This window comes from Crossiella cryophila, from assembly GCF_014204915.1.
GTDB lineage: Bacteria > Actinomycetota > Actinomycetes > Mycobacteriales > Pseudonocardiaceae > Crossiella > Crossiella cryophila.
In genome coordinates this window covers 3391053-3448723 of record NZ_JACHMH010000001.1, presented here as the reverse complement: position 1 = coordinate 3448723, position 57671 = coordinate 3391053, and the positions used below count along the sequence as shown (strand labels likewise).

Sequence of the window (57671 nt, the reverse complement as noted above, 5' to 3'; positions counted from 1 at the left end):
CACGACCGAACCCCCGCCCGGCAGCACGGGGACCCCGGCTCCTCCACCGTCGGAGCCGGGGTCCGCCCCGCCGCCCCCGCCACCCTCGAAGCAACCGGCCGCCAAGGAGCGCTGGCGGCCGACGCCCGGGGTGACCTGGCAGTGGCAGCTCACCGTGCCGGTGGACACCTCGGTGAAGGTGGATGTGTACGACATCGACGCGATGGAGAACAGTCGCGAGGTGGTGCAGGCGTTGCAGGCCAAGGGCAGCAAGGTGATCTGCTACGTCAACGCGGGTGCCAGCGAGGACTACCGGGCCGATGCGGGCCGGTTGCGCAGTGCCACCGGCAAGGAGAACGGGTGGCCGGGTGAGCGGTGGCTGGACGTGCGGAAGCTGGACGTGCTGCTGCCGGTGATGGCCGAGCGGTTCCAGGTGTGCCGGGACAAGGGCTTCGACGGGATCGAGGCGGATCTGGTGGACGCGTACACGCATGACACCGGACATTCGATCTCGGCCGAGGATCAGCTTGCCTACAACCGGGCGCTGGCCAAGCTGGCGCACGGGAAGGGGCTGTCCATCGGGTTGAAGAACGCGCTGGGGTTGATCCCGCAGTTGGTGGGAGAGTTCGACTTCGCGGTGAACGAGCAGTGCGCGGAGTTCGACGAGTGCGACAAGCTGTCGCCGTTCATCAGGGCGGGGAAGGCTGTGTTGCACGCGGAGTACGAGGTGGACAACGCCAAGTTCTGCCCAACCAGCCGCCGCCTCAACCTCAGCTCCATGCGCAAGAACCTCAAACTGGACGCCCCCCGCTGGCCCTGCTGACTCTCTAACCCCTCCCCGGCGTGTTGGCCGTTCTCGTACGGTGTGTTGGCCGTTCTTGTACGGCACGTTGGCCGTTGCGGGACGGGGCGCGAGCCCTTGGAGCCACACTGGGGCCGGCCCCGGCCGCCTGTCCTCGGCCTTCGCCCGGTCGCAATCGCCCAAGGCGTACAACAACGGCCAACACGGCGTACAAGAACGGCCAACACTGGGTACGACAACGGCCAACACGCGCGGAGGGGGTTCAAACCCGAACCCCTCCCCGGCGTGTTGGCCGTTCTGGGACGGTGTGTTGGCCGTTCTTGTACCTCGTGTTGGCCGTTGTTGTACGGGGGGGTTGGCTGTTGGGGTTAGGGGGTTAGGTGGAGGCGGCGGAGTAGTTGGGCGTTGAGGGCTACCACGATGGTGGAGAGGCTCATGGCGATGGCGCCTACTGCTGGGGGCAGGATGAAGCCGATGCCGGCCAGGGCTCCGGCGGCCAGGGGGACGGAGAGGATGTTGTAGGCGGTGGCCCACAGCAGGTTTTGGCGCATCTTGCGGTAGCTGGCGGTGGAGAGTCTGCGGACCGCGAGGACGGCGCGGGGGTCGTCGCTGGCGAGGACGACTCCGGCGGATTCGATGGCCACGTCGGTGCCCGCGCCGATGGCGATGCCTACGTCGGCGCGGGCCAGGGCGGGGGCGTCGTTGACGCCGTCGCCGACCATGGCTACTCGGTGGCCTCGGGCTTGCAGGGCCTTGACCGTGGCGTCCTTGTCCTCGGGGAGGACTTCGGCGAAGACCTCGTCCACGCCCAGGTCGGCGGCTACCGCTTCGGCCACGTGGCGGGCGTCGCCGGTCACCATCACCACTCGGACGCCTAGTTTGTGCAGTCCGGCCACGGCTTCCCGGGATTCCGGGCGGATCTCGTCGGCCAGGCCGATGGCGCCCAGGATCTCGTTGCCGCGCAGGACGTGTAGCACTGCGGCGCCGCGGGCGGTCCAGGCGGCGGTTTGGGTGGTGAGGTCGGGGGGTGGGGTGATGCCCTTCTCGCGCAACAGGGTTGGGCCTGCGACGGTGATCTGGGTGCCGTTGACGGTGGCCTGTACGCCTCGGCCGGTGAGGGAGTGGAAGTCAGTGGCGTGGGGGATGTTGTCGCCTGCTGCGGTGACGATGGCGCGGGCGAGGGGGTGTTCGGAGTCGCTTTCCGCTGCGGCGGCCAGGGCGAGGGTGGAGTCGTCGCCTGCGATGCCGATGACGGCGGGGCGGCCCTTGGTGAGGGTGCCGGTTTTGTCGAAGAGGACGGCGTCTACCTGGCGCATGCGTTCCAGGGCCAGTCTGTCCTTGACCAGGATGCCTGCTCGGGCCGACAGGGAGGTGGACAGGGCGATCACCAGGGGGATGGCCAGGCCGAGGGCGTGCGGGCAGGCGATGACCAGGACGGTGACGGTGCGTTCGACGGCCGCGGTGAGGTCGCCGAGCAGGGTCCAGATCAGGAAGGTCAGGACTCCGGCCGCGGCGGCGAAGTAGAAGAGGGCGGCGGCTGCCCGGTCGGCCAGGGCCTGGACCCGGGAGCGGGATTGCTGGGCCTGGGCGACCAGGCGTTGGATGCCGGCCAGGGCGGTCTGTTCGCCTACCGCGGTGATGCGGATGCGCAGGGCGGAGTCGGTGGCGACCGTGCCCGCGACCACGCGGTCGCCGGTGGTGCGGCGGACGGTGCGGGATTCGCCGGTGACCATGGACTCGTCGACCTCGGCCGCGCCGTCGGTGACCACGCCGTCGGCGGGGACGCGGGCGCCGGAGCGGACCAGGACGATGTCGTCGACGGTCAGCTCGCTGAGGCGGACTGGTTCGGGGTTTCCGTTGGGGGTCAGGCGTTCCGCGGTGTCGGGGAGTAGTTCGGCGAGGGCTTCCAGGGCGCCGGAGGCTTGGCCGAGCGCACGCATTTCCAGCCAGTGGCCGAGCAGCATGATCACGACCAGCAGGGCGAGTTCCCACCAGAAGTCGAGTTCGGGGCCGAGCACGCCGAGCGTGGACAGGGCACTGGCCAGGAAGGCGACCGAGGTGCCCATGGCGACCAGGGTCATCATGCCGGGCCTGCGGGTGCGGAGTTCGCTGACGGCGCCGGTCAGGAAGGGCACGCCGCCGTAGAGGAAGACGATGGTGCCGAACAGCGGCGCGACCCAGGACAGCCAGGGCGGGACGTGGTAGCCGAGCCAGCCGGAGACCATGTGGCTGGCGAAGACGGCGGGGACGCTGAGCGCCAGGCTCAGCCAGAAGCGGTCGCGGAACTGGGCTGCGTGATCGCCGTGGCCGGAGTGGGCGGAGTGGTCACCGTGGGCGGAGTGGGCAGCATGGGCGCTGTGGCCGCCGGGGCCGCCCGCGGTGTCGTGGCCGTGGGCGGAGTGGCCGCCGTCCGCGTGCTCGTGGTCCTCGCCTGGCGCTGTCGTCCGCGGCTGTTGCTCGTGTTCGTGCACTGGTCTCTCCTCCTCGGTGGACGACCAGTGCAACGATACCCCCGGGGGGTATGTTCCCGCTTGGCGGAAAAAGAACGGCGGGCACCCCCCGATCTGGGGGATGCCCGCCGTTGACGCTGGTGAGCGCTACCGCTCGGTGATCGACGGCGGGGTCGGCACCTGGTACCCGGAGGGGCCGACGTTGCGGTCGATGGACTTCTTCCACTCGCCACTGCTGATCATCTTCTCGATCGCGGTGTTGACCGCGGTCCGGCCCTCGGCGTCGTCCTTGTTCAGGCCGATGCCGTAACGCTCCTGGGTGAAGGGTTTGCCGATCACCTTGAGCAGTTCGGGGTTCTGGGCGGCGAAGCCGGCCAGGATGACGTCGTCGGTGGTGACCGCGTCGACGTTGTTGAGCAGCAGCGCGTTGATGCACTCGGAGTACCGGAAGTACTCGACGAGCTGGGCGTCCTTGGCGAACTTCTGCCGCACCTGCTGGGCCGAGGTGGAGTCCTTGACCGAGCAGAGCTTCCGGCCGTTGAGCGATTCCGGGCCGGTGATGTCGTTGGTGTTGGACCGGACCAGGATGCCTTGCCCCGCAACGAAGTACGGTCCGGCGAAGGACACCGCCTGCTTCCGGGTGTCGTTGATCGAGTAGGTGGCGACCACGAAGTCCACCGTGCCGTTCTTGATGAAGTTCTCGCGGTCGGCGGCGCGCACCTCCTTCCAGGTGATACCCGCGGGCTGCACGCCGAACTGCGCGGCGATGTACTTCGCCACATCGACGTCGAAGCCCTCGAACTTGCTCTCGGACACCTTGAGCGACAGGCCTGGCTGGTCGAATCGAATGCCGATGGTCAGCTTCTTGTCGCCCTCGGCGCGGGCGACCAGGGAGCGGCTGCCGTTGGATCCCTGTCCGGCAGTGCCACAGGCGGCGACCAAGGCGACGGCGGCCAGCGCCGCACCGATTCGCAGGATCCCGGTGAATCGCATCGCATGTTCCTTCCGACGGCCGGAAAGCTGAGGGAAGTTCAGCCCGGCTTCACGTGTCAGTTCGCACCTGCCCAGCCGGGTGTTTCAACACTTGGATGTGTCACACCTCACAACGGGCGGCACCACGCCACACCTCACAGTCTGGACAACCGATCGTCCCAGGTCACATCGTCGTGACCGAAGACACCCGACCGGTTCGCTCTGTTCTACACCGAGGGCAACGCACCCGACGATCGTAGGGTTCAGTCGGAGAACCGTTGTCAGAGAAGGTAAACAGCTCGTGAATGACCCACGGTGTCGATCTTCGAAGGCGTGGAACCAGCAGAATGAGACCGAGGTGTCGCAGCCGGGACAAAACCTCCGGCCTCGATTACCGGCAAAACCACCGGGGGTTGCGCGCTTGTGCGCGAAGTTGTCGTTTCCCGCGCACTAATGAGGCGTGCTGTCCGGCGGTGTGAAGTCGGCGTTGGCCTGCGGAAAGAATCCGCAAAAAATCTTGGGAAAACGCCAGCAGACAGCGACACACGCCAGTACTGTTTCTAACGCGGGCCTACGCCCCGGAGCCCCTCCCCCCTGTGGTTCCCGCGCGTGGGCCCGCCCTAGCTTCCGCTCGCTCGAAGCCTTCGGCTTCTTCGCGGAGTCCTTGTATCTGCCCGGGGGCCCGAGCCCCCGGACCCCCACGGTGCGGACGGTGCCGACCCAGCGTGGTCCGGGGAAGCCTGCTTCCCTTGCCCTGTCTCAGCGCAGCCCGCTGCTCAGCTCCGCGAACTCCCACGGACCCTGCCCCGGACTGTCCTGCCAGCCGTGCCACATCCGCCCCGCGGTGTTGCGCGCGAACACCAGCAGCCTGCCCACGTGGTCCTGCAACGCGCTGACCTCGCTGGTGATCGCGCCGCCCAGGTCGGCCTCGGTCCACTCGGCCGAGCCGGGCTGGTTCTGCCAGCCGTGCTGGATGTGGCCCTCGCCGTCGCGCACGAAGAAGGTCAGCCTGCCGTCGGGTTGCAGGGCGAGTGCCACCTCGCCTGCCACCTCGCCGCTGATCTGCCTGGTGTCCCAGGCATTTCCGTTCTGCACCGCGATGACCAGCCGCCCGTTGGTGGTGCGCGCCGACGCGACGAGTCGGCGGTCCTTGTCCAGCACCAGGGCCGGATCGCCCGCGACGTCGGCGGCGAAGGTGCTGTACTGCCAGTTGCTGGAACTGGGGCGTTCGCGGCGGCCCAGCAGCAGGCGGTTGCCGCCGGTGCGCACGGCGAAGCAGGGGTGTTTGTCCTTGTCCAGCACCAGGGCCGGGTCGCCCTGGGCGTCGATCTGCAGGCGGGTGAACTCCCATTCGCCGAAGCCGGGGGTGCGTTCCCGGCCCAGCAGCAGGCCGCCCTCGGCCGCGCGGGCCACGAAGGTCAGGCGCCCCTGGACATCCAGGGCCAGTGCCGGGTCGCCGAGCACCTTGACCGGCAGTTCGGTGAAGTCGGTCCACGGGCCCGAGCCGGGTGCGGGCTGCCTGCCGCATTCCAGCGAACCTGAGTTGGTGCGGGCGAGGTAGGTGAGCCTGCCGTAGACGTCCAGGATCACCGGGGTGTTGCCCGCGATGCCGCCGCCGAACCGGCCGCCGAACGCGGTGCGCGCCCACGGACCGTGCCCGGGGTGGTGCTGCCAGCCGTGTTCGACCTTGCCGTCGGCCCTCGGCGCGAAGAAGGTGACCACCTCGTAGCCGTCCCTGGCCGCACCCGGTCCGTGCCCGTGCGGCACGGTCAGCGGCGGCACATAGCCGGGCGCCCGGCCGACGTTGTCCACCACCGGCTTGAACCCGGACCAGTTCGCACTCGGCTTGGGCGAGCCCCAGGCGTGCTGGGCGATCGCGCGCAGGGTGTCGAACATGGCGAGTTCGGTGGCCTGACTGCTTTCCAGCTGTTCCACCGGCAGGTCGTTCCACTGGCAGAACCGGATGCCCAGCAGCGCCGGATGATCCTCCGGCAGGTCCTGGCCGCCGTGCATGTCCCCTGGCCGGAACTGCTCGTAGATCCGCCGCGCGTCGGTCTTCTTGCGCTGGCTGCCATCGGGGTTGCGGCCGCCGTTGTAGTAGAGGAACTGGTCGTTGCCGTTGACCAGTTTGTGCCCGCGGTTGATGAGTTCCTGGACCGGCAGCAGCCCTTCCCGGTCCGAGGTCCAGTGTTCGATCACCGTGCTCGGCTCCACCCGCACCACCCGCGCGTGCGTGCGCTGCATATCGCTCCAGATGCGGATCTGCTTGCCGTGCCTGCGGATCCGCTCCGCGCCGTCGTTGATGAAGCCGTTGAAGGCGTCCCAGCCGTTGGCCTGCGCGCCGTAGCGGCGGCGGGCGTAGGCGGCCAGCTGCGGGAAGTCGTCGATGCCACCGGCCCAGGCCGGGTACTCGTCCGCGCCGAAGTGCCACACCGGTCCGGGGAACAGCGGCAGGTACTGCTCGATCAGCCCGAAGGCCCACTCGCGGGCGGCGTCGTTGCTGATGTCCAGCGCGTTGTGCCGGTACTCGCCGTTGGGGTGGCGCAGCTGGTACTGGCGGTGCGGCGGCAGCACCTGGTCCATGTGGCCCGGCATGTTCAGCTGTGGCAGCACGGTGACGTGGTACTGCTCGCTGAGCCGGGCGATGTGTTCCAGCTCCGGCCGGGTCAGCCCCACCCCGTCGACGTAGATGACCAGCTCGTTGTACTTGAGGTAGGCCAGGTCCCGGATCTGGTTGGTCCACCAGGTCAGGTCGTAGTGCTTGGTGGCGTTGCACAGCAGCGCGCCGCGCACGGTGTAGCGCGGCCAGTCCCGGATCCGCCCGCCCGCGATCGACTCCCCCGCGGTGCCGTGCAGCAGCTGCAGCACCGTCCGGCTGCCCCAGAAGACGCCGAGCCTGCGCCGGGCGTGCAGCCGCAGCACCGGCCCGATCTCCAGCTGGTAGCCCTCCTCGCCCAGCTGCGGGTCGGTCGCGCCGAGCCCGAGCACCAGGTCCCCGTCCCTGGCCTCGGCGGCGGCCGCGGTGCGCACCTTGGGCGGCGCGGTCTCCAGCAGCAGGCCGAGGTCGGCGGCGAAGGTGTTCGCGTCCGCGGTCAGCTCGGCCGCGGCTGCCGGGTCCACCAGGATCGTGCTCCCTGGACCGAACCGGTACCTGCCGTCACTGGCTGCCCAGCTCTGAACAGCCGGGATGGTCCGTGGAGTCACCGAAGCCCCCTCGAATAGCGAGCAGAACACCAAGAACGTATCTCGGTGCAAAACTCACCAACAAGCGGCCATCGGGGCGGAGTTATCTAGACCGAGGGTGTCGCCGCAGGTGGCGGGCCTGTTATCAGACCGGTAACAGGCCCGCCGCCGCCCTGCGCCGACTCAGCCGCAGTGCTCGAACGGACTGTTGTAGGCCGCCGAGCCGACCGAGCCACCCCATTTCACGCATTTGTTGTCCGCCGGTTTCCGCACCGGCCCCGCGTAGTACTCGAAACTCCCGGAATCGGTGGTCCGGGCCGCGCCCTGCACCTCCAGGTAGGCCGAGACGGCCGAGGCGGTGCCGACCGAGGTGTTCTTGAGGGTGACCACGCAGTTGTTGCCGTTGGCCGCGTTGAACAGCAGCTGCACGGTGCCAGCCGTGCCCAGCGCGGCGGTGTCGACCACGCCGTAGCCCGCGCCACAGACCTCGACCGCGTCGTAGGGGTTGCTGGACCCACCGCAGTTGCGGGAGGTCAGGGTCTGGTTCGGGTAGCCGAAGCGGGCGCCGTTGAAGTAGGCGGGCTGGATGTTGGCCGGGTAGCTGGTGTCGGTGGTGCGCACCTCGTAGTGCAGGTGCGGGCTGATGTTGTTGCCCGGCTTGCTGGTGTTGCCGACGGTGCCGATCTTCTGACCCCGGCTGACCTGCGCGCCGACCCCGACCGAGCGGACGTCCAGGTGCGCGTAGTAGGTGCGCCAGCCGCCGCCGTGGTCGATCACCACCAGGTTGCCGTAGCCGTTGGCCGAGCCCTGGTGCGCGGAGGTGATGATCTTGCCGGCGGCCGCGGCGGAGACGGTGTCGCCCTTGTCCGCGCCCGCGCTGCTGCCCCGGTTGAAGTCGATCTCGTAGGCGCGGTGCGCGCTGCTGTTGTCGTTGTCGCCGTTCCAGGCCTGTCCGCAGGGGAAAGGCAGTTGGAAACTGGGGCGTGGGCCTGCGGCCTGGGCGGCGGGGGCGAGCACCACCGCGGTGGCCGTGGCGAGCAACAGCCCTACTCCCGCCGCTACCACACGTCTGATTTTCATGCTTCCGTCCCTCCTGTCGGCGCCGCCAGCCTGCGAGCGGCGCATACAGAACGGCTTCAAACCGCATACAACCGCGAGCCCGGCGGGGGTGGTCATGGCCCAGGACGAACTGGACTTCCGGGTGCTCGGCCCGCTTGAGGTCCGGGCACAACACCTCGCGCTGCCCATCGGCGGCCTCAAACCACGCCAGCTGCTGGCCACCCTGCTGCTCAACCCGAACCGCCTGGTACCGGCGGAAACGCTGGTGGACGCGCTGTGGCCGCAGTCGCCGCCGCGCTCGGCAGTGCCCAACCTGCGCACCTACGTCAGCACCCTGCGCAGCAGCCTGCGGGCCGGTGGCGAGGAGCGGATCCTGGCCCAGCCGCGCGGCTACGCGATCGTGGTCCGGCCGGACGAGCTGGACCTGCTGGTCTTCGAGGAACTGACGGCCAGGGCCAGGCAGTGCCGGGCGGACGGGCGGCTGGAACTGACCCTGGAGCTGCTGTGCCGGGCCGACGGCCTGGTCCGCGGTTCACCTCTGGAGGACCTGCCGCCGACCCCTGGCTGGGCCGCGTTGCTGCGCAGGCTGGAGGAACGGGTGCTGCAGGCCACCGAGGAGCGGCTGGCCGTGCTGGTGGCGCTGGGCCGCGCTGAGCCCGCCATCGCCGAGTTGCGCGAACTGCTGGCCCGGCACCCGTTCCGGGAGGGCCTGTGCCAGCAGCTCATGCTCGCGCTGGCCGGGACCGGCCGGGACGCCGAGGCATTGCAAACGTTCGCCGACCTGCGCCGAGGGCTGCTGGAGGAACTCGGCGTGGAGCCGGGGCAGGAGTCCCGGCGGATCCACGCCGCGCTGCTCTCCGGCGAACTGCCAGCCGCCGAGGCCGCCACCGCGCCGGTCATCCGGTCCGCGGTCAGCCAGTTGCCACCCGCCGAGGGCGATTTCACCGGTCGGCAGCCCGCACTGGACCAGCTCACCGCGTTGCTGCAACCGGTGTCCCCGCAACTGGGCGCGGCCCGGATCGCGGTGCTGACCGGACCGGCTGGCTGCGGCAAGTCCGCGCTGGCCGCCCAGGCCGCGCACGCGGTGCGCACCAGGTTCCCGGACGGGCAGCTCTACCTCGACCTCGGCGGCTCGCACCGGCCGGCGCCGACCGGCCGCCTGCTCGCGGAACTGTTGCGCTCCTTGGGGATCACCGATATTCCCGGTGGACTCGCCGAACGCGCGGCCCGATATCGCTCGGCGCTGGCCGACCGGCGGGTGCTGGTGTGGCTGGACGATGCCGCCAGTGCCGCCCAGGTGCGCTCGCTGCTGCCGGCCACCAGTGGCTGCGCGGTGCTGGTCACCAGCCGCCGCCTGCTCACCGAACTGCCTGGCGCGCATGAGATCCCGGTCGCGGCGCTCACCCCGGCCGAGGGCGACCGGCTCCTTGCCCGGATCGTCGGCTCGGCCCGGATCGCGGCCGAACCCGAGGCCGCCGCGACCATCCTGCGCGCCTGCGGCGGACTGCCCCTGGCGGTGCGGATCGCGGGCGCCCGGCTGGCCGCCCGGCCCGGCTGGCGGCTGGGCACCCTGGCCGCCCGGCTGGCCGACCCGGCGAGCCGACTGGCCGAACTGCGCTGCGGCGACCTGGACGCGGGCGCGGGCATCGCCGCGAGTCAGGCACGGCTGAGTCCTGACGCCGCAACGACTTTCGCCCGCTGGGGCCTGCTCGGACCGGCCCCGGTGGACGCGGACACCCTGGGCGATCCGGCCGCGGTGGAGGACCTGGTGGACGCCGGACTGGCCGAGGTGGCCGGGGCCGCGGCCACCGGCGGGCCACGCTACCGGCTGCCCGAACTCCCCCGCTGCGCCGCGATCGCCGCCGCCCCAACGGATCCGGCCTGGGTGCGCCAGGTACTGGACCGCTGGCTGCGCCGCGCCCGCGCCGCCGCCGCGGCGCTGCCGGTCAACATCTTCGCCCCCGGCCAGCGGGACACCGCGCCCACCGACTCACTGCCGCGCGCACTTGCCTGGCTGGACGGCGAACGCCCCGCCCTGGTCGAGGCGGTGGACCTGGCCGCCCGGCACGGCGAGGCGACCCTCGCCGCCGACCTCGCGCTGGCCCTGGTCCCCTACTTCGACCTGTGCAGCCACCACGAGGACTGGGAACGCACGCACGAGACCGCATTGGCCGTGGCACAAGGAGATCAGCGCGCGGCGCTGTTGCGCGGGCTCGGCCAGCTGCACCTCTACCGCGACGAGTACGCCCGCGCCAGGGAACGCTTCACCGCCGCGCACGAGTTGTTCACCGACGACTACGGCCGGGCACTGGCCCGCTGCGGACTCGGCGCGCTGGCCAGGGTGCTGGGCAGTCCGGCCGAGGCACTCGAACACCACCAGGCCGCGCTGACCGCCTTCCGCGCCGTCCGCGACGGATGCGCGGAAGCCTATGCCCGCTGCGCCATCGGCTCCGCCCGGCTGGCCCAGCACCGGCACGACGAGGCCCTGCTGGCCTTCACCGACGCGCTCCGGCTGGCCCGGCTGGCCGGGGACGAGCACCGGGCCGCGCACGTGCTGCACCAGCTCGGCGTACTGCACCAGCGCCAGGGCCGCCCGGACCGCGGACTGTCCTGTTTGGACGAAGCACTGTCCGTTTTCGAGCGGATCAGGGACGCCCACGGCGAGGCGTATGTGTTGCGCGCCATGGGGGAACTGCACTCCGCGGACGGCCGCCGGGCCTGCGGGCGCAGCTCACTGGAACGCGCGGTGCTGCTCTACCAGCGACTCGGCGACCGGCACGGCGAAGCCGGGGCCACCCAGTTGCTCGGCGAGGTGCTCCGCGGCGAGCGCCGGGAGGCACTGGCCGAGGAGCACCTGCGCCGAGCCGTGCGGCTGTGGCGCGACCTGAGGTTGCCGGTCAGCCGGTGACGCGGTTGAGCGCGGGCAGGAAGCCGTCGGCGTTGCCCTTGCTGTTGGGGTGGTAGGACTCCACGATCGGCCAGCTCAGCCCGTTGACCCACTCATTGGACGAGCAGATCCCGTGGGTGGCGAAGGCCGAGCGCACGTCCACATAGGTGGCCCCGTTGGCCGAGGCCCGGCCGGAGACCACGTCGGAGAGGATGTCCGCGGCCGAGTTCAGCTTGACCCGCTTGGTCTGGCCCATGCCGCCGAAGGAACAGGACGGGCCGCCGTCGAACAGGCGCGGGTAGCCCAGCACCACGAGTTTGGCGTTGGGCGCCTTGGCCTTGATCGCCCGGTACACCGTGTCCAGGCGGGCCGGCAGGTCCCGCTGGGCGAAGGCGATCGCGCCGTCCACCGCGCTGCGGCAGTCGTTGTCACTGCCCAGCTGACAGCGGGTGAGGATGTCGGCGAAGCCCGCGTCGTTGCCGCCGATCCCGACCGTGACCAGGTCGGTGCCGGCGTTGAGCGCGCCCAGCTGCTTGCCGGTCACATCCGCGGTGCGCGCACCCGAACAGGCGGCGAAGTTGAACGAGCTGACCTGGTGCGACTTCGCCCAGAGCGCCGGGTAGGCCAGCGGGCTGCGCCGGCAGTCGCCGCTGGCGGAGTCGTACTGCCGGGTGCCGACACCCGAGTGATAGGAGTCGCCGAGTGCCACATAGTCCACGGGCGCCGCGGCCTTCGCCGGAGCGGCCATCGCCGGTGCGGCGGTGACCGCACCGGCGATGAGCAGAGCCGCTAAAGAGGCCAGTAACCGGTTCTGGTTCATGGTCCATACCTCCGAGCAGGGTAAGTGAGGTGGACCACAAATTAACCGGCCAGTAACATGCGCGGTACCGCCGTGAGCGGGTGTTCTGGCCAGGCGTTTTAAGCTACAACCACGCACACCGGAGTAGGAGTGCGCAGCTCACCGCTGGGCTTCAGCAGCCCGTTCACCGGGTCGACACCGAAGATTCCGATCACGTTGCCGCGTTGGTTGGAGCTGTAGAGCGTGCGGCCGTCCGGGGTGATCTCCAGGTGCCGCGGCCAGTTCCCGCCACTGCCCGGCGTGCCGGCCAGGGTGACCTTGCGGCCGCCCTCGCTGGTGGCGAAGACCGCCACGCTGTTGTGCCCTCGGTTGGCCCCGTAGACGAACCGGCCGTCCGGGGAGATGGTGATGCCACCGGGGAAGTTCGGCGTGGTGGTGCCCGGCGGCAGGGTGGAGATCCGCTGGCCCGCGGTGAGCTTGCCGGTGGCCGGATCATAAGCCGCCACAACGAGTGTGGAGTCCAGCTCGTTGAGGATGTAGACGCTGCGGCCGCCGGGGTGGAAGACCAGGTTGCGTGAACCGGCGCCCTTGGCCAGGGCCAGTGTGGAGCGCAGGGTGAGGCGGCCGGAGTTGAGGTCCAGGGTGTAGGTGTAGACCGAGGAGGTGCCCAGATCCGTTGCCAGCACGTACTTTCCGTCCGGGCTGACCACCACCTGGTGCGCGTGCGGCTTGCCGGGGTGCTGCACGATGTGGGTCGGGTTGCCCAGCGCGCCGCCTGCCCGGATCGGTAACACCCCGACGGTGCCCGAGGTGTAGTTGGCGGTCAGCACGTACTTGCCGCTGGGGTGCACGGTCAGGTGGCAGGGGTGCGCGCCGCCGCTGGAACGGGCGCCGAGGGAACGCAGGGATCCGTTGTCCGCCACCGCGAACGCGCTGACGGTGCCCTTCTCCAGCTCGTTGACCGCGTACACCGTGCGGCCACCGGGAGCCACCGCGATGTAGGACGGACTCTCATTGGCCACAGTGGACTCGACGGCCAGCGCGCCGCCGGCGCCCGCCTTGGCCAGGCCGATGCCCTTGCCGCCGCTGGCCGCGTCGGTGTAGGTGCCGAGGTAGACCCGCCCGGCCGGGGCGTAGCCGCTGCCGCCGGTCGGCGCGGCCGAGGAGGTGCCCGCGGCGCTCATCAGACCACCGCCGACGACGGCCGCACCGAGTGCGCCGAGGAAAGTGCGACGCCCAACATCTGCCATGTCACCGCTCCTGTCGTCGTCGTGCTCACCGCGCTCACAGTGGACTGGACCACTGCGGTTTGGGAAGAGGGCGCAACGAAGATTGCGCCTGGCGCAACTCACCCGGTCGGTTCGAGGTTTTTACCCCGATGAAACAAATCGCCACCCAATCTGACGATTGCGCAACAGATCACTGGCGTACGCAATGCCTGGCGGATGAAATCTCCGCAATCGGAGGCTTAGCCTTACGGTCATGACCGCCATTGCCGAGCACCCCACCACGACCGGCGCGCCGCGCTCCTCCGCCGAGTACATCGCGCTGGACGAGGCATGGAGCACGCACAACTACCACCCGCTCCCGGTGGTGATCGCCGAGGCCGAGGGCGCCTGGGTGACCGATGTGTCCGGCCGCCGCTACCTGGACTTCCTGGCCGGCTACTCGGCCCTGAACTTCGGCCACCGGCACCCGGCGCTGGTCGCCGCGGCCACCGAGCAGCTCAACCGGCTCACCCTGACCAGCCGGGCCTTCCACCACGACCAGTTCGGCCTGTTCTGCCGCGAGCTGGCCGAGCTGACCGGCACCGAGATGGTGCTGACCATGAACTCCGGCGCGGAGGCGGTGGAGTCCGCGATCAAGGTCGCCCGCAAGTGGGCCTACCGGGTCAAGGGCGTGCCGCAGGGCCAGGCCCAGATCGTGGTCGCGGGCTCGAACTTCCACGGCCGCACCACCACGATCATCTCCTTCTCCACCGACGAGGACGCCCGCGCCGACTTCGGCCCGTACACCCCCGGCTTCGTGGTGGTGCCCTACGGCGACGCCGCGGCACTGGCGGCGGCGATCACCGAGCACACCGCCGCGGTGCTGGTCGAGCCGATCCAGGGCGAGGCCGGCGTGGTCGTGCCCGGCCCCGGCTACCTGGCCGAGGTCCGGCGGCTCTGCGACGAGCGCGATGTGCTGATGATCGCCGACGAGATCCAGTCCGGGCTGGCCCGCACCGGCCGCCTGCTCGCGCTGGACCACGAGGGCGTGCGCGCGGACCTGTACACCCTCGGCAAGGCCCTCGGCGGCGGCATCATGCCGGTCTCCGCGGTGGTCGGCCGCCGCGCCGTGCTCGGCGTGCTGCAGCCCGGCCAGCACGGCTCCACCTTCGGCGGCAATCCCCTGGCCTGCGCGGTGGGTCGCGCGGTGGTCGGCCTGCTGGCCACCGGCGAGTTCCAGCAGCGCTCGACCGAACTGGGCGCGCACCTGCACACCCGCCTGGGCGAACTCGTCGGCCGCGGCATCGCCAAGGTCAGCGGGCGTGGCCTGTGGGCCGGGGTGGAGATCGCGCCGGGCGGCCCGACCGGGCGTGAGGCGTCCACCGCACTGGCCGCGCGTGGCGTGCTGTGCAAGGAAACGCACGACAACACGCTGCGGATGGCCCCGCCGCTGGTGATCACCAAGGACGAGCTGGACCTGGGCATCGACGCCCTCGCCGAGGTCGTCGGCCGCTGAGGCCAGGACACGGTCAGCCGACTCAGTCGGGCAACCTCACCGCCCGACTGAGTCGGTTATAGTCCGCGCGTGGCTCACGTCCCGGCTTCCGAACGCCGTCCGCAGCTGGTCAGGGCGGCCATCGACCTGATGGGCCGGGAGGGCATCGCGGCGGGCAGCACCAGGGCCATCGCCACCGAACTCGGCGTGGCCCAGGCGACCGTGCACTACACCTTCGGCACCAAGGAAGGCCTGTACCGGGCGGTGCTGGAACAGGTCACCCTGGACCTGATCGAGCGGGTCCGGCAGGCGGTGCCGGCGGACGGCACGTTCGAGCAGACGCTCGGCGCGCTGGCCGCCGCCCAGTGGCGGACCGTGCGCGAGCAGCCCAACCACTACCAGCTGCTCACCGAACTGCTGCTGTACGCGGTGCGGACCCCGGCGCTCAGCGACGCCCCGCGCAGCCACTACGGCGAGATCGTCGAGGTGACCGCGGACCTCATCGGCGAAGCCGCGCAGCGGACCGGCCGCACCCTCGCCCAGTCCCCCGCCCTGCTGGCCCGGTTCTACCTGGCCGGGTTCGAGGGCCTGGTGGCGCAACACGTGGCACTGCCGGACGAGGCGAGCGAGCAGGCCGGGCTGCGGAACCTGGTCGCCGCCCTGCTCGCCCTGGCCGACGGGCGCCTGGACCCGGCTCAGCCCGCGTAGACGTCCTCGACGTACCGGCCAGCCGCGACCAGCCCGGCCAGCCAGTCCGCCGCGGCCTGCTCGTCCGCCCCGGTGTGTTCGCGGTGCACGGCCTGGAACGCCGCCCGCACCGCGGGGGCCAGGCGTTGGCCGTCGCCGCAGACGTAGACCCGCCCGCCCGCCTGGAGCACCGCCCAGACCTCCGCGCTCTCCCGCCTGATCCGGTCCTGGACGAACCGGTTCCCGTGTTCGGGCGCGTGCATGAAGGTCGGGCGCAGGCTGACCGCGCCAGCCCGCTCCGCGGCTTCGAGTTCGGCCCGGTGCAGGTAGTCCACCTCCGGGTGGTCACAACCGAAGTAGCACAACAGCTTCCCGGTCGACCCGGTGTGCACGCGGTCCAGCACGGCACCGCGGAACGGGGCCAGTCCGGTGCCCGCGCTGACCACGATCACCGGCTCGGAATCCCCTGGCGGCAAACGGAAAGCCTCGGCGCAGGGCAGCACCCGGCAGTGCAGGATGTCGCCAGCCTCCACGGCCTGTAGCTGGTTCGACGCGATCCCCTGGAACTCACCCTGGCCAGCACGATGCGGACCAGCGAGCCGGGACACCAACAGCTCCACCTCGCCGGGCAAAGCCCTGGCAGCGGAGGAGATCGAGTAGTGCCGGGGTCGCAGCACCGGCAGCAACTCCAGGAACCGCTCGAAGGTCAGCGCGCAGGATTCGTTGCGCTCCAACAGATCCAGCACGCTGTGCCCGGCCGGGTAGTCCTCGAAGCCCACCAGCGCGGCGCGTTCGGGCGGGCAGCCGGTGTGCGCGGCCAGCACGGCGACCTGCGCCGGGGTCGCGGCGGCCTGGATTTCCACGAACTCGGTCAGCAGCAGCCGCAAGGTCAGCGGCCGGTCGACCGGCAGGGCCTGCCGACCGCGGGACCGCAGTCGCACCGTGCGGTCCAGGTCGAGGTCGAACCGGTCGGCGACCCGCTGTACCAAGGGTTCCGGGTTGCGTGGGAGCACCGCGAGGTGATCACCGGTGCGGTAGCCGACGCCCTCGGGCAGCCGCAGCCGGAGGTAGCGCTTGGCGCGGCCGAGCGGGTGGGTCAGGTCGACCAGATCCCGGGTTTCCAGGACCCGCATCGGCAGCACGCCGTGCCGGGCGGTGAGCACGCCGGTGACCGACTCGGGCGCGTCCTCCAGCCGGTACATCCCTTGCTCCGCACCGTCTTCCGCGGGCACCGCCGGCTCAGCGCCGAGCAGCGCCGCCCACAGTTCGGCGGTCCAGCGGTCCACCGTGCCCGCGAAATCACCGGCGGCGTCCGCGATCCCGCGCGGCAGCACCGGCACGGCGCCCGCGGCCGCCAGTCGTTCGTCGATCAGCGTGGGGATGCGCTGGTAGGTGGCGGCCCAGTTGCGGTCGCCGACGCCGAGCACCGCGTACCGCAGGCCGTCCAGCGCGCCCGGTTCGAGATTTTCCAGCCAGGACAGGAACTTCGCCGCGTCGTCGGTGGGGCGGCCGTTGTAGGAGGCGGCCACGATGACCACCGGATCCGCACCGGGCCGCAGCGTGCCCACGGCGTCGTCGAGGGCGGCGACCGAGGGCGCGAACCCGTGTCCGTCGCCCTCGGCGGCCAGGTCACGGGCGATCCCGGCGCAGGTGCCCAGGTTGGAGCCGTGCAGCACGGTCAGCGCGGTCCCGGCCGCCCGGCGGGTGACCCGCGCCGCCGGAGTGCCGGTCTCGGTGGCGACGGGCAGGCGGCGTTCGGCGCGGTCCCGGCGGGCCAGGCGCAGGGTGAACCCGTCCGGCTTGATGGTCAGGGTGGACTTGATCTTGAGCTGGTAGTCGGCGTGGTCGATCAGCCGGTAGCGGTGCACGATCAGGCCCAGCACCAGGGTCGCCTCGTGCAGCGCGAACTGCCTGCCGATGCAGGCCCGCTCGCCGGTGCCGAACGGTTTGAACAGGTGCACCGGGCGATGCGGTTCCCGCTCGGGCGCGAACCGCTCCGGGTCGAACAGCTCGACGTTGTCCCCCCAGGCCGGATCCCGGTGCAGTGCGGGCGTCAGCACCATCAGCGTCTCCCCGGCGCGCACCTGGTAGCGACCGCCGATCACCGTGTCCGCCAAGGGTTCCACCGCGAAGGCGGGGGCGGTCGGCCACAGGCGCAGGCTCTCGTTGAGCACCTGGCGCAGGTAGGTCAGCTTGCCGATGTCGCCGTAGGCCGGTTCCGGGCGATCCGTGTCGCCCCACAATGCGTCCACTTCGGACTGTGCCTTGGCCAGCACCTCCGGGTGCTTGGTCAGGTAGTGCAGGGCGAAGGACAGCGCGCCGCTGGTGGTCTCGTGCCCGGCGATGAGGAAGGTCAGTGCCTGGTACAGGATGTTGTCGTCGTCGAGCACCGCCCCGGTCGCCGGGTCGGGGGTGTGCAGCATCCGCCCGAGCAGGTCGCCGGTGCCGGTGTCCCCGGAGGCGCGGCGGTCCCGGATCACCTCGCCGACGAGTTCGCGCATCAGCGTGTTGTCCGCGCGGAACTGCTCCTCCTTGCGCCACTGCAGGAACTCGGTGCCCGGGATGGACTCGCTGCGCTGCTGGACCCGTTCCAGCGCACGGCCCATGGCCACCACGAACGGATGGGTGTCCGCGCGCCGGAAGGACCCGAAGTCGTAGCCGAAGCCGCACAGCCCGATGGTGTCGAAGGTCAGCCGGGTCATGTCCTCGGCCACGTCCACCGGCAGGTCACCGGAAGCCTTGTCCCACTTGGTGATCAGCTCCCTGGCCACGGTGAGCATGGCCGGGTGGTAGCCGCGCATCGCGCCGAGGGAGAAGGCGGGCATCAGCACCTCGTGCGCCTTGCGCCAGTTCGGCTCGTCGTTGAACGCGGTGAACAGCCCGTCCCCTGCGATCTCCCGCACCTGCACCAGATCGGCGTGCACGTTCTTGCGGAACCGGGACTCGTCGGCCAGCTCGGTGACCAGGTCCAGGCCGGAGACGAAGGTGAACTCCTGGCCGAACACCCGGAACCGGAAGATCGGCCCCATCTCCTTGGCCTCGCGGATCGCGTACAGCAGCCCGTCGGCGCCGCTGGGGATCCGCAGGGCATGCCCGATCAGCGGCAAGGCCGGGCGCTCCGGGATCGGTTCGAGCACGTCCTGGCGGCTGGTGCTGGTCATCGTCCTGCCTCTCCGGGGTGGGTGACGGCCTGCGTTGCCTCCTACTGTACCGATCGACTTTGTCAGTCGACAATGTCGAGTGACTGTGTTGGCGAGCACGCGTCCTGAACAGGCCCGACCTGGCCCGATCCGCGCCGTGGGCCGGGCCAGGCCGGGGTCTAGGGGTTGAGGTCGGCGCCGGAGCGCGGTGGGTTGCGGGCCAGGTCGACCACCTCCTCCTCGGTGAGCAGCCGCGAGCGCAGCAGGAACCGCACGCCCTCCGGCGCCTCCAGGGAGAACCCGCTGCCGCGGCCGGGGACCACGTCCACGGTCAGGTGGGTGTGCGACCAGTAGGCGTACTGGTCCCGGCTGATCCAGAACGGCGTGTCCCCGTCCACCAGTCCGAGCAGCAGATCGGCCGCGCCCACCCGGAACTCGCCCCGGGGGTAGCACATCGGCGCACTGCCGTCGCAGCAGCCGCCGGACTGGTGGAACATCAGCGGCCCGTGCCGCGCGCGCAGCGTCCGGAGCAGCTCCGCGGCGGCCGGGGTCAGCTCGACCCGTTGCGCCATCAGAAGAATCCGAGCTTCTTCGGCGAGTAGCTGACGAGCAGGTTCTTGGTCTGCTGGTAGTGCTCCAGCATGCGCAGGTGGTTCTCCCGGCCGATGCCGGACTTCTTGTACCCGCCGAAGGCCGCGTGCGCCGGGTAGGCGTGGTAGCAGTTGGTCCAGACCCGCCCGGCCTTGATCTCCCGGCCGAACCGGTACGCCTGCGCGCCATCGCGGGTCCACACGCCCGCGCCCAGCCCGTACAGCGTGTCGTTGGCCAGCTTCAAGGCTTCCTCGTCGGAGTCGAAGGTGGTCACCGAGACCACCGGGCCGAAGATCTCCTCCTGGAACACCCGCATGTCGTTGGTACCACGGAAGATCGTGGGTTCGACGTAGTAGCCGTCCGGGTAGCCCTCGACGACGCGGGTGCCGCCGCCGGTGAGCAGCTGGGCGCCCTCCTGCTTGCCGATCTCGATGTAGGACAGGATCTTCTCGTACTGGTCGTTGCTGGCCTGCGCGCCGATCATGGTGTCGGGGTCGAGCGGATCGCCGCCGGTGATGGCCTCGGTGCGGGCGACGCAGCGGGCCATGAACTCCTCGTAGATCGAGGAGTGGATCAGCGCCCTGGACGGGCAGGTGCACACCTCGCCCTGGTTGAGCGCGAACATCACGAAGCCCTCGACCGCCTTGTCCAGGAAGTCGTCGTCGGCCGCGGCCACGTCGGCGCGGAAGATGTTGGGGCTCTTGCCACCCAGCTCAAGGGTGACCGGGATGATGTTCTCGCTGGCGTACTGCATGATCAGCCGCCCGGTGGTGGTCTCGCCGGTGAAGGCCACCTTCGCCACCCGGGGACTGGTGGCCAGCGGTTTCCCGGCCTCGATGCCGAAGCCGTTGACCACGTTGACCACGCCGGGCGGCAGCAGGTCGGCGATCAGCTCCATCAGCAGCAGCAGGCTGGCCGGGGTCTGTTCGGCGGGTTTGATCACCACGCAGTTCCCGGCGGCCAGCGCGGGCGCGAGTTTCCAGGTGGCCATCAGGATCGGGAAGTTCCACGGGATGATCTGCCCGATCACGCCGAGGGGTTCCTGGAAGTGGTAGGCCACGGTGTCCGCGTCCAGCACCCCGATACTGCCCTCCTGGGCCCGGATCACCCCGGCGAAGTAGCGGAAGTGGTCCACCGCCAGTGGGATGTCCGAGGCCAGGCATTCGCGGATGGGTTTGCCGTTCTCCCAGGTCTCGGCGACCGCGAGGCGTTCCAGGTTCTCCTCGATCCGGTCCGCGATCCGGTTGAGCACGAGCGAGCGCTCGGTCACCGAGGTCGCGCCCCAGGCATCGGCGGCGGCGTGCGCGGCGTCCAGGGCCAGTTCGATGTCGGCCGCGCCGGAGCGGGCCACCTCGCAGAAGGTCTGCCCGGTGACCGGACTGGGGTTGTCGAAGTAGCGGCCCTCCACCGGGGGCACCCATTTGCCGCCGATGAAGTTGTCGTAGCGGGTGGCGAACCGGACGATGCTGCCCTCGGTTCCCGGCTGGGCGTACGTCATCGGACTTCCCTTCCTGCGCCGGTGTGGTCCGGGCCACGGTGTCCGGTGCGGGTTGGCGTGAGGTTGGCGTCCGGCCCGGTTGGCCCAGTCACCGCGCTGAGAACCGGGTCACAGCCCGGCATTGGGGCTACCGAACCCGGCGGCGGTGCCGCACAATCACCCCGCACAACAATTGCGACATGCTGTAACAGTTGAGAGGGGCACCATCATGTCCAAGGCACGTCTCGCCGGGGCCGCGCTCGCCGCGTTCGCCACCGCCGCCACCATCGGACTGGCCGGGGCGACGCCCGCCTCCGCCGCGCTCGCCGACTGCCCGAACGGCAGCCTCTGTATCTGGGACAACTCCCACTTCCAGGGCAAGCCGATGTGGACCGGCGGGGCAGGCGGGCTCAACTACCTCAACGGTCCGTGGCGCCAGTACAACGACCGGGCGTCCTCGCTGTCCAACAAGACCGGCCGGGACATCTGCTGGTACGAGCACTTCAACCCGCAGAACGGCTCGGTCTCCGGCAGGCACGACCACCCGTCCTACTTCCTGGACGCGCACCAGCTCTCGCCGAACGACTCGCTGAGCGCGCTGGGCGCCTGCGTCTGAGCTGATCCGGCCAGGGGTGGTGGGGGGTCAGCCCGGCAGCAGCTTCCGCAGCCGGGCCAGCACCACCCCTCGCCGGGCATCGGCCGGGTCCAGCCGGGCCAGCGCGTGCTGGTGGACCTGGATGTCGTACGGATGCCGGGACAGGTACGCCAGCACATGATCAGGTTGCGGTGACTGGAGAACCGCCTCCCGCAACGCCACCTCGATGACCTCCCGCCACTCCCGGATGCCAGGGCTCTCCGACTCCGGCAGCAGCGGACCTCGGTAGTGCGCCAGCGCGGTGCCCAGATCGCGGGCGGACAACGCGTCCAGCACCGCGCGGGCATCGGAGCGGACCGGCGTGCTCAGGTGGTAGCTGCGGGTGGTGAGACCGCCGCGCAAGGCCCGGCGCAGGTGGCTGACCTCGGCCTTGAGCGTGCCGCGCTGCACCGGTCGGTCGGCGTAGAGGGCCTCCTGGAGCAGCTCAGGGGTGCGGCCGTCGGGGTGCAGGGTCAGCAGGGTGAGGATCTCCAGCTGACGCGGGCGCAACGGCACCGGCGCACCGCCGTCGAGCAGTTCGCCGCGGCCGAGGCAGTGCAGTGACCAGCCCGCGGGCGCCAGGTCCAGCGGCGACTCGGCCAGCCTGCCCTCCAGCGCGCTGACCAGGCCGCGGACCGTGGGCATGGCCAGCGGGTGCGAGCGGTCCCAGGTGGTGGAGAGGTCGAGCACGCCGAGCACCTTGCCGTTGGGCGCGTGCACCGGGGCCGAGTAGCAGACCCAGCCGTGCAGGGCCTGGACCAGGTGTTCGGCCGAGAAACAGCTCGCCGGGCGGTCGTGGTCCAGGGCGAGGGAGAGCGCGTTGGTGCCCATCGCGGCCTCCGACCAGCGGCCGCCGACGGCGAAGTTGACCCGTTCCGCCCGGCCACGCATCACCCGGCCGCCGAAGGTCCACAGGATGGTGCCCTGGGCATCGGCCACCGCGGCCACGTACCCGGCGTCCTCGGCGATGCCACGCAGTTCGGCCGCGCAGGCCAGCACCGGTTCCCGCAGCGGCGAGTCCTGCCAGCGGGCATCCGCGCTGGGTGCGCTGTCGCGGGCCGGGCTCACCGCGGGCAGTGCCCTGGCCCAGGACTGGGTGACCTCGGGGGCGACCGCGGTGGCCGCGCCGGGTGCGCGGTCGGCCACGCAGCGGGCCCATTCCCGCTCCAGGTGGGCCCGGCGCAGGCGCAGGGCGGTCCGCGGCGGCATCTTTCACACGTTAGGGGGATGATGGCGGGGTGGATAGGGGAGAGAACGCGGTGTCGCACGCCTGGGTCAAGCCGAGTGAGGTCTTCGCGCGCGGTCGTGCGCTGCGCGAGGCGGTAAGACCGAAACTGCACGACCACGCCGCGCTGGGCGCGGACCGGCCGGGGGCGGTGGAGTTCGTGCAGGCCAGCAACGCGCCCCGGCTCCAGGAGCTGGTGCCGCTGCGGGTGGGGCGGATGCTGGCCTCGCCGTTCGCCTTCTTCCGCGGCGCGGCCGAACTGATGGCCGCCGACCTGGCCGCCACCCCGGCCAGCGGGATCACCGCGCAGATCTGCGGGGACGCGCACGCGGCCAACTTCGGGCTGTTCGGCACCAACGAGGGCCGGATCGTCATGGACATCAACGACTTCGACGAGACCGCGCCCGGCCCGTGGGAGTGGGACCTCAAGCGGCTGGCGGTCAGCCTGGTGCTGGCCGGCCGGGAGGGCGGGGTCGACGAGGACGGCTGCGCCAAGGCCGCCGAGGACGCGGTGCGCGCCTACCGCAAGACCATGAACCGGCTGGCCGAACTGCCGTTCCTGGAGTCCTGGAACGCCCTCGCGGACGCCTCCACCATCAGCAAGGTCAAGGCGGACGAGCTGCTGGACGACTTCGAGAAGGCGTCCAAGAAGGCCCGCAAGAACACCAGCCGCAAGGTCGCGGCCAAGTGGACCAGGCAGGTCGAACGGGACCACTGGCGGTTCGTGGAGGAGCTGCCGGTGCTCCGGCACGTCAGCGAACCCACCGCGGCGGCCGTCGCGGCCAGCCTGGACTCCTACGTGAGCACGCTGCGCGAGACCCGGCGCAACCTGATCCGCCGCTACAGCGTGGCCGACGTGGCCTTCCGGGTGGTCGGCACCGGCAGCGTGGGCCTGCGCAACTACCTGGTCCTGTTGCACGGCAACGAGGACGACGCGCTGGTGCTCCAGGTCAAGCAGGCCAACCCGTCCTGCCTGAGCAAGTACCTGGACCTGCCCGCGCACGAGCACGACGGCAAGCGGGTGGTCGAGGGGGCCAGGCTGGTGCAGGCCGAGACGGACATCCTGCTCGGCTGGACCACGGTGGACGGGCGGCACTACATCGTGCGCCAGTTCCGCAACATGAAGGGCGACATCGACCCGACCGCGCTGCGCAAGGACCACCTCGACGACTACGGCAGGCTGGCTGGCGCGCTGCTGGCCCGCGCGCACTGCCGCTCCGCCGATCCCCGGCTGATCGCGGGCTACTGCGGTGAGGACGAGGAACTCGACGAGGCGGTGACCCGGTACGCGGTCCGCTACGCCGACGCCACCGAGGCCGACCACGCCGCGCTCACCGCCGCGGTCCAGCGCGGTGAGCTGGCCGCCGAGATCGAGGACCGGGACTGAGCGGACGGGACCAGGGTCAGCGAGCCCGCCGCACCCTGGTCTCGTCCCACACCGGCGTGTCCGACTCGGCCACCTCGCCGTCCGCGCGGAAGATCAGGAACCGGTCGAAGCTGGCCGCGAACCAGCGGTCGTGGGTGACCGTGACCACGGTGCCGTAGAACTGTTCCAGGGCTTCCTGCAACGCCTCGGCCGAGGTCAGGTCGAGGTTGTCGGTCGGCTCGTCCAGCAGCAGCAGGGTGGCGCCGGACAGTTCCAGCAGCAGGATCTGGAAGCGGGCCTGCTGGCCGCCGGAGAGGGTCTCGAAGCGCTGGTCGCCGCTGGTGTGCAGGCCGTAGCGGCGCAACGCCGACATGGCCTTGCCCCGGTCCAGCCCGGCCCGCTCGTCCTCACCGGTCCACAACAGCTCGACCAGGGTGCGGCCCAGCCACTCCGGGTGGTCATGGGTCTGCGCGAACAATCCCGGCCGCACCCTGGCGCCGAGCTTGCACACTCCACTGTGGACGACCGAGGGATCCTCGTTGAGCAGCCGCAGGAAATGGCTCTTGCCGGAGCCGTTGGAGCCCAGCACCGCCACCCGGTCGCCGAAGAAGATCTCGGTGTCGAAGGGCTGCATCAGCCCGGTCAGCTCCAGGCCGGTACAGGTGATCGCGCGCAGGCCGGTGCGGCCGCCGCGCAGCCGCGGGGTGAGCGTCTCGTTGCGCGGCAGCTCCGGCGGCGGGCCTGCCTCCTCGAACTTGCGCAGCCTGGTCTGGGCCGCGTGGTACTGGGAGGACATGCCGTCGTTGTACTCGGCCTTCTGCTGCAACATCCGGACCAGGTCCTTGAGCTGCTGGTGCTTCTCCTCCCAGCGGCGGTGCAGTTCGGCGATCCGGTCCCAGCGGTGCTCGCGGGCGGCGTGCCAGGTGCGGAAGCTGCCGCTGTGCGTCCAGGCCGAATGCCCCTCCACGGTGACCACGTGCGTGGCCGCCTCGGCCAGCAGCTCCCGATCGTGGCTCACCAACAGGATCGCCTTGTCCGAAGTGGACAGTCGCTGTTCCAGCCAGCGCTTGCCGGGCACGTCCAGGTAGTTGTCCGGCTCGTCGAGCAGCAGCACCTGTTCCCGGCCGCGCAGCAGCACCTCCAGCACCAGGCGTTTCTGCTCACCGCCGGAGAGGGTCTTCACGCCGCGGAAGCGCGCCCGGTCGAACGGCACGCCCAGCGCGGCCACCGTGACGGTGTCCCACAGCACCTCGGCCTCGTAGCCACCGGCCTCGCCCCAGGCGACCAGCGCGGCGGCGTAGCGCATCTGGGTGGGTTCGTCGTCGGTGTCCATCAGCTTCAGCTCGACGTCGTCGAGTTCGGCCGCGGCGGCCTTGATCGGCTCCGGCGCGACCGCCAGCAGCAGGTCCCGGACCGTGCGGTCATCGCGCACCGACCCGACGAACTGCGGCATCACCGCCAGCCCGCCCTGGTGCGACACACTGCCGTCCACCGGCTTCAGCTCACCGCTGAGGATGCGCAACAGGGTGGTCTTGCCCGCGCCGTTGGCGCCCACCAGCGCGACCACCTGCCCGGCGCTGACCTTCACCGACACCTCGGCGAACAACTCGCGCCCGTCCGGGAGCACACAGGACAGGCCGCCGGCCTCCAGATAACCCACGTCGCCGATGGTGCCGGAGTGCGGCACCCCGTGGCGAACCCTTTACCGGTCCGCGGCCGCGGAATCGCGCGAAAGGGCGACCAGCCGGGACACCGCGCGCAGGTACTTCTTGCGGTAACCGCCACGCAGCATCTCCGCGGTGAACAGCTCGGAGAGCGGCTGCCCTGACACCACCACCGGGATCGCCCGGTCGTACATCCGGTCGGCCAGCACCACCACCCGCAGCGCCACGTCCTGGTCCGGCACCGCGTGCAGCCCGCGCAGGTGCACCGCGCTGACCCCGTCCAGCAGCCGCCCGTAGCGGGACGGGTGCAGCGTGGCCAGGTGCGCGCAGAGATCACCGAAATCGTCCACAGTGGACCCCGGCCGGGCCGCGGCCAGCGCGTCGAGTTCGCTCGGGGCGACCGGATCCGGCGCGGGCGGCAGGCCGCGGTGCCGGTAGTCCGGGCCGTCCACCCGCACCACGGTGAACTTGGCCGACATGGCCTGGATCTCGCGCAGGAACTCCTCGGCGGCGAAGCGGCCCTCGCCGAGCTTGTCCGGCAACGTGTTGGAGGTGGCCGTCACGAACACCCCGGCGCTGGTCAGCTCCTGGAGCAGCCGGGTGACCATGGTGGTGTCGCCGGGATCGTCCAGCTCGAACTCGTCGATGGCCAGCAGCCGGTGCCCGGACAGGCTGCGCACCGCCCCGGCGAACCCGAGCGCGCCCACCAGGTGGGTGAGTTCGACGAAGGTGCCGTAGGCCTTGGGCCCCGGCACCGCGTGCCACACCGAGGCGAGCAGGTGCGTCTTGCCCACCCCGAACCCGCCGTCCAGGTACAGCCCCGGCTTGGCCACCACGGCCGGCTTGCCACCGAAGAGCCCACCGATCCAGGACTTGCGCGGCGGCCCCACGAGCACCCGGCCGCAGAATGCCTGCCCGGCCTCGACCGCGGCGGCCTGGCTGGGCTCCTCCGGGTTGGGCAGGTAGGTCTCGAACCGCACCGCGTCGAACCGGGGCGGCGGGACCATGGCCGCGACCAGGTCAGCCGGGTCGATCTCCGGACGACGATCGACCAGGCGCGCGCTCGACATTCCGGCAGCGTAACCGGAAAGCCCCGGCCCTCAATGCAAGGCAGCCCACAACAACAACTGCCCGGCCAAGGCCGCCACCAGCAGGCCCAGCAACGCCGCGGCCACCCCGGTCGGCACCGGCCGCCGCACCGCCACCCGGTCCAGCAGGGCCAGCGCGACCCCACCGACCACCAGCCCACCCAGGGCCACCGCCACCGCCACGAGCAGCCCGAACGCGGGACTCAACCCCACCGCCCCGGCCACACAACAGGCCAGCAGCACCCCGGCCGCCGGCAACAACGAGTCCGATCGCTTCGTCCGCCTGGTCTCATCCACGGGCACCGCCCCCGACGTCAGTGTCGAAACCTCTCACCCTGGATACGAGCAAAACACGGTGCCCGGACCGGTCACCGGTGGTCCTTGTCACATCGTGACCTGGCTCAGACCCGGAAGGTGAGCAGCGCCCCGCGCACGTCCGCCTGTTCCACCGCCACCGCCAGCGCGCCCAACTGCCTGCGCTGCCCGGCCAGCCCAGCGCCCTCGGCCGCCTGGGTGGCCAGCCGGATCAGCCGCCGGGCGGCCGGCACATCCCCGTGCAGGCACCGCAACTGGGCGAGGTTCTTCAGGAAGGAGATCCGGGAGATCAGCGTGCTGGCCGGGCGCACCGCGGCGAAGGCGCGCACGAACTCGCCTGCCAGCTCACCCGCGGCCGTGACGTGCCCGGTGTTGGTGAGGAACTCCAGCACGCGCTTGACCGTGCGGAAGTAGTCCAGCGGCCGCTCCATGCGGTAGTCCGCCGCACCGGCGAGCAGTTGCAGGTGCAGGCGGTGGTCCTGCGACAGCATCACCTGCTGCCGGATCACCGGGATGTAGTCGGCCGGCTCGGCCAGCCGCGCGATCGACCGGTCCCGCCTGGCCTGCCCGAGCAACTCGGTGTATCCGCTCAGATCGCCACGGGCCTTGGCGCACACCGACATCAGCCAGTGCCAGTTGATCAGCCCGCTCGCCACCACCGCGGGCAGGGCGCACGCCTCGAATTGCCTGCGCGCCCGGCCCAGATGCCCTTCGGCCCGGCACACATCCGCCGCGCCGGAGCCGATCGCCAGCGCCATCTCGGCGAGGAACAGGTGCAGCACCCCTACCCCGGCGCAGCCGCGCACGGGCAGCCCGGCGGCGTAGCCGGTGACGCTCTCGCCGAACCGCAGGCACAGCGCCGGATCTCCGGTGCGGCGGTAGAACTCGCGCACCCGGCGGTTCTCGGTGGCGAAGAACAACTCGGCCACCTGGGCGCTCGCGGCGATCCGCTCGGTGACCTGACGGCTCACCAGCAACGGCACCGGCGACAGGTCGTCCAGCACGGCTAGTCGCGGATGACGAACTGGTCGAACCCGCCTGCCGCCAGCCGTTCGTAGGCCTGCCACACCGGTTCCGGGATCTCCACCGGCGACTGGAAGCCCCGCACCGCGTACAGCCGGAGTCGTTGCAGGTCCCCGACCATGAGGTTGATCATGCGGTCCAACGGGGTCTCCGCGCTCGGATACGCCCAGGCCGTCCCCAGCGGCGGCCGGGCCGACCAGTGCAGCTCGGGCCAGCGCACCGCCGCGGTGGCCAGCGCCCTGCGGGCCATGTACGGCTTGCACACGATGATGCCGCTTGCCGGGCTGAGCCCGTGCTCGGCCACCAGCTTCCGCGAGTAGTCGAAGTTGTCGCCGGTGTTCGTCGAGTTCTCCTCGAGCAGGACCCGGTCGGCCGGCACCCCCCGCGCCCGCATCGTCCGCGCGTACCGCACCGCCTCGGTCTCCTGCCACTGCCCGCCGGTGACCTTGCCCGCCCCGCCGGTGACCACCGCCAGCGGCGCGGCGCGGTCCAGGTACAGCCCGGCGGCGTGCTCGGCGACCCGGAGGTCGTGGCTGCCCAGGACCAGCAGCAGGTCGGCGGTGACCTCGCCGGAGTCGAGCAGGTGGAACTCCCACAGCAACTCGATGTCCCGACGGTCCTGCGGGCTGAGATCGCTCATGTCGCTCTTTCTCGGTAGGGGTTGTCGTGGCCACGGCCGAAGATCTGGCCCAGCAGCCTGCGGCGGTCCGGGCGTAGCTCCCGCTGGCCCGGCCCGAGCGGTGTCTTGCCGTGCACCCAGCGGTGCTGGTCGATCAGCACGGCCTGCCCGGCGCGCAGCGGCAGCAGGATCCGGCACGCGGCCAGTTCGGCGGCCAGGTGGTCCAGCGCCGTCTGCACCTCGGGCTCCGGGTGCCGGAGGTGGTGGGTGTAGCGGAACGGCCAGTGCGGGTCGTGGTCGAGCACCGCGAACGGATTCACGTCCAGCCCGATATTGATCAGGTTCTCCACCCGCCCGTCCCGGAACTCCCGGCGCCGCAGCAGCCGCCGGTCCCTGGCGGAGAGATTCTCGGCGGCCGCGGCCGGGGCGAGCACGGTCACGCCGCCGCCCCGAGGGTCCGGCCGGTGGCAGCAGAGCCCGACCAGGTCTGGCGGGTTGTGCGCGTTGACGAAGTCCAGGTGCAGCGGGGAGGCGCCGACGCCCTCGGAACGTTCCGGCGCCCGATCGGTCCGCACGCCGATCTCCCGCCACCGGCCGATCCCGGCGAAGACCACTATCGGTTCGGCCAGTTCACCCAGTGCGCGCTCGACCCGATTCCGGGCGGCCTCGTCGGAGACTTCGCCAGGTTCGGCCGCCAGCAGCGCGTATCCGGTCGAGCGCAGTGCCGAGTCACTGATCACCGCCCACCCCCTTGCGTGCGTTCTTCAGTCTTTTGCCGAGCCGGATCCGCATCACCACCACTCCGGCGGTCACCAATCCGAGCATCACCACAAAAATGACGCCGGACAGTGACACCGGCTGCCCACCGGTGATGACATTGGTGAAGAACCCGACGATTCCGCCGAGCAGGCACCACATCATCGAGTCGAACAGCGCCCGATCGGACTCGGCGTCCCGCAGCCGGTCCAGCGAGTGCTGGGTGACCAGCCGGACCGTCAGCTCCTCCCGGTTCGGCAGCACGATGGGCGCGCTGGAACCGGGATGGATCGGGTCACCACCGAAATTGTGCCGGATCAGTTCGGCGATGTACTGGTCCACCTGGTTTTCCGATTCCCCCGTTGCCACACCCAATGTTACCCACACTTGCGCATGCCAATAAATACGGTCAAATCCACCAGAAACAACGAGTCCGGAATTTTGCCACTACAAATACTTCTAGTCCGGGTGACATTGGCAATTTTCCGCCCGATTCGGCGAGAAGGCTCAGCCCATTGATCCGAACGCCGTCGCCCGCGGTGACGAACCCTTCCCACCTCCCACCGAGCGCCCCCACCACGCCGCGTGCTCAGATAGACCCGTGGATTGGCTCTGGCCCTCGGACTCCCCCGCCGTCGCGACCCCCGCGGACGCGCGCGGGCTGGAAGCGCGTTACGCCTACCCCGAGGACCTGGCGCGGCCCTGGGTCCGGGTCAACTTCGTGTCCAGTGTGGACGGTGCGGTGACCGTGGACGGGCGGTCGCGCGGGCTGGGCACCGAGCTGGACAAGGAGATCTTCCTGCTGTCCAGGGATCTGGCCGATGTCATCCTGGTCGGGCTGCGCACCGCGCTGATCGAGGGCTACGCGGGAGCCAAACCGGGGCCGGAGCGGCAGGCGCGGCGGGCCCGGCACGGACTGTCGCCGACGCCGCCGATCGCGCTGGTCACCGCCAGTTGCGCGCTGGAGCCGGACTCGCCGTTGCTCACCGACACCCGGGTGCCGCCGCTGGTGTTCACCTGCGCGAGCGCGCCGGCGGCCCGGCGCCGGGCGGTGGCCGGGGCTGGGGCCGAGGTGGTGCTCACCGGCGAGGACGAGGTGGATCTGGCGCGGGTGCTCGCCGAGCTGGACGAACGCGGGATGCGGCGGGTGGACTGCGAGGGTGGGCCGACGTTGTTCGGCTCGATGATCGCCGCGGACCTGGTGGACGAGCTGTGCCTGACCGTCTCGCCGCTGCTGGCCGCGGGCGACGCGGCCCGGATCGCGCACGGGGCGCACCCGGACCGGCCACTGCCGCTACGGCTGGTCTCGGTGCTGCACGAGGAGCACGCATTGTTCCTGCGCTACCTGCGGGACCTACCGTGACCAGGGCAGACACCGAACTGCTGGCCGCGGCGGCCCGTGGCGACGACGCCGCCTTCGACGATCTGGTCCGGCGGCACACCACCCGGATGTACCGGATCGCGTTGCGCATCGTCGGCGATCCGGCCGAGGCCGAGGACGTGGTGCAGGACGCCTGGGTCTCGGCCTGGCGGGGGCTGGCCAAGTTCCGTGGCGAGGCCGCGCCGACCACCTGGCTGTTCCGGGTCGTCACCAACACCGCCCTGGCCCACCTGCGCAGACGCCAGCCGACCGTACCGCTGGATGGCACCGCCGAGCCGGTGATGACCGATGTGGCCGCCGATCCGGAGCGGGCCGCGCTGCGCAACGAGCAGACCGACCTGGTGCTGCGCGCCATCGCCACCCTGGAACCCAGCCAGCGGGTGCCGCTGGTGCTGCGTGAGCTGGAGGAACTCAGTTACGAGGAGGTCGCCGAAGTCCTGGACGTGCCGGTGCCGACATTGCGCTCGCGCCTCTACCGGGCCAGGGTGGCCTTGCTCGCCAAGTTGGAGGAACTGCGATGACCGGAGCTGACGCGGTCCTGCCGTGCGGCCGTCTGCGCGGCGACCTCCTCGCGCTGGTCGTCGACGGCGAACTGGAACCCGCCGACACCGAACTGGCCACGCACGCCAGGGACTGCCCGCACTGCCAGGCCGAACTCGGCGCGCTGGACGGCCGCTGGGGCGCGGTCCGGGCCGCCGCCCAGGCGCCGGTGCCGGTGCCGGACGGGCTGGCCGCGCGGATGCTGGCCGGGGTGCGCGGACTGCGCGGCACCTTCTCCGCCGCCGACGCCGAACTCGACCAGGGCGACGGGCGGCTCACCGTCTCCGCCCGCGCGGTGCTGACCCTGGCCCGCCAGTTCGCGGTGGACGCGGTGCACGAGCTGCCGGGGGTGCACCTGCGCGGGCTGACCGGCGACGGCGCGGCGATCACGGTGGCCATCTCGGTGCGCTACGGCGTGGCCGCCGACCTCACCGCGCTGCGACTGCGGCAGACCCTGCGGTCCCGGCTGGCCGGTTCGCTCGACGCGGCCGCGCCGGAGGTGATCGTCGAGGTGGTGGACGTGCTGCCACCCCGACCGGGTATCGGACTTCCCCAGTTCGAGTGACAAACCGCGATGCGGTGGATCCAGCGGGCATCCGAACCGATGTCAGGTGAAGGACGAACACCTGACGTCGTAGCCGATGCGAAGGAGTCCCCTCATGGCGCAGTCCACCACCGCCGAGTCCGTGCCAGCCGCCCGCGGCGGCGCCACACCGGCCCGGTTGGCCGATGACACGTCGCAGGGCAAGACCACCATCTCCGCCTCGGTGGTGCAGAAGATCGCCGGCATCTCCGCAAGGGAGATCTCCGGGGTGCACGCGATGGGCGGCGGGGTCTCCCGCGCGTTCGGCGCGCTGCGCGAGCGCATCCCCGGCGGCGGCACCTCGGCCACCTCCGGCGTGCAGGTGGAGGTCGGTGAGAAGCAGGCCGCGATCGACCTGGACATCGTGGTCGAGTACGGCGCCTCCATCGTGGACCTGGCCAAGGCGGTGCGCCGCAACGTGATCACCGCGGTGGAGCGGATGACCGGCCTCGAGGTGATCGAGGTCAACATCGCGGTCAACGACATCCGGCTGCCCAGCGAGGACGACGAGGGCGGTCCGGACGGCTCGCGGGTCGAGTGATGACCGCCGAACTGGCGGACCGGATCGCCGAGGTCGTGCTGACCCACCCGAGCGTGGTGTCCCTGCACGGCGGCGCGTACGGCGCGGTGCTGTCCTACCTGCCAGGCCGCAAGGTCATCGGGGTGCGCAGCACCGGCGCCGGCGAGCCGGTGGAGGTCGGCGTGGTGCTGCGGATCGGCGAACCACTGCCGGACGTGGTCAGCGAACTGCGGGACCGGGTGCGTCAGGTGACCGGCGCGGTGCCGGTGGACATCACCGTGGTCGACGTGCTGGAGCCCGGCGAGTAGGAGCCGATGGTGCAGACCGGCGGTGAGCCCCCGGCGGATCGGGCGGCCTTCCGCGAGTTCGTCCGCAAGCACCACCCCGATGTCGGCGGCGATCCGGTCCTGTTCGCGGCCGTGGTCGAGCAATACCGGCGACGGCAACGGGAGCAGGGCGAGCCGGAGTCCGAAGTGGACGATCGGTTCGCCGGGCCGGTGGAGTTCGTGGTGACACCGCGGGGAATCCGCGGTATCGCCACCCGGATCGGCCGGTGGCGGGCCAGACGCAGGCGCCCGCCCCGGGTGAGCTAGAGGAAGCAGGTTCGATGATGAACGGCACCCAGACCGGCCTGCTGGCCGGGCTCGTCCTCGGCGCGGCAGGCGCCCTCGGCGGGTTCACCGCCTTCCTGATCACCCTGCTGGTCGGCGCGATCGGCCTGGTCGTGGGCCGGGTCCTGGACGGCGAACTGGACCTCGGCGAGCTGATCGGCCGCGGGAAGGACCGGTGAGCCAGGAGGATCCGGGCGAGCGCGGCGGGCTGAGCATCGACCCCGGCGTGCTGCGCAAGGTGGTCGAGCACAGCGCCGACGGTGTGCCTGGCACCCTGCGGGTCCCCAGGAAACTGGCCGGGCTCGGGCTCGGCGAGCACGGGTCGAGTGCGCGGATCACCCTGTCCGGCAACGAGATCGACGTGCGACTGGATCTCGCGCTGTGCTACCCGGCCCCGGTTCGGTCCACTGTGGACGCGGTGCGGGTGGCGGTCGGCGACGAGGTCGAGCGGATCACCGGGTACCGGGTGCGCGTGGTCGATGTGACCGTCTCCGCGCTGCTGCCGGAGACCAGGGCGAGGGTGGAGTGAGACGATGCGGCTGATCGTGCGACTGCTGTCGACCCTGCTCGGGCTGGCCCTGGCCGGCGCGGGCGGGCTGCTCGCGGTCGAATTCGCCTGGGCCGCCTGGAAACCAGGGCAGTCCGCGCTGGTTCCGTGGCGGGACTGGGCGGAGCGGCTGGGTTCGGTGGACTGGACCGCGACGCCGACCCGGCTGGTCGCCGGCGGGCTGGTGCTGCTCGGGCTGATCCTGCTGTGGGTGGCCACCGGCGCGCGGCGGCGTGATGTGCGGCTGGCCGATCCGGCGCCGGAGGTCACCGTGACCACCTCGCCGCGTTCGCTGGCCCGCCTGGTCGGCACCAGGGTGCGGGCCGAGGACGGGGTGCACGCGGCCACCGTGACCGCGTCCAGGGCGAAGGTCCGGGTGCGCGCGTCCAGCCGGTTGCTGGCCAAGGACGAGCTGCGCCCCAAGGTCCTGGAGGTCACCAGGACCGTGGTCACCGATCTGCCGCTGCCGCGCACGCCCAAGGTGTCCGTGGTCGTGGCCTCGCCGAAGGAGCGCCGATGAGCACCCGATCCACGGCCGCGGTGGCCCGCTCCGCCCGCGCCGAACGCGTGCTGACCGGCGGCGCCGGGGTGCTCGCGATCCTGCTCGGCGCGGGCGCGCTGGTGCTCGGCCTTGGCTGGCTGGGCACGGGGCGAGCGGCGCGGCCGGTGCTGGACCCGATGATCCGGGACTGGCTGCTGGCCAACCGGCCCTGGGTGCTGGGGGCCGGCATCGCGCTCGGCGTGCTGGTGTTCGTGCTGGGGCTGCGCTGGGTGGTGCGCTCACTGCGGCCCGAATCCCGCCCTGACCTGCGCATCGACGGTGCCGGACCGGGGCGGGTGACGATCACCGCGGCCGCCTTCGCCGAGGCCGTGCGCACCGACGCGGCCAGGGTCACCGGGGTCAGCCGGGCGCAGGCGCGGCTGGTCGGCAGCACCGAGCGGCCCGCGTTGCGGGTGCAGCTGTGGCTGGCCGAGGGCACCGATGTGCGCGCGGTCTGGCAGCAGCTCGACGAGACCGTGCTCGGCCGCGCCAGGGAGTCCCTCGGGGTGGACGCGCTGCCCACCGCGGTGCGCCTGGAACTGGACAGCGCGCGCCGCCGCCGGGTCAGGTGAACCGCTGCGGACCCCGCCGCGAGCGGTCATGATGGCCGGCATGACGCTGCCGCTGACCCCGCCCGTCCAGCCCATGCTGGCCAGCCCGGTGGACGAGGTGCCCGACCGCGACGGCCTGCTGTTCGAGCCGAAGTGGGACGGGTTCCGCTGCGTGGTCTTCCGTGACGGCGACTCGGTGTTCCTGCAGTCCCGCTCCGGCAAGGACCTGGCCCGCTACTTCCCGGAGGCGGTGGCCTTCCTGCGCGCCGAACTGCCGGACCGGGTGGTCCTCGACGGTGAGCTGGTGGTCGAGGTGGGCGGTGAGCTGGACTTCGACGCGCTGACCGAACGCATCCACCCGGCCGCCAGCCGGGTCACCCTGCTCGCCGGGCAGACCCCGGCCCGGTTCATCGCCTTCGACCTGCTCGCCCAGGGCGACGAAGTGCTCCTCGAACTGCCCTTCACCGACCGGCGGGCCCGGCTGGAAGCACTGTTCACGCAGGTCAAGGGCGATCGGGTACACCTGACCCCGGTGACCGCCGAGGTGGCCACCGCCCGCGAGTGGTTCACCCTGTTCGAGGGCGCCGGGCTGGACGGGCTGATCGCCAAGCCCGCGGCCGCGCCGTACGCGCCGGGCAAGCGCACCCTGTTGAAGATCAAGCACGCCCGGACCGCGGACTGCGTGCTGGCCGGACTGCGCTGGCACGTCAAGACCGAACCGGGCACCGCGGTCGGCTCGCTGCTGCTCGGCCTGTACGACGACCACGGCGTGCTGCACCACGTCGGCGTGATCGGCGCCTTCCCTGCCGCGCGGCGCAAGGCCCTGGTCGAGGAACTCGCCGAACTCCGCGAGGGCGCCGAGGACGCGCACCCCTGGCTGACCGGCGAGTCCGAGGGCCAGCGCCTGCCCGGCGCGATCAACCGCTGGCGCAGCAACGAGGCCACCTGGATCCCGCTGCGCCCCGAACGCGTGGTCGAGATCGCCTACACCCAAACCGAAGGCGGCGCCCCCGCCCGCCTGCGCCACAACGGCCAATTCCTCCGCTGGCGCCCCGACCGCGAGGCCACCTCCTGCCGCTACGACCAACTCGACCAGCCCGCCCGCTACAACCTCGACTCAGTCCTCTCCGGCGAAGTCAAACCCGCCTGACCCCACCCCGCCGTGTTGGCCGTTCTCGTACGCCGTGTTGGCCGTTCTCGTACGCCACGTTGGCCGTTGTCGTACGCCAGGTTGGCCGTTGTGCGCGTTCACCCCGGCCTCACCCCTGGCGTGCCAAGCTGCGACGAGCCTGCCAGCAGACCTTGGGGAGATCATCAGTGCCGCGCCGTCGAGCCTCCATCAGCGTCGGCGCGATGGCCGTGGTCTGCACGCTGGCCCTGTCCGCCTGCGCGGTCGGCCCCTCTGATCGTCCCGCGGTCGCGCACGATGGCGCCGGCGCCGGTGGACCCGGGCAGCCGACCACCTCCGCGCCGCAGAAGCCGATCCCGCCGCTGACCGAACCGCAGGACAGCGCGCTGTCCTGGACCGACTGCACGGACACGGTCAACCGCAAACTCGGTGGTGTCAACGGACTCCGGGTGGGCTGCGCGAAGCTGAGCACCACGCTGGACTCGCCGACCCGGCCCGGCCGGGGCAGCAACCGGGTCCAGCTGACCAAGATCGGCGACGGCAAGCAGCCGCTGGTGGTGCTCAACGACGCCCTTGGCGAGCCCGGTTCGCTGTACGCGGTGCGGCTGGCCGGGCAGCTGCCCAAGGAGATCCTGGACGTCTACCACCTGATCGGCGTCGACCGGCGCGGCACCGGCGACTCCGACGGCGTGCGCTGCGTCAACCAGCCCTCGCGCACCGCGATGGTCGGCTTCGACCCGGCGGTCACCGACGCCGCCACCCTGGGCCAGCTGCTGGACACCACCAGGGACGCCGCCCAGGAATGCATGCTGGACCTGGACGAGCAGCTCGGCGCCTACGACACCTGGCGGACCGCCAACGACATGAACTCGCTGCGTGAGGCGCTCGGCGTGCCCCGGCTGAACGCGGTGGCCCGCGGCGACGCCTCCCGGGTGCTGACCGCCTTCGCCGAGCGGTTCAGCAACGAGGTGGGCCGGTTCGTGCTGGACGGCTCCCCCGACCCCAGCGTGGACGCCGTCGGCCAGGCCGAGGCCCGCGCCTCCGGCCTCAAGGACACCTTCGCCGCCTTCACCGCCGACTGCGCCACCCGGGGCTGTGCCCTGGGCGCCGCCCCCGACCAGGTGGTCACCGCGGTGCTGGACAAGCTGCGCGCCCAGCCGGTGCGCGGCGCCCGGATCACCTTCCAGGCGGGCACCGCGTTGCGCGCCATCGCGGCAGGCCTGGCCGACCGCCTGCGCTGGCCCGAACTGGCCGACGCGATCGTCAAGGCCAGGGACGGCGACGTCAGCGGCCTGGAGAGCTTCGTCATCCCGCTGTGGAACGGCCCCGACCGCGACATGATCAGGCTTGACGGCGGCCTGGTGACCACCTGCAACGACACCACGACCCGGGTCGACCCGGCCCGTGCGGCCACCCTGGCCCAGGAGTGGTCGGCCAAGTACCCGATCTTCGGCGCGATGAGCGCGCACGAGCTGGCCTGGTGCATGCCCTGGCCGGTGCCCGCGCAGCCGCTACCGGTGCCGAGGGCGCCCGAGGCGCCGCCGATGCTGGTGCTGGGGACGGAGAAGGACGCGATCACGCCGTTGCCGGGTACGACGAAGACGGCGGAGGCGCTGGCCTCGGCGGTGCAGGTCAACTGGCAGGGCGCGGGTCATGGCGCGTTCGCGAAGTCGGCGTGTGTGAACGAGGCGAGCAGGCTGTTCCTGGTCGAGGGCAAGGCCCCGACGAACGGAACGGTGTGCCCCCCGTGACCGGGTGACACACCGTTCGGCTCGGTTGATCAGCAGTGGGTTTGGTCAGCAGTTGGGGCAGCAGTTGTCCCCGCAGCCGGTGCACTTGGCGCAACAACCACAACCTGCCATAGCAGCCTCCGATGATCGCATGCTGTGCCTGCTCAACTACGGTAAGCAACTTTCGTGTTCAGTTCGTACCGCCAGCAGCGTGATGCGGGTGCTCGAAGTGGTGAGTTGCGTCCTCAGGGCTTCGAGCGAAGATCAAGATCAAGGGCGTCCTCGCCGGACGGGCAGGAATCAAAGGATGGGGGGAGGTTCAAAGTCACAGGCAGAGAGCAGTGCTCGTGCGGTTCCCCATCCCCGTCAGCCTTCCGATACCAAACCACATCCTGGGCGCGCAGACCCCTGCGGTTGGGAAGCTAGGGCGGCGGCGGGTTGCGGGTCCGCGCGCCCAGGATGCGGTGTGTCCTCTCCAGGCTGACGGGGATGGGGAACCGCTCAGGTGGGGTTTGAAAAGCCACCCCGGCTGCCTGTGTGCGGGCTTCGCCCGGTCGCGGGGCGTCAGAACCGCCTAGCCGCAGCGTTCCCGGGCTTCGCCCGCCTGCCCCCAGCACTCACCGCTTCGGGCTTCGCCCGCTTGCCCGTAACGCCTGCCTCGGGCTTCGCCCTACTCCCCGCTCCCCTGAAAAGTCTCCAGAATCCGTTGTGCCGCCTGGGCCGGAGTCATCGTGCCCTCCGCCACCTGACTGGTCAGCTCCGGCGCCAGCTCCCGCACCCCCGGATGCCCGTGCAGGTCATGCAGCAACCGGTCATGCACCATCGCCCACGTCCAGCCCAGCAACTGGTTGCGCCGCTTGGCATCCAGGTCGCCGCTGGCCGAAAGCTGGTCCCGGTGCCGGATCACTTGCGCCCACACCTCGTCCACGCCCTGGTCGTCCCGGGCGCTGCAGGTGAGAACAGGGGTGTCCCAGGTGGAATCCGGTGCGCGCAGCAGCCGCAGGGCGCCCGCGAGTTCCCGGGCGGCTCGGGCGGCTTCCTTGGCGTGGTCGCCGTCGGCCTTGTTGACCGCGATGACGTCGGCCAGCTCCAGGACGCCCTTCTTGATGCCCTGCAGCTGGTCGCCGGTGCGGGCCAGGGTCAGTAGGAGGAAGGTGTCGACCATGTCGGCGACGGTGACCTCGGACTGGCCTACGCCAACGGTTTCGACCAGGACCACGTCGTAGCCCGCCGCTTCCATCACCACGATGGTTTCCCTGGTCGCCTTGGCGACCCCGCCCAGGGTGCCCGCGGTGGGGCTGGGGCGGACGAAGGCGTTGGGGTCGGCGGAGAGGCGGGTCATCCTGGTTTTGTCGCCCAGGATGCTGCCGCCGCTCTTCGTGGAGGACGGGTCTACCGCGAGCACCGCCACCCGGTGGCCTTGGGCGGTGAGACTGCTGCCCAGGGCGTCGATGAAGGTGGACTTGCCCGCGCCGGGGACGCCGGTGATGCCTGCTCGTCTGGCCTTGCCGGCGTGGGGTTGCAGCTCGGTGAGCAGGGTCTGGGCGGCGACCCGGTGGTCGGCGCGCCTGGACTCGACCAGGGTCACCGCGCGGGCGACCCAGGCCCGGTCGCTGGCAAGGACTCCTTCGGCGTACGCGCCGATGTCGATGGGGCCGCGCATCAGCTCTGCTGGCGGTCGGACAGGACCTGCAGCAGGTCCATGGCGGCGTCGGCGATCACCGTGCCCGGCGGGAAGATCGCGGCGGCCCCGGCGGCGCGCAGCTCGTCGAAGTCCTGGGGCGGGATGACGCCGCCGACCACGATCAGGATGTCCTCGCGGCCCAGGGTCTCCAGTTCCTGGCGCAGCGCGGGCACCAGGGTGAGGTGTCCGGCGGCCAGGCTGGAGACGCCGACGATGTGCACGTCGGCCTCGATCGCTTGCAGGGCGACCTCGGCGGGGGTCTGGAACAGCGGGCCGACGTCCACGTCGAAGCCCAGGTCGGCGAAGGCGGTCGCGATGACCTTCTGGCCGCGGTCGTGGCCGTCCTGGCCCATCTTGGCGACCAGGATCCGCGGCCTGCGGCCCTCGGCCTCCTCGAACGCCTCGGCGGCCTTGCGGGTGCGGTCGATGTTGCTCACCGCCCCGGCCTCCTCCCGGTAGACCCCGGAGATCACCCTGATCTGACCGGAGTGACGACCGTATACCTTCTCCAGCGCGTCGGAGATCTCCCCGACGGTGGCCTTGGCCCTGGCGGCGTTGATGGCCAGTGCCAACAGGTTCTGCTCCAGCCCCGGCCCGCGCCTGCCCTCACGGGCGTCGCCAGCGGCCTTGGTGAGAGCGTCCAAAGTGGACTGGGTGACCGCGCCGTCGCGTTCCTCGCGCAGCCTGCGCAGCTTGTCCACCTGCTGGGCGTACACGCCCTTGTTGTCCACCTTGAGCACCTCGATCGCCTCATCCGCGGTGACCCGGTACTTGTTGACGCCGATCACCGGCTGCCGTCCGGAGTCGATCCGCGCCTGGGTACGGGCCGCGGCCTCCTCCACCCGCAGCTTCGGGATGCCCTCGTCGATGGCCTTGGCCATCCCACCGGCGGCCTCGACCTCCTCGATGTGGCTCCACGCGCGGCGCGCCAGGTCGTAGGTCAGTCGTTCCACGTAGTTGCTGCCACCCCAGGGGTCGATCACCCGCGTGGTGCCGGATTCCTGTTGCAGCAGCAGCTGGGTGTTGCGGGCGATGCGCGCGGAGAAGTCGGTGGGCAGCGCCAGCGCCTCGTCCAGGGCGTTGGTGTGCAAGGACTGTGTGTGGCCCTGGGTGGCCGCCATCGCCTCCACGCAGGTGCGCACCACGTTGTTGAACACGTCCTGCGCGGTCAGCGACCAGCCCGAGGTCTGCGAATGTGTGCGCAGGGACAGCGATTTGGCGTTCTTCGGGTCGAACTGCTTGACCAGCCTGGCCCACAGCAGCCGGGCCGCACGCAGCTTGGCGACCTCCATGAAGAAGTTCATCCCGATGGCCCAGAAGAAGCTCAGCCGCGGCGCGAACGCGTCGATGTCCAGCCCGGCGCCCTTGCCCGCGCGCAGGTACTCCACCCCGTCGGCCAGGGTGTAGGCCAGCTCCAGGTCGGCGGTGGCCCCGGCCTCCTGGATGTGGTAGCCGGAGATGGAGATCGAGTTGTACCGGGGCATCTTCTGCGAGGTGAAGGAGAAGATGTCGGAGATGATCTGCATCGAGGGCTGCGGCGGGTAGATGTAGGTGTTGCGGACCATGAACTCCTTGAGGATGTCGTTCTGGATGGTCCCGGCCAGCTGCTCCGGCGCCACCCCCTGCTCCTCGGCGGCCACGATGTAGAGCGCCAGCACGGGCAGCACCGCGCCGTTCATGGTCATCGACACGCTCATCTTGTCCAGCGGGATGCCGTCGAAGAGCTGGCGCATGTCGTAGATCGAGTCGATCGCCACGCCTGCCATGCCGACATCGCCGGGCACCCGGGGGTGATCGCTGTCGTAACCGCGGTGGGTGGGCAGGTCGAAGGCCACCGACAGGCCCTTCTGCCCGGCGGCCAGGTTGCGGCGGTAGAAGGCGTTGGACTCCGCGGCGGTGGAGAAACCCGCGTACTGGCGGATGGTCCAGGGCTGGTTGACATACATCGTCGGGTACGGCCCGCGCAGGAACGGCGCCATGCCCGGGTAGGTGCCGAGGAAGTCCAGGTCGGCGGTGTCCGCGGCGGTGTAGAGCGGGTTGACCGCGATGCCCTCCGGCGTGTCCCACACCAGGTTCTCGGCGTCCTTGCCGGTGGCCTCGGTGAGCGCGGAACGCCAGCCTGCCGGATCGGTGGCGGCGGCCGGACTGCCCAGTTCGACCCGGCCGAAGTCCGGAATCAGGTTGCGCGGCATCAGAAAGCCACCCCCAGTTCGGAGAGCGTGCCGCGGAGGACGCCCAGCGCGTCACACCCGGCGAAGATGTAGTCGTCGATACCGGCGGCCTTGTCCGACTCGGCCCGCTCACCGGGCTTGCCCGCGAGCCAGATCCGTTGCGCGCCTGCGGCTTTGAGTGCCTCGGCGATCGGGGCGGCGTGCTCGGCGTATGCCTTGTCGTTGCCGCACAGGCACACCACGCTCGCGCCACTGTCCTTGAACGCGGCCGCGATCTGCGCGGCGTCGGTGCCCGGACCGCTGTCCGGGGTGGCGATTCCGCCGGCCTGGAACAGGTTTCCGGCGAAGGTGGACCGCGCGGTGTAGGCCGCCACCGAACCGATGGTGGCCAGGAAGACCGTGGGCCGCTGCGGCGCGTTGTCCGCCGCGGTGCGCAGGTCCTCGAAGTCCTGGGCGTAGCGCACCCGGGGCAGGCCGCCGGTGGGCGGGGCCGGGTTCGGCTGCCGGACCGGCAGCTTCTCGGTCAGGTTCGGGAACTCGCTGACGCCGGTGATCGCGTCCTTGCGGTGCGCGATCCGCTTGGCGCGCTTGGCCTGGGTGGCGGTGAGCCGGGACTCGATCAGCCCGTCGGCCAGCGCGGTCTCGAACCCGCCGGCGCGCTCGATCTCGGTGAAGAAGGCCCAGGCCGCGGTGGCCAGGTCCTCGGTGAGCCGCTCCACGTACCAGGAACCGCCCGCCGGGTCGATCACCCTGGCCACGTGCGACTCCTCCACCAGCAGCGACTGGGTGTTGCGGGCGATCCGCCGGGCGAAGTCGTCCGGCAGGCCGAGGCAGGCGTCAAATGGTTGCACGGTAACGGAATCCGCGCCGCCGACACCGGCGCCGAAGCAGGCCAGCGTGGTGCGCAGCATGTTCACCCACGGGTCGCGGGCGGTCATCATCGCGGTGGAGGTCACCGCGTGCTGCCGCTGCGCGGGTTCGCTCGCCTGGCAGACCTCGCCGACCCTGGCCCACAGCCTGCGGGCGGCGCGGAACTTGGCGATGGTCAGGAACTGGTCCGCGGTGGCGGCGTAGCGGAACTCCAGCTGACCGAAGGCGGCGTCGATGTCCAGCCCGGCCTCGGTGAGCGCGCGCAGATAGGCGGTGGCCACGGCCAGCGAGGCGCCCAGCTCCTCCGCGTCCGAGCCGCCCGCGTCGTGGAAGACGGTGGCGTCCACGGTCAGCGCGCGCAGCCCCGGGTACTTCGCGGCGACCCTGGCGGCCAGCGCCGCGGCGGCTGGCACATCGGTGTCCGCGCCGGTGCGGGCGCGCAGGCCGAGCGGGTCGGCGCCCAGATTGCCGGTGAGTTCGGTGTCGGCCACCCCGCGCTGGGCGGCCAGCGCGAACAGCGCCTCCGCTGCCGCCTCGGTGTCCGCGCCCGCGTCCAGCACGATCGGCGCCAGGTCCAGGTACACCCCGTCCAGCACCTGGGGCAGTGCGGCGATCGGCAGTGCGTCCCCGCCCAGGGTCAGCCAGAGCGAGCTGACCCCGCTCTCCAGATCGGCCAGCACGGCCTCGCGGGCGGTGGCCGGATCGGGGTGGCTGTGCCGCTGCCGGATGTCCCAGCCGCCGGCGACCGCGCCCTCCGGCCTGCTGCCCCGGGTATAAGGCGCCAGACCGGGCAGGCCGGTCTGCGGCGCGGCGTCGTCCCGGGTGTAGAGCGGGTTGACCTTGATGCCGTCATATGTGGTGCGAGAGAGCCTGGATTCCGGGAACTCCGGCAGCTCTGTCACGCCGGATTTGCGGAGCACGCCCGCGACCAGCTCACGCCACTGCTCCAGCCCAGGCTGCGGGAACTCCGCGGCCAGGGAGAGCTGCTCGCCAGGCAACGTCATGCAGCGGATCGTAGTCAGGATGCGTCGCCTGAAACCCCTAGTCGTGGGCCGACCCACCCCTGACTTTTTCAGTCATCGGATGACTGGGGTGCGGTTCAGGTCCGTGAACTGGGAATACCCTGAACGAATCATACCAAAGTGCAGGTAAACATCGTATGATTCGCCCCCATGTCACCCCTTTCCAGGCGACGTTTCCTACACCGTGGTTCGGCCGCCGCCGGACTCGTGACTCTCGGCGCAGGCTGGACCAGCGCCGCGACCACCGCATGGGCCGAACCCTCCGCCGAAGCGTTCGGGCCCAAGAACGTGCACCGCGACATCGCTCGGGACGCCCGCATGCTCTGGCGGAAACTCCCCGGCAGTTGGCAGGACGCCCCGTTCCTGGCCAACGGCTTCCTCGGCGTCCAGGTCTACCGTGGCGCGACCGCGAGCCAGTTGCGGTTCATGCTCAGTCACAGCGAGGTGCAGGACCAGCGTCCCCAGTGGGAGGCCGCGGTCGGCCTGTCCCGGCTGCCGATCGGTTACCTGACCCTGACCCTGGCCGGCGAGGTCACCGCGGTCGACTGGCAGCTGGACCTGTGGGACGCCGAGCTGTCCGGCACGGTCACCACCACCGCGGGCAGCCTGAGCTTCCGCGCGCTGGTGCACAACGACCGGGGCGTGCTGCTGGTCTCGCTGACCCCGAGCGCGGGTGAGGAGGCGGCCGCGTGGGGCTTCACCGCGATGCCGTCCAAGACCACCCGCCAGATCCGCATCCCACCCGACTACACCGCCAACCCGGACCCGCGCACCGGCAGCTCCACCGGGGTGTCCTTTGTGGAGCAACCACTGCACGCGGGCGGCGGCTACACCACCGCCTGGCAGGAGAAGCGGGTCGGCACCACCCGGCTGCTGGCCGCCACGGTCGCCTACGGCTTCCCGCGGAAGACCTCCACCGGGGACGCGGTCACCGCGGTCCGGCACGCCCTGCTGCTCGGCCTCGACCCGCTGGTCTTCGCCCACCGCGCCTGGTGGCACCGCTTCCACACCCGCAGCCTGGTGTCCGTGCCGGACAAGTGGGTGCAGCGGTTCTACTGGATCCAGCTGTACAAGATGGCCTGCGCCACCAGGGAGAACGCCCCGGTCACCAGTGAGTGGGGGCCGTGGTTCCCCGAGGGCGGCGGCAGCTGGACCGCGGTCTGGTGGAACCTGAACGTGCAGATCACCTATCCGTTCGCGGGCATCGCCAACCACCCCGAACTGGACGCGGTGACCGCCACCTTCCGCAAGCACCACAAGAACCTCGAGTTCTCGGTGCCACCGGAACTACGCGATGGCGAGACCTACGCGCTGGCCCACCCCGGCGACCGCACCCTGCGCTCCGGCGGCCCCAAGCTGGGCGCGCAGATCCCCGGCAACGCCACCGTCGGCCGCCCCGGCACCAGCACCAAGACCGACCAGACCGGCAACCTGATCTGGGGCCTGCACAACGTCTGGCTCAGCTACCGGCACAGCATGGACCGCCGGATCCAGCGCGATGTGCTCTACCCGTTGCTGCGCAAGGCACTCAACTTCTACCTGCACTTCCTCAAACCCGGCGCGGACGGCCTGCTGCACCTGCCGCTGACCCGCTCGCCCGAGTTCGCCGACGCGGTGGACGCCACCTACGACCTGTCCCTGATCCGGTGGGCCGCCCGCACCCTGCTGGAGACCACCCACGAACTGCGGATCGAGGACCCGCTGGCGCCGCGCTGGCGCGAGGTGCTGGCCAAGCTGGTGCCGTATCACCGCGGTGACCAGGGCGTGCTGGTCGGCGAGGGCGTCACGCTCAGCGGCTCGCACCGGCACTTCTCGCACATGCTGTGGTTCCACCCCCTGCGCGAGATGACCTGGGAGACCGGCGACCGGGACCTGATCCGGCGCACCTTCGAGCACTGGACGCACGACCGCTCGGCCTGGGCCGGGTACAGCTACCCGGCGGCGGCGATGATGTCCGCGCTGATGGGCGAGCCGGACCAGGCCATCGGCCACCTCCGGCACCTGCTCGACGGCAACGTGATCGGCGTGGCCAGGCTGACCCCCAACACGATGTACGTCGAGGGCAACAACCTGGCACTGGAAAGCCCGCTGTCCGCGGCCGAATCAGTGCTGCACCTGTTGCTGGACAGCGGATCCGGCGTGCTCAAGGTCTTCCCCGCGGTCCCGACGGCCTGGCGCGAGGCCGCCTTCGACAGCCTGCGCGCCCAGGGCGCCTTCCTGGTCGACGCCTCCCGCCGGGACGGCGCCACCGAATGGGTCCGCGTGCACAGCGAGGCAGGCGAACCCCTGGTCCTGGAACACGGCATCCCCGGCGACCTGGACGTCCGCACGCCCCTCGGCCGCAAGCTCCAGTGGCGCCAGGTGGCCCCCGGCCGGATCTCGGTGGCCCTGCGCCGCGGTGAGACGGCGATCATCACCCGCCGCGGGCACAAGCCGGACCTGCGCCCGCGCGATGTGCCGGCCAACGCCGCGGCTCCGCAGTGGGGGCTGCCCTAACCTGGGGATATGGCGAAGGTCCTGATCACCGGCATGTCCGGCACCGGCAAGTCCAGCGCGCTCGAACTGCTGGCCGAGCGGGGACACCGCACCGTCGACACCGACACCGAGGCGTGGAGCCACTGGGTCTCGGATGAGGACGGCGAGCCGGACTGGGTGTGGCGGGAGCAGGCCATCACCGAACTGCTGACCGGCCACGGGGAGGGCGACCTCTTCGTGGCCGGCTGCAAGTCCAACCAGGCCGACTTCTATCCCCTGTTCGACCACATCGTGCTGCTGTCCGCCCCAGCCGAGGTGCTGCTGGCCCGGATCGCGGCCCGCACCACCAATCCCTACGGCAAGACCCCGGAGGAACGCGCCGCGATCCTGGAGCACCTGGCCTTCGTCGAGCCGCTGCTCCGCGAGTCGGCCACGCTGGAGATCAACACCACCGCACCACTGGCGGAAGTGGTGCGACAGCTGGCATTTCTCACCTGATCGTGCGACAAATCCGCCAACCTTGCCAGCCCGGCACAGCGCAGGCTGGCCACATGCGACAGCTACCCCGCCACCCGGACCATCACCCGCTCCACCACACCCTCGTCCTCGAAGGTCCCGGTCTCGACGAACCCGTGCCGCCGGTACAGCGCGGCCGCACTCTCGTTGTCCGCCATCACATCCAGCGTGACCCGGTGCGCGCCGCGCTCCGCCGCCCACCGGACCACCGCCTCGATCAGCGCGTCCCCGACCCCGCGGCCGCGGGCGAACGGGGCCACCCACATCGAGCGCAGCTTCGCGGTCCCGGCCCCGGCCAGGGTGGCGCTGACCATCCCGGCGTCGCGGCCGTCCAGTTCCGCGACCAGGTTCAGGTCCGCCTCGGCCAGCCGCCCCTCCCAGCGAGCCGCCGGCACCTCCAGCCACTCGGCCAGATTCGTGCCGAACGCCTGCGGCGCCTCGGTCAGCGCGGCCAGCCGCAACTCCCGCCACCGCGGCCAGTCCGCCACGGCCAACTCCACCAGTCCGATCATGGCCCCTGACCCTCGTCCAGCCACCGGGTGGCGGCAACCCGATTTCCGCCCACCGCGGTCAGCTCACCGGCAGGTCAGGCCCTCCGGTGGCAGCGCCCCGCCCACCAGGTACTCCGTCACCGGCCGGTCCACACACCTGTTGCCCTGCAGGTAAATCGTGTGCTGGTCGGCCTCGAAGGTGAGCAGTCGCGCGCGCAGTGCCTCCGCCAGTTTGATCCCCCAGGCATGCGGCGTGGCCGGGTCGCCTGTGCTCGACACCACCACTACCGGCGGCAGGCCGTCGACCTTGGGGCGGTGCGGGGTGGAGGTGTGCGGGACGGCCCAGAACGCGCAGGTGTCCAGCACCGCGGGGTCGCCCTTGAGCTTGCTCCGATCCTTGGTCGGGGGTGAGTCCACGCAGTTCACCGCGGTGAGCGCGGCCTGGCTGGCGTCGTAACCGCCGTCCGGGCGGCGGCCGAGGAACTCGTCGGCGGCGGCCAGCAGGTCGGTGCCGTCGCCCGCCTTGAGCGCGTCCAGGGCCTCGGTCAGCCGGGGCCAGTTGGCCGAGGAGTAGAGGAGGTGGTCCACCGCGCCGGTGACGTCGTCGGCGGAGAGCTTGCGGTCGCCGACCGGCAGCGGGCGGGTGCGCAGGGGTTCGGTCAGCGCGTCCAGGCGGTCCTGGGCCTTGGCCGGGCTGGTGCCGACCGGGCAGCGCTCGCGGGCCGCGCAGTCCTTGGCGTAGCTGCGGAAGGTGGCCGCGAAGCCCTCGCCCTGCTCCGAACCCGAGGCCACCCCGTCCAACTCGAAGGAGGAGGCGCCATCGAGCACCATCGCCCGCACGTTGCCGGGGTATGCCTCGGCGTAGGCGGTGCCGATCTGGGTGCCGTAGGAGAAGCCGACGTAGTTCAGCTTCTGCTCGCCCAGCGCGGCACGCAGCAGGTCCAGGTCGCGCACCACATCGCGGGTGCCCAGGTTGGCCAGTTCGGTGCGGCCGGTGCGTTCGGCGCACTTGTCCGCGAGGTCCTTGTTGCGGGCCTCCATCCGGGCCACACCGTCCGGAGTGGACAGATCCACGTACTCCAGGCGTTGCGCGTCCTGCTCGGGTCCGGTCAGGCAGCGCAGTGCCGGTTCGGAGGCGCCAACGCCCCTGGGGTCGAAGCCGATCAGGTCGAACCGGGCGGCCACCTCGTCGCCGCGCTGGGCGAGGGTGCCGCCGAGGTCGGCGAGGGAGGCCATGCCGGAGGCGCCGGGGCCGCCGAAGTTGAACACCAGCGCGCCGATCCGGCGGGCCGGGTCGGTGGCGCGCTGGCGGAGCAGGCCGAGGCGGATCTTGCGGCCCGCCGGGCTGGCGTGCTCCAGCGGGACCTCCAGCGCGGCGCAGTCCAGCGAGCGGTCGAAGGCGGCCTTGCGCTCGGGGTCACCGGCGAACGGCGCGCAGTCGCCCCAGACCAGACCCTTGGCTGTGGTGACCACCGGACCCGGCTCCGGTGTGGCGCAGGACACGCAGGCGAAGGCCAGCAACAGATAAGTGGCAGACGTCTGTCCATATCGGACAGTCTTCGGCCCGGCCGGACCGCCCGGCAAGTGCGCGCGGCCGACTCTCACCACATCAGCACAGGAGTCGAACAAACCATCCGAGTGGCCATCCGAACGGGCGAGGGGAGTGGCCCTGTCCCGGCCCGGCCGGAGCGCGCAGGCTGGCGGGGTGTTGAACCATCCCTGGGACGCCGCCGAGTCCGACGAGCAGTGGCGGTCCTTCCTGTCCGGGCACGACTTCGGCGAGCTGATCGCGCCCGGCCGCGGCCGGGACCTGCCGGTGGTCGTGCCCACTCCACTCACCTACGACGAGCCGGCCACCGTCTGGCTGCACCTGGCCGGCCCAACCACCGTTGGCTGCACCTGGCCCGGCCCAACCCGGTCTGGGGCGCGCTCACCGAGCACCCGCGCTGCCTGCTGGTGGTCACCGGCGAGATCGCCTACGTGCGCGCCGACTGGAACTCCGCGCCCGAGGCCGACCCGGCCCTCGGCGTGCCCACCTCCTACTACGCCACCGTGCAGCTGGAATGCGATGTCCGGATCGAGGACGACCCGGCGGCCAAGGCGGCCATCCTGCGCCGCCAGCTCGCGCACTTCGAGCCGGACGGCGCGCGCACCCCGGTCTCGGCCACCGAGAACCCCGACCGGCGGCTGCTGCCCGGCATCCGGGGCCTGGAACTCACCGTCACCGGGGTGCGGGCGAAGTTCAAGTTCGGCGGCAACAAGCCGGTCGAACAGCGCGAACGGGTGGCGGCAAGATTCACTCAGCGTGAGGCGCCCGGGGACCTCGCGGTGGCGGATCGGGTGCTCCGTAGGAGTGATGGTTGTCCGATCAGCACTAAGTGATCATGGAATGTTGTCGGTGGATGCCAATGACGCACGCCACGCGGGGGCCTGACCATCGGTTTAGCCGCAGTCACCCACGAGGAGTCTTGCCATGAGGATCGGCGTTCCCCGCGAAGTGAAGAACCACGAGTACCGAGTCGCGATCACTCCGGCCGGTGTGCTCGAACTGGTCCGTCATGGCCATGAGGTCTTCATCGAGCATGACGCGGGCGCCGGTTCGGCCATCGCGGACATCGAATACGTCACGGCGGGCGCCAAGGTGCTGCCCACCGCCGACGAGGTGTGGGCCATCGCGGACATGGTGCTCAAGGTCAAGGAGCCCATCGCGGAGGAGTACCACCGCATGCGGCCCGGCCAGCTGCTCTTCACCTACCTGCACCTGGCCGCGGACCGCGCCTGTACCGACGCGCTGCTGGAGCGCAAGGTCACCGGTGTCGCCTACGAGACCGTGCAGCTGCCCTCCGGCGCGCTGCCGCTGCTCGCCCCGATGTCCGAGGTCGCCGGTCGCCTGGCCACCCAGGTCGGCGGCGAGACCCTGATGAAGTCCCGCGGCGGCCGCGGCGTGCTGCTGGGCGGCGTGCCCGGTGTGCACCCGGCCAAGGTGACCGTGCTCGGCGCGGGCGTCTCCGGCATGAACTCGATCGCGATCGCGGTCGGCATGGGCGCCGACGTCACCGTGCTGGACCTGTCCGTGGACAAGCTGCGCGCGGCCGACTCCTACTACCAGGGCCGCCTGACCACCGTGGTGTCCAACGCCTACGAGGTCGAGCGCGCGGTGCTGGAGGCCGACCTGGTGGTCGGCGCGGTGCTGGTGCCCGGCGCCAAGGCGCCAAAGCTGATCAGCAACGAGCTGGTCAAGCGGATGAAGCCGGGCGCGGTGCTGGTGGACATCGCCATCGACCAGGGCGGCTGCTTCGAGGACTCCCGGCCGACCACGCACGCCGAGCCGACCTTCGCGGTGCACGACACCCAGTTCTACTGCGTGGCGAACATGCCCGGCGCGGTGCCGCGGACCTCGACCTTCGCCCTGACCAACGTGACCCTGCCGTACGCGATCGCGCTGGCCAACAAGGGCTGGCAGCGCGCGCTGACCGAGGACGCCTCGCTCGCCCTCGGCCTGAACACGCACGACGGCCTGCTGACCAACGCCGGTGTCGCCGAAGCGCACGACCTGCCGCTGACCGCGATCGCCGACGTACTGGCCGGCTGATCACCTCAGCCCGGCTTCCTGGTCCCAGCTCCTAGCTAACTTCCCTGGAGCTGGGACCAGACTTCTTGGTCCCGTTCCGCGGTCCAGATCACCGGTCGTTCCACCCCGGACAGCTCGTCCCACAGCCTGGCCACGTTGAACGGCAGGCAGTGCTCGAAGATCGGCCAGCCGCCGTAGCGCCCGGCCAGTGCGGCGTGCGCGGCGTCGAATGCCTCCTTGAGGCTGCCGTTGCGCACATGCGCCGCGGCCACCTGGGCCTGCAGCACCTGCAGGAAGTGCCGGGTCTGCGCGATCGCGGCGTCCACCGCCTCCCGCCCGCGGGCCACCGCGCCACGCCCGCCCACCAGCACCTCGGCCCGCAACGCGGCCACGGTGTCCAGAGTGGACGATGCCCAGTCCCGGTGATAGGCGTCCCCGGTGTAGAGCGCGGCCTGGGATTCCACCAGGTCACCGGCGAACAGGATCCGCTGCCGCGGCAACCAGGCCACCAGGTCGCCTTCGGTGTGGCCGCGGCCGCAATAACGCAGTTCCAGGTCACCGCGGTCGCCGCCGAGCGGGATGGTGAGCCGGTCGGAGAAGGTCAGCGTGGGCCAGGTGAGCCCGGGGATGGTCTCCGGTTCCCGGAACAACCGGGGCATCCGGGCGAACTCCGAGGCCCAGTCCGCCTCCCCACGCTCGGCGATCAGCGCCCTGGTGTGCTCGTGCGCCACGATCACCGAGGCGTCGAAGGCACTCGCGCCGAGCACCCGCACCGCGTGGTAGTGGCTGAGCACCAGGTACCGCACGGGTTTGTCCGTGTGCTCGCGCAGCCGGGCCAGCCACCCCCTGGCCGCCGCGGGCGTGGCCATGGCCTCGAAACAGACCAGGAAGTCCTCGCCCTCGATCGCGCCCACGTTGGGATCCCCGGCCGCGGTGAGCGCGTACACCCCGTCCCCGAGCACCTCCAGGGTCTGTTCCTTGGGCGCCAGGTCGGCGGCGGAGGCGAACGGCTTGCCGGACATGCGGACCTCCCTGCTCAGCATCCGAGCCGCAGCCTAGGGGACATGCCCCCGGTCCCGGTGTCCGCCAACGGGTCAGGGGTGGGCGACCGGCGAAGCCGCCCGCACCCGCCGCTCAGCCGCGCAGCACCCGCTTCGGCAGCCGCACCTTGGACCCGTCGATCCAGCGCAGCACGTTCCAGTGCACCGACGGCAGCCGGTCGAACCGCCCCTCCCAGACGACCTCGCAGCCCTCCGCCACCGGCCGCACCAGCGCCATCCGGGAAGACGCCCACACCAGCCACAACCCAGGCTGCCCCTGCACCGCGTCGGCGAACTGGATCGCGGCCTGCCGCGGCTTGCCGATCACCACCGAACAGCGCCGCCGGTACCAGGGCGCCACCAGCCGCCACAGCGCGGACAGCATCCGCGGCAGCAGCATGACCAGCCAGAACAGCACCGAGATCAGCGCGGCGAACAGCGTCTCGAACACCCCGTCCAGATCCACCATGTCCAGCGGGTCGGGACCTTCCGGGTCCTCGGAGTGCCGCCGCGCCCCGTCCCGGGTGCGGCCGCGCACGTAGTACCGCAGCCGCACCTCGCCCACCGCCGAGACCCGCGCCGGCTCCCGCCAGGCGCCGCGCACCCACTCCCGCACCCGCTGCTCAGCCTCGACGCCCTCCGGCGCGTCCCCCGCGACCACCAAGCCCCCCAACGCCATCCTCCCCAGTCAGCCGAGTCCCCCAGTCACCTACCAGGACACCGGCGGCCCCACGAAGGTTGCCGGGGTCGCTCAGCCGTCCAGCGTGCCCGCGGGCAACCGCACCCGGGAGCCGTCGGCCCAGCGCAACGCCCGCCGCTCGATCCGCGGCGCCGACTCACCCTCGCCCTGCCACAACGGCTGGCACCATTTGGGCCGGACGTGCAGCAACGCCATCCGCTGCCCGGTCCACACCAGCCACACGTCGTCCTGCCGGTTCGCCGCGTCCGCGAACCGCACGCCGAGCTGCCGGCTCCGGCCGAGCACGGTCGCGGTCCGCCGCGCCGCCTGCCTGCTGACCAGCCGCAGCAGCAGCCAGACCAGCCGCGCCCCCAGCAGCAACACCCACAGCAGCGCCGAGACCACCGCCGCGACCAGCAGCTCACCGAGTCCGGTGGCCTCACCCAGCGGCGCGGCCACCATCTCCTCCGCGCCGCCGGACCCGGGCTGGTCGGGGTTGCGCGCCGAGCCGTCCACCCGCCGCCCGTGCACGTGGTACCGGAACCGCATCTCCCCCAGCGGCACCGCCCGCGCGTCCTGCCCCCACTCGCGGTGCGCCCACTCGGCGACCTCCGCCGCCCGCCGGGCCGCGATCTCGGGCTTCACGCCGGTTCCCGTTTGATCCTGGCCCGCTCGGCCCGGTCCGGCGGCAGCACCACCCGGCCGCCGTCGGGCCAGATCACCGCGAACTGCCGGGTGGCGAACTGGGCCTGGCCCTGCCACACGATCCGCGGCCCGCCGCCGTCCACCACCAGCAACGCCACCCGCCCCGGCGTCCAGCCCAGCCACAACCGCCTGCGCACCCGCCGCGCCGCGTCCGCGAAGCCCACCGCGGGCGAGGCCGGCGGCGCGGTCACCGTGCCGCGCCGCAGGTCCAGGTCACCGTCGCCGTCCAGCACGAGCTGCACCAGCACACCGGCGAAGCGGACCAGGTTCCAGGCGAGCCTGCGCAGCCGCCGGGTGCCGATCACGGTCCCGTCGCTGCGCCGTCCCTTGACCCGGAACTCGGGCCGCACCTTGCTGATGTGCACCACCCGCACCGGTTCCCGCCACTGCCGGGACAACTCGGCCCGCACCTGCTCGCGGACGCCCGCCGCCACCTTCACCATGAAAGAACCCCCAGTTCCGGCGGAGATCCTACCGGGATGGGGGCTAGCACTCCTCGGCGTCGACGTCCTGCCGCAGGTGGTACTCCCAGCCGTGTTCCTCGCTGTGCCGGAGGTCGTAGTGGTGCACGATCTTGGGCCCCTGGTGCAGGTGGACGTGGGTCACCGTGGCCAGTGCGGCTGGACTGGCGGAGGTGAACGTCTGCCACCGGCCGTCCAGGGGACCGCCGACGAAACGCGCCAGGAACGTGTGCACCGGGTCCTTTCCACCGTTGCGGCGACAAGTGTCTTCCCAACAGTATGCCGGTGGGTGCCAACGTTGGCCGTCACGTTAACGCGTTGGGAGCAGCCGCCAGCCGTGCGCCCGGTTGCGTTCGGCCCAGAACTCCGCGTACCGGCCGCCGCGCGCCATCAGCTCCTCGTGCGTGCCGCTCTGCGCGATCCGGCCGCCGTCCAGCACCACGATCTGGTCGGCGGCGACCACGGTCTGCAGGCGGTGCGCGATGACCAGCAGGGTGCGGTCGGCGGTGAGCGCGGTCAGCGCGTCCTGCACGGCGGACTCGTTTTCCGGGTCCAGCGCGGCGGTTGCCTCATCCAGCAGCACGATCGGCGCGTCCTTGAGGATGGCGCGGGCGATGGAGATCCGCTGGCGCTCGCCGCCGGAGAGGGTCACCCCGCCCTCGCCGGTGCGGGCCTGCCAGCCGCCGGGCAGCCGGGCCACGATCTCCTCGACCCTGGCCAGCCGGGCGGCGGCGCGCACCTGTTCCCCGGTGGCGCCGGGTCTGCCCACCCTGATGTTCTCCTCGATGGTGCCCTCGAACAGGTAGACGTCCTGGAACACCAGTGACACCAACGACATCAGCTCGTCACCGGCGATCTCGCGGACGTCCACCCCGCCCACCCGGACCGAGCCGGAGTCAACGTCGAAGAACCGGGCGATCAGCCGGGTGACCGTGGTCTTGCCGGAGCCGGACGGGCCGACCAGCGCGGTCATGCTGCGCGGCGGCACCCGCAGCGACACCTGTTCCAGCACCGGCCTGCTGTCGTAGCCGAAGGACACCTCGACCAGCTCGATCGTGGTGTCGCCCGGCTTGCGCGGGGCGGTGGGCTGAGGCAGCAGCGGGGTCTCCAGCAGTTCGATCATCCGGCTCAACGCGTTGCGCCCCAACCGGATCGCGCCACCCAGGTCGGCCGCCATGGCCAGCGGTTCGACGAAGCGGGCGGCCAGCACCAGCAGCGCGAGCAGTTCCGGCACCCCCAGGCTGCCGCCAAGGGCGAAGGACACGCCGAGCACCAGCAGCGCGGTGAAAGTGGCCTGCACGACCAGTCCGAACCCGATCATCCCCCACACCCCGGTGGTGATCATGCGGCGACCGGCATCCCGTTGCGCCACCAGGGCTTCATCCAGCAGCCGATAGCCCTCCACGGTCCGCCCGAAGGCCCGCAGCACCGGCTGGGTCTGGGCGAACTCGACCACCCGCCCGCCTGCTTCGGCGATCACCAGGTCCCGGCCGTGGTCGGTGCGCTGGATCAGCCGCCCGCTCCACTGGTAGACGAGGTAGAGCACCGGCACGGCCAGCGTGGCGGCCAGTGCCAGCCGCCAGTCGAAGACGTACATCAGCAGCACCACGGCGGCCGGGGTCACCACGGCGTCGATCAGCGGCCGCAACAGGTGCGCGGGCACCTGCATCACGTTGATCACGCCACCGCTGGTGAGCTGCCCGAGCTTGCCGACCCGGTCCCCGGTGAACCAGCCAAGCGGCAGACTGGCGATCTGGTCGCCCAGCCGGTGGTGCAGCCCACGGGACATGCTCGACCCGGCCCGGTACCCGGCGAGCTGGGCGAGGTAGGCGGCCACCGCCTGCGCCACCGCGACCACGGCGAACACCGCCAGCCACGGCCAGGCATCCCCCGGCGTCGGCCCGAGCAGGGCCCGCAACACCGGCACCAGCAGGGCGAACGCCGCGCCCTGCAACACCGCGGCCAGCCCCATCACCCCGATCATCCGGCGCAGCGGGGCGGCGTGCCCAGGGCCGAGGACGGTCAACAGCGAGCGGATCATCGAGTCTCCAGCGGCGAAGTGTGCGGCTGCCAGCTACCGGCGCGTTCGTGCGCGGCCCACATCCGCGCGTACAACCCTTGCCGGACAAGAAGTTCCTCATGCCTACCCAGTTCGGCGACCACTCCGGCGTTCAGCACCGCGATCTGGTCCGCCGCGGCCACCGTGGACAACCGATGCGCGATGACCAGCAGCGTGCGTCCCGCGACCAGCGTCGACAACGCCTGCTGGATAGCCGACTCGGACTCCGGATCGGCGAAGGCGGTGGCCTCGTCCAGCACCAGGATCGGCGCATCGGCCAGCAACGCCCGCGCGATGGAAACCCGCTGCGCCTCCCCACCGGAGAACCGGGCGTCCTCCCCGATCACCGAGTCATAACCGCGCGGCAAAGCCAAGATCCGCTCATGGATCTGCGCCGCCCGCGCCACCCGCTCCACAGTGGACTGTTCAGCCTCCGGCACGGCCAGCCGGATGTTGTCGGCCACCGAGGCCCGCAACAACTGAACATCCTGCAGCACAAAGGAAACCCGCCGATAGAGCTGCTCAGCCGACAGTTCCCGGATGTCCACCCCGCCCACACTCACCGACCCCTCGGTGACATCGAAGAACCGGGGCAACAACTTCGCCAAGGTCGATTTCCCCGACCCGGAAGGCCCCACCAACGCCGTCACAGTCCCCGGCGCCAGCTCAAGATCAACCCCCCGCAACACCGGCGCGTCCACGGCGTAACCGAAATGCACCCCCCGCAAACTGACCCGCCCGTCCACCGGATCAGCCCCCACCATCTCCGGCGCCGCCAACGTCTCCGCATCCAGCACCGCCGCCACCTTCGCCGCCGCCAACCGAGCCGCCCGGAGCTGCTCCGAGGTATGCGCCAGCGTCGTGATCGGAGCCGCGATCCCCAACCCCAGCAACGCGAACGGCAACACATCCGCCGCCGCCAACCACCCACTGGTCACAAAAACAGTGCCCCCACCCAGCACCACCAGCAACATCACCACCGGCGAAAGCAGAATCTGCCCAACAGCACTGACCTTGGTAACCCCACCAACCCAGTCCAAGAAGAACGTGGCGAAATCATCAGCAGCCCTGGTGAACCGCTCATGCGCCTTACGAGACTGCCCAAACGTCTTCACCACCGCGATACCATTGACAAACTCCACCGCACTGCCATTGATCCGCCCCAACGCCTGATCATAGGCAACCATGTTCTCGCCATACCCGGCCATGGCCCGAAAATAGAAGTGCAACCCCAACCCCACCGGCACCAGCGTAACCAACGCCATCCGCCAGTCCACCCAGAACAAATACCCCAACGCCGCCACCGGCGTGACAATCCCCGCGGTCAGATCCAGCAAAGAATGCGCGACCAGATGATGCATGGCAGTGACATCATCCTGCAAAGCCTTCTTCACCACCCCCGAGTTCCGACTCCCAAACCACCCCAACGGCACCTGCCCCAACCGAAAGGCCATCCGCCGCCGCAAATCCAGCTGAAGATCAGCATCAGCCAGATGAGTCAACCCCCCAGCCAAAAAGAACAACACAAACCGAGCCCCCAAAGCCCCCACCGCAACCCAAACAATCCCCCAAACAGCCCCGGCCCCACCCCCAAGCAACACCCGCCCCAACTCCGCCACCGCCACAAACGGCACCACCGCGGCCAACGCGGCAACCACCTGAGCCACCACAGCCACCCGAAGCCGCCCCCGAACAGGCGCCAGCAACCGAGCCAACGCAGCCCGATCAGGCCGCAAGCCCCCCGAACCCTCGCCCATCCCCACAACCCCAATTTAGACAACGTACAAACAAAAGTTAGGCCAACCTAACCACCCCCAAACCCCCCAAAGCAACCCCCACCCCCGGAGTGTTGGCCGTTGTCGTACGGAGTGTTGGCCGTTGTCGTACGGCACGTTGGCCGTTGCGGGACGGCGAGGGCGAGGCGAGGCGGACGAGCCCCGGCGAGGCGGCACGGGCGGTCGCGGCCGGAACGGGGCGGGGCCGGAACGCGACGGGGCCGGAGTAGGGCACGAGGCGAGACCGGGATCGGGCGGGGACTGGCGGGACGGGGCGGGCCGACACGGCGGGGCGAGGCGGCACGCGGCGGGGCGAGGCGATGTGGCTGGGCGGCGCGGGTCGGGGCGAGGCGGGTCGGGGCGGGTCGGGACGAGGCAAGGCGGGTCAGGTCGGGGCGGGTCGGAGGCCGGGCGGGGCGAGCCGAGGCAGCGCGGGGCGGCGGGCGACGCGGACGGGCGGGCGGATCAAGACGGCACGGCACGACACAGGCGGTACAACGCAGTGCGGCGCAGGACGGCGATGCGCGGCGCAGGGCAAGGCGACAGTGGGCGAGGCAGCGCACCGAAAAGCGAGGCGGGGCGACGGAGACGAGCCAAGAA

The 57671-nt window shown here is 71.1% G+C and carries 51 protein-coding genes; 22 read left to right on the top strand and 29 right to left on the bottom strand.

Annotation, left to right across the window (positions count from 1 at the left end; genetic code table 11):
* Window positions 1–130 precede the first annotated feature (130 nt).
* A complete protein-coding gene (locus tag HNR67_RS15990; protein ID WP_221489918.1) occupies window positions 131–802 on the top strand; it encodes an endo alpha-1,4 polygalactosaminidase in 672 nt (223 codons plus the stop codon).
* A 347-nt stretch (window positions 803–1149) separates the two neighbouring features.
* Here the strand turns inward: HNR67_RS15990 and HNR67_RS15985 are convergent, their stop codons facing one another.
* The 4 genes from HNR67_RS15985 to HNR67_RS15970 form a co-directional block, all read right to left on the bottom strand.
* On the bottom strand, window positions 1150–3252 hold the full coding sequence (locus tag HNR67_RS15985; protein WP_185002941.1) for a copper-translocating P-type ATPase: 2103 nt from the start codon (window positions 3250–3252) through the stop codon (window positions 1150–1152).
* A 126-nt stretch (window positions 3253–3378) separates the two neighbouring features.
* Entirely contained in the window at window positions 3379–4224 is an 846-nt protein-coding gene (locus HNR67_RS15980; protein ID WP_185002940.1) for a glutamate ABC transporter substrate-binding protein, read from the bottom strand.
* Window positions 4225–4962: 738 nt separating this feature from the next.
* A complete protein-coding gene (locus HNR67_RS15975; protein ID WP_185002938.1) occupies window positions 4963–7407 on the bottom strand; it encodes a family 20 glycosylhydrolase in 2445 nt (814 codons plus the stop codon).
* Window positions 7408–7569: 162 nt separating this feature from the next.
* Window positions 7570–8466, bottom strand: a complete 897-nt coding sequence (locus tag HNR67_RS15970) for a M23 family metallopeptidase (RefSeq protein WP_185002936.1) — start codon at window positions 8464–8466, stop codon at window positions 7570–7572.
* Between the two features lie 94 nt (window positions 8467–8560).
* On the opposite strand from HNR67_RS15970, the gene HNR67_RS15965 reads away from it, so the two are divergent.
* Entirely contained in the window at window positions 8561–11353 is a 2793-nt protein-coding gene (locus tag HNR67_RS15965) for an AfsR/SARP family transcriptional regulator (RefSeq protein ID WP_185002934.1), read from the top strand.
* Here HNR67_RS15965 and HNR67_RS15960 read toward each other — a convergent pair.
* Together HNR67_RS15960 and HNR67_RS15955 are read right to left on the bottom strand one after the other, a co-directional pair.
* Entirely contained in the window at window positions 11343–12152 is an 810-nt protein-coding gene (locus tag HNR67_RS15960) for an SGNH/GDSL hydrolase family protein (RefSeq protein WP_185002933.1), read from the bottom strand. The two genes, HNR67_RS15965 and HNR67_RS15960, sit on opposite strands and share 11 nt — an antisense overlap.
* 98 nt (window positions 12153–12250) lie before the next feature.
* Window positions 12251–13381, bottom strand: coding sequence for a lactonase family protein (locus HNR67_RS15955; RefSeq protein ID WP_185002931.1), 1131 nt, complete (start codon window positions 13379–13381; stop codon window positions 12251–12253).
* Between the two features lie 232 nt (window positions 13382–13613).
* Between HNR67_RS15955 and rocD the strand changes: the two genes are divergently transcribed.
* Together rocD and HNR67_RS15945 are read left to right on the top strand one after the other, a co-directional pair.
* On the top strand, window positions 13614–14855 hold the full coding sequence (rocD, locus tag HNR67_RS15950) for an ornithine--oxo-acid transaminase (protein ID WP_185002929.1): 1242 nt from the start codon (window positions 13614–13616) through the stop codon (window positions 14853–14855).
* A 69-nt stretch (window positions 14856–14924) separates the two neighbouring features.
* A complete protein-coding gene (locus HNR67_RS15945) occupies window positions 14925–15542 on the top strand; it encodes a TetR/AcrR family transcriptional regulator (protein WP_185002927.1) in 618 nt (205 codons plus the stop codon).
* Here HNR67_RS15945 and HNR67_RS15940 read toward each other — a convergent pair.
* The 3 genes from HNR67_RS15940 to exaC form a co-directional block, all read right to left on the bottom strand.
* Window positions 15530–18682, bottom strand: a complete 3153-nt coding sequence (locus HNR67_RS15940; protein WP_185002925.1) for a bifunctional cytochrome P450/NADPH--P450 reductase — start codon at window positions 18680–18682, stop codon at window positions 15530–15532. The genes HNR67_RS15945 and HNR67_RS15940 overlap by 13 nt on opposite strands.
* 158 nt (window positions 18683–18840) lie before the next feature.
* Complete coding sequence (locus HNR67_RS15935; protein WP_185002923.1) at window positions 18841–19233, bottom strand: DUF779 domain-containing protein; 393 nt, start codon at window positions 19231–19233, stop codon at window positions 18841–18843.
* A complete protein-coding gene (exaC, locus tag HNR67_RS15930) occupies window positions 19233–20750 on the bottom strand; it encodes an acetaldehyde dehydrogenase ExaC (protein WP_185002922.1) in 1518 nt (505 codons plus the stop codon). The genes HNR67_RS15935 and exaC overlap by 1 nt, the downstream gene beginning before the upstream one ends.
* Before the next feature lie 208 nt (window positions 20751–20958).
* Between exaC and HNR67_RS15925 the strand changes: the two genes are divergently transcribed.
* Complete coding sequence (locus HNR67_RS15925) at window positions 20959–21345, top strand: peptidase inhibitor family I36 protein (protein WP_185002920.1); 387 nt, start codon at window positions 20959–20961, stop codon at window positions 21343–21345.
* Between the two features lie 27 nt (window positions 21346–21372).
* On the opposite strand, the gene HNR67_RS15920 is transcribed toward HNR67_RS15925, so the two are convergent.
* Window positions 21373–22572: a helix-turn-helix domain-containing protein gene (locus HNR67_RS15920; protein WP_185002919.1), complete on the bottom strand. Its 1200-nt coding sequence runs from the start codon at window positions 22570–22572 to the stop codon at window positions 21373–21375.
* Window positions 22573–22601: 29 nt separating this feature from the next.
* Here HNR67_RS15920 and HNR67_RS15915 point away from each other — a divergent pair, with 29 nt between their 5' ends.
* Complete coding sequence (locus tag HNR67_RS15915; RefSeq protein WP_185002917.1) at window positions 22602–23975, top strand: DUF2252 domain-containing protein; 1374 nt, start codon at window positions 22602–22604, stop codon at window positions 23973–23975.
* A gap of 16 nt (window positions 23976–23991) precedes the next feature.
* Here the strand turns inward: HNR67_RS15915 and HNR67_RS15910 are convergent, their stop codons facing one another.
* The 7 genes from HNR67_RS15910 to HNR67_RS15880 form a co-directional block, all read right to left on the bottom strand.
* Entirely contained in the window at window positions 23992–25614 is a 1623-nt protein-coding gene (locus HNR67_RS15910; RefSeq protein WP_185002916.1) for an ABC-F family ATP-binding cassette domain-containing protein, read from the bottom strand.
* A 42-nt stretch (window positions 25615–25656) separates the two neighbouring features.
* A complete protein-coding gene (zapE, locus tag HNR67_RS15905; RefSeq protein WP_185002914.1) occupies window positions 25657–26688 on the bottom strand; it encodes a cell division protein ZapE in 1032 nt (343 codons plus the stop codon).
* Between the two features lie 30 nt (window positions 26689–26718).
* Window positions 26719–27003, bottom strand: coding sequence for a hypothetical protein (locus HNR67_RS15900; RefSeq protein WP_185002913.1), 285 nt, complete (start codon window positions 27001–27003; stop codon window positions 26719–26721).
* A gap of 104 nt (window positions 27004–27107) precedes the next feature.
* Entirely contained in the window at window positions 27108–28025 is a 918-nt protein-coding gene (locus tag HNR67_RS15895; protein WP_185002911.1) for a hypothetical protein, read from the bottom strand.
* Window positions 28026–28027: 2 nt separating this feature from the next.
* Window positions 28028–28684, bottom strand: coding sequence for a YdcF family protein (locus HNR67_RS15890; protein ID WP_185002909.1), 657 nt, complete (start codon window positions 28682–28684; stop codon window positions 28028–28030).
* Window positions 28681–29403, bottom strand: a complete 723-nt coding sequence (locus HNR67_RS44420) for a TauD/TfdA family dioxygenase (RefSeq protein WP_185002907.1) — start codon at window positions 29401–29403, stop codon at window positions 28681–28683. The genes HNR67_RS15890 and HNR67_RS44420 overlap by 4 nt, the downstream gene beginning before the upstream one ends.
* Window positions 29393–29761: a hypothetical protein gene (locus tag HNR67_RS15880; RefSeq protein WP_185002905.1), complete on the bottom strand. Its 369-nt coding sequence runs from the start codon at window positions 29759–29761 to the stop codon at window positions 29393–29395. Before HNR67_RS15880 ends, HNR67_RS44420 begins: the two co-directional genes overlap by 11 nt.
* 259 nt (window positions 29762–30020) lie before the next feature.
* Here HNR67_RS15880 and HNR67_RS15875 point away from each other — a divergent pair, with 259 nt between their 5' ends.
* The 12 genes from HNR67_RS15875 (at window position 30021) to HNR67_RS15820 (ending at window position 37573) form a co-directional block, all read left to right on the top strand.
* Window positions 30021–30782: a pyrimidine reductase family protein gene (locus tag HNR67_RS15875; RefSeq protein WP_185002903.1), complete on the top strand. Its 762-nt coding sequence runs from the start codon at window positions 30021–30023 to the stop codon at window positions 30780–30782.
* Window positions 30779–31321: a sigma-70 family RNA polymerase sigma factor gene (locus HNR67_RS15870; protein ID WP_312987351.1), complete on the top strand. Its 543-nt coding sequence runs from the start codon at window positions 30779–30781 to the stop codon at window positions 31319–31321. The genes HNR67_RS15875 and HNR67_RS15870 overlap by 4 nt, the downstream gene beginning before the upstream one ends.
* Entirely contained in the window at window positions 31318–31905 is a 588-nt protein-coding gene (locus HNR67_RS15865) for an anti-sigma factor family protein (protein WP_185002902.1), read from the top strand. Before HNR67_RS15870 ends, HNR67_RS15865 begins: the two co-directional genes overlap by 4 nt.
* A 94-nt stretch (window positions 31906–31999) precedes the next feature.
* Window positions 32000–32464 carry an Asp23/Gls24 family envelope stress response protein gene (locus tag HNR67_RS15860; protein ID WP_185002900.1) on the top strand — a complete coding sequence of 155 codons (465 nt, stop codon included), beginning with the start codon at window positions 32000–32002 and terminating at the stop codon, window positions 32462–32464.
* Window positions 32464–32751 carry a hypothetical protein gene (locus HNR67_RS15855; RefSeq protein ID WP_185002899.1) on the top strand — a complete coding sequence of 96 codons (288 nt, stop codon included), beginning with the start codon at window positions 32464–32466 and terminating at the stop codon, window positions 32749–32751. The genes HNR67_RS15860 and HNR67_RS15855 overlap by 1 nt, the downstream gene beginning before the upstream one ends.
* Window positions 32752–32757: 6 nt before the next feature.
* The gene (locus tag HNR67_RS15850; RefSeq protein ID WP_185002897.1) at window positions 32758–33036 is read left to right on the top strand and encodes a hypothetical protein; all 279 of its coding nucleotides are present in this window, start codon (window positions 32758–32760) and stop codon (window positions 33034–33036) included.
* Window positions 33037–33053: 17 nt separating this feature from the next.
* On the top strand, window positions 33054–33233 hold the full coding sequence (locus tag HNR67_RS15845) for a hypothetical protein (protein WP_185010704.1): 180 nt from the start codon (window positions 33054–33056) through the stop codon (window positions 33231–33233).
* Window positions 33230–33583 carry an Asp23/Gls24 family envelope stress response protein gene (locus tag HNR67_RS15840; RefSeq protein ID WP_185002896.1) on the top strand — a complete coding sequence of 118 codons (354 nt, stop codon included), beginning with the start codon at window positions 33230–33232 and terminating at the stop codon, window positions 33581–33583. The genes HNR67_RS15845 and HNR67_RS15840 overlap by 4 nt, the downstream gene beginning before the upstream one ends.
* 4 nt (window positions 33584–33587) lie before the next feature.
* Complete coding sequence (locus HNR67_RS15835) at window positions 33588–34121, top strand: DUF6286 domain-containing protein (RefSeq protein ID WP_185002895.1); 534 nt, start codon at window positions 33588–33590, stop codon at window positions 34119–34121.
* Window positions 34118–34714, top strand: coding sequence for an Asp23/Gls24 family envelope stress response protein (locus HNR67_RS15830; RefSeq protein ID WP_185002894.1), 597 nt, complete (start codon window positions 34118–34120; stop codon window positions 34712–34714). The genes HNR67_RS15835 and HNR67_RS15830 overlap by 4 nt, the downstream gene beginning before the upstream one ends.
* Before the next feature lie 40 nt (window positions 34715–34754).
* Window positions 34755–35843, top strand: coding sequence for an ATP-dependent DNA ligase (locus HNR67_RS15825; RefSeq protein WP_185002893.1), 1089 nt, complete (start codon window positions 34755–34757; stop codon window positions 35841–35843).
* 167 nt (window positions 35844–36010) lie between these two features.
* Complete coding sequence (locus tag HNR67_RS15820; RefSeq protein WP_185002891.1) at window positions 36011–37573, top strand: alpha/beta hydrolase; 1563 nt, start codon at window positions 36011–36013, stop codon at window positions 37571–37573.
* 649 nt (window positions 37574–38222) lie between these two features.
* Here HNR67_RS15820 and meaB read toward each other — a convergent pair.
* Genes meaB through mutA form a run of 3 tightly spaced genes read right to left on the bottom strand, consistent with a single transcriptional unit; the run spans window position 38223 to window position 43281 of the window.
* On the bottom strand, window positions 38223–39215 hold the full coding sequence (meaB, locus tag HNR67_RS15815) for a methylmalonyl Co-A mutase-associated GTPase MeaB (protein ID WP_185002889.1): 993 nt from the start codon (window positions 39213–39215) through the stop codon (window positions 38223–38225).
* Window positions 39215–41428, bottom strand: coding sequence for a methylmalonyl-CoA mutase (gene scpA, locus HNR67_RS15810; RefSeq protein ID WP_185002887.1), 2214 nt, complete (start codon window positions 41426–41428; stop codon window positions 39215–39217). The genes meaB and scpA overlap by 1 nt, the downstream gene beginning before the upstream one ends.
* Complete coding sequence (gene mutA / locus HNR67_RS15805; RefSeq protein WP_185002886.1) at window positions 41428–43281, bottom strand: methylmalonyl-CoA mutase small subunit; 1854 nt, start codon at window positions 43279–43281, stop codon at window positions 41428–41430. Before mutA ends, scpA begins: the two co-directional genes overlap by 1 nt.
* A 168-nt stretch (window positions 43282–43449) precedes the next feature.
* Here mutA and HNR67_RS15800 point away from each other — a divergent pair, with 168 nt between their 5' ends.
* A complete protein-coding gene (locus HNR67_RS15800) occupies window positions 43450–45795 on the top strand; it encodes a glycosyl hydrolase family 95 catalytic domain-containing protein (protein ID WP_185002884.1) in 2346 nt (781 codons plus the stop codon).
* Between the two features lie 9 nt (window positions 45796–45804).
* Window positions 45805–46272 carry an AAA family ATPase gene (locus tag HNR67_RS15795; RefSeq protein WP_185002883.1) on the top strand — a complete coding sequence of 156 codons (468 nt, stop codon included), beginning with the start codon at window positions 45805–45807 and terminating at the stop codon, window positions 46270–46272.
* A gap of 62 nt (window positions 46273–46334) precedes the next feature.
* Here the strand turns inward: HNR67_RS15795 and HNR67_RS15790 are convergent, their stop codons facing one another.
* Together HNR67_RS15790 and HNR67_RS15785 are read right to left on the bottom strand one after the other, a co-directional pair.
* A complete protein-coding gene (locus HNR67_RS15790) occupies window positions 46335–46802 on the bottom strand; it encodes a GNAT family N-acetyltransferase (RefSeq protein WP_185002881.1) in 468 nt (155 codons plus the stop codon).
* Window positions 46803–46865: 63 nt separating this feature from the next.
* Window positions 46866–48254 (bottom strand): alpha/beta hydrolase, encoded by a 1389-nt coding sequence (locus HNR67_RS15785; RefSeq protein WP_185002879.1) that lies wholly within the window; start codon window positions 48252–48254, stop codon window positions 46866–46868.
* A gap of 111 nt (window positions 48255–48365) precedes the next feature.
* Between HNR67_RS15785 and HNR67_RS44415 the strand changes: the two genes are divergently transcribed.
* On the top strand, window positions 48366–49163 hold the full coding sequence (locus tag HNR67_RS44415) for an FMN-binding negative transcriptional regulator (protein WP_312987347.1): 798 nt from the start codon (window positions 48366–48368) through the stop codon (window positions 49161–49163).
* A gap of 91 nt (window positions 49164–49254) precedes the next feature.
* Window positions 49255–50373 carry an alanine dehydrogenase gene (ald, locus tag HNR67_RS15775; protein WP_185002878.1) on the top strand — a complete coding sequence of 373 codons (1119 nt, stop codon included), beginning with the start codon at window positions 49255–49257 and terminating at the stop codon, window positions 50371–50373.
* A 35-nt stretch (window positions 50374–50408) separates the two neighbouring features.
* Here the strand turns inward: ald and HNR67_RS15770 are convergent, their stop codons facing one another.
* From HNR67_RS15770 to HNR67_RS15740, 7 genes are all read right to left on the bottom strand, one after another.
* Window positions 50409–51374, bottom strand: a complete 966-nt coding sequence (locus HNR67_RS15770) for an MBL fold metallo-hydrolase (protein WP_185002876.1) — start codon at window positions 51372–51374, stop codon at window positions 50409–50411.
* 112 nt (window positions 51375–51486) lie between these two features.
* Window positions 51487–52071, bottom strand: a complete 585-nt coding sequence (locus HNR67_RS15765; RefSeq protein WP_185002875.1) for a hypothetical protein — start codon at window positions 52069–52071, stop codon at window positions 51487–51489.
* Window positions 52072–52143: 72 nt separating this feature from the next.
* Window positions 52144–52716 (bottom strand): hypothetical protein, encoded by a 573-nt coding sequence (locus HNR67_RS15760; protein ID WP_185002873.1) that lies wholly within the window; start codon window positions 52714–52716, stop codon window positions 52144–52146.
* Complete coding sequence (locus HNR67_RS15755; RefSeq protein WP_185002872.1) at window positions 52713–53219, bottom strand: hypothetical protein; 507 nt, start codon at window positions 53217–53219, stop codon at window positions 52713–52715. The genes HNR67_RS15760 and HNR67_RS15755 overlap by 4 nt, the downstream gene beginning before the upstream one ends.
* Window positions 53220–53262: 43 nt before the next feature.
* The gene (locus HNR67_RS15750; RefSeq protein ID WP_185002870.1) at window positions 53263–53472 is read right to left on the bottom strand and encodes a hypothetical protein; all 210 of its coding nucleotides are present in this window, start codon (window positions 53470–53472) and stop codon (window positions 53263–53265) included.
* A 75-nt stretch (window positions 53473–53547) separates the two neighbouring features.
* The gene (locus tag HNR67_RS15745; RefSeq protein ID WP_185002869.1) at window positions 53548–55278 is read right to left on the bottom strand and encodes an ABC transporter ATP-binding protein; all 1731 of its coding nucleotides are present in this window, start codon (window positions 55276–55278) and stop codon (window positions 53548–53550) included.
* Complete coding sequence (locus HNR67_RS15740) at window positions 55275–56963, bottom strand: ABC transporter ATP-binding protein (RefSeq protein WP_312987344.1); 1689 nt, start codon at window positions 56961–56963, stop codon at window positions 55275–55277. Before HNR67_RS15740 ends, HNR67_RS15745 begins: the two co-directional genes overlap by 4 nt.
* Between the last annotated feature and the right edge of the window lie 708 nt (window positions 56964–57671).

Coding starts and splice junctions, on each gene's coding strand:
- HNR67_RS15925 (WP_185002920.1), top strand. CDS start 20,959: ATGTCCAAGGCACGTCTCGCCGGGGCCGCGCTCGCCGCGTTCGCCACC.
- HNR67_RS15970 (WP_185002936.1), bottom strand. CDS start 8,466: ATGAAAATCAGACGTGTGGTAGCGGCGGGAGTAGGGCTGTTGCTCGCC.
- HNR67_RS15940 (WP_185002925.1), bottom strand. CDS start 18,682: ATGACCAGCACCAGCCGCCAGGACGTGCTCGAACCGATCCCGGAGCGC.
- ald (WP_185002878.1), top strand. CDS start 49,255: ATGAGGATCGGCGTTCCCCGCGAAGTGAAGAACCACGAGTACCGAGTC.
- HNR67_RS15850 (WP_185002897.1), top strand. CDS start 32,758: ATGGTGCAGACCGGCGGTGAGCCCCCGGCGGATCGGGCGGCCTTCCGC.
- HNR67_RS15860 (WP_185002900.1), top strand. CDS start 32,000: ATGGCGCAGTCCACCACCGCCGAGTCCGTGCCAGCCGCCCGCGGCGGC.
- HNR67_RS15865 (WP_185002902.1), top strand. CDS start 31,318: ATGACCGGAGCTGACGCGGTCCTGCCGTGCGGCCGTCTGCGCGGCGAC.
- mutA (WP_185002886.1), bottom strand. CDS start 43,281: ATGACGTTGCCTGGCGAGCAGCTCTCCCTGGCCGCGGAGTTCCCGCAG.
- HNR67_RS15770 (WP_185002876.1), bottom strand. CDS start 51,374: ATGTCCGGCAAGCCGTTCGCCTCCGCCGCCGACCTGGCGCCCAAGGAA.
- HNR67_RS15745 (WP_185002869.1), bottom strand. CDS start 55,278: ATGATCCGCTCGCTGTTGACCGTCCTCGGCCCTGGGCACGCCGCCCCG.
- HNR67_RS15795 (WP_185002883.1), top strand. CDS start 45,805: ATGGCGAAGGTCCTGATCACCGGCATGTCCGGCACCGGCAAGTCCAGC.
- exaC (WP_185002922.1), bottom strand. CDS start 20,750: ATGACGTACGCCCAGCCGGGAACCGAGGGCAGCATCGTCCGGTTCGCC.
- HNR67_RS15960 (WP_185002933.1), bottom strand. CDS start 12,152: ATGAACCAGAACCGGTTACTGGCCTCTTTAGCGGCTCTGCTCATCGCC.
- HNR67_RS15825 (WP_185002893.1), top strand. CDS start 34,755: ATGACGCTGCCGCTGACCCCGCCCGTCCAGCCCATGCTGGCCAGCCCG.
- HNR67_RS15890 (WP_185002909.1), bottom strand. CDS start 28,684: ATGAGCGATCTCAGCCCGCAGGACCGTCGGGACATCGAGTTGCTGTGG.
- HNR67_RS15980 (WP_185002940.1), bottom strand. CDS start 4,224: ATGCGATTCACCGGGATCCTGCGAATCGGTGCGGCGCTGGCCGCCGTC.
- rocD (WP_185002929.1), top strand. CDS start 13,614: ATGACCGCCATTGCCGAGCACCCCACCACGACCGGCGCGCCGCGCTCC.
- HNR67_RS15830 (WP_185002894.1), top strand. CDS start 34,118: ATGAGCACCCGATCCACGGCCGCGGTGGCCCGCTCCGCCCGCGCCGAA.
- HNR67_RS15765 (WP_185002875.1), bottom strand. CDS start 52,071: ATGGCGTTGGGGGGCTTGGTGGTCGCGGGGGACGCGCCGGAGGGCGTC.
- HNR67_RS15800 (WP_185002884.1), top strand. CDS start 43,450: ATGTCACCCCTTTCCAGGCGACGTTTCCTACACCGTGGTTCGGCCGCC.
- meaB (WP_185002889.1), bottom strand. CDS start 39,215: ATGCGCGGCCCCATCGACATCGGCGCGTACGCCGAAGGAGTCCTTGCC.
- HNR67_RS15845 (WP_185010704.1), top strand. CDS start 33,054: ATGAACGGCACCCAGACCGGCCTGCTGGCCGGGCTCGTCCTCGGCGCG.
- HNR67_RS15835 (WP_185002895.1), top strand. CDS start 33,588: ATGCGGCTGATCGTGCGACTGCTGTCGACCCTGCTCGGGCTGGCCCTG.
- HNR67_RS15955 (WP_185002931.1), bottom strand. CDS start 13,381: ATGGCAGATGTTGGGCGTCGCACTTTCCTCGGCGCACTCGGTGCGGCC.
- HNR67_RS15790 (WP_185002881.1), bottom strand. CDS start 46,802: ATGATCGGACTGGTGGAGTTGGCCGTGGCGGACTGGCCGCGGTGGCGG.
- HNR67_RS15965 (WP_185002934.1), top strand. CDS start 8,561: ATGGCCCAGGACGAACTGGACTTCCGGGTGCTCGGCCCGCTTGAGGTC.
- HNR67_RS15755 (WP_185002872.1), bottom strand. CDS start 53,219: ATGGTGAAGGTGGCGGCGGGCGTCCGCGAGCAGGTGCGGGCCGAGTTG.
- HNR67_RS15920 (WP_185002919.1), bottom strand. CDS start 22,572: ATGCCGCCGCGGACCGCCCTGCGCCTGCGCCGGGCCCACCTGGAGCGG.
- zapE (WP_185002914.1), bottom strand. CDS start 26,688: ATGTCGAGCGCGCGCCTGGTCGATCGTCGTCCGGAGATCGACCCGGCT.
- HNR67_RS15935 (WP_185002923.1), bottom strand. CDS start 19,233: ATGGCGCAACGGGTCGAGCTGACCCCGGCCGCCGCGGAGCTGCTCCGG.
- HNR67_RS15855 (WP_185002899.1), top strand. CDS start 32,464: ATGACCGCCGAACTGGCGGACCGGATCGCCGAGGTCGTGCTGACCCAC.
- scpA (WP_185002887.1), bottom strand. CDS start 41,428: ATGCCGCGCAACCTGATTCCGGACTTCGGCCGGGTCGAACTGGGCAGT.